Raw genomic sequence first — 47,258 nt, 5'->3', positions numbered from 1 at the left:
GAAGCGGGAGAACCGACGGATGCACCTCCGCCTGTAACACCGGTAATTGCAACTGTCAGGGTTTCTGTGCCTTCAAAAATGAGGTCGTCATCGCCTGTGATGGTAACAGGTTTTGAAGTTTCACCTGCAGCAAAGGAAACCTGGGTATCCGGAAAAAGATAATCATCTGTTGAGGCCGTACCGCCAGTGACGCCCAAATCAACGGTTACCGGCTGCGAAGATGCCGGGCTGAGCGAAACTGTGATGACAGATGCTCCTGCCGCTTCACTGAAAGAAGCAGCGGATGCAGAAATGGAAGCAGCAGGGGTTCCGTCGTTGTCGGTTATCTCCAGGTTTTGAGTGTCCTGTGTTCCCATGGTCGCACTTCCTCCGGTGACATTGGTGATTCCAATGGAAAAAGTTTCCGTTCCTTCCGAAATGCCATCTTCATTGCCGGAAATGACAAATTGTTGCTGAGTTTCCCCGGCTTCAAACTGTACCTGTGTATCGGAGAAATTGTAATCGCCTTCGGTTGTGGTTCCATCGGTCACCGCCAAATTAACGGTTACCGTTTCTGTGGTTGCCGGGGTCATGGAAAGCGTGATGGTGGTGCTGCTGTTCTCAGCGAAAGAAGTCGGGCTGGCTGAAATAGAAACTTCGGGCGCTGTTTCGTTGTCCGTGATTTGCAGATCCAGGGAAGCGGGAGAACCGACGGATGCTGTGCCTCCTGATACAGAGGTGATTTCTACAGTTATGGTTTCAGTACCCTCAAATATTTCGTCGGAGATACCGGTGAGTGTTGCAGTTCCGTATTCAATTCCGGCGGGAATGAGGATGCTGGTTTGGCTTGCAGAATAATCTGTGGCAAGTGTGGCACTGCCCGAAAAACCCAGATTTACAGTGATGTTATTTACCGGGTCAATCAGGTCTGTCCGTACTGTGATGGTAGCTACGCCTCCTTCTTCCGGGAAAGAGGCTCCAGGTTGATCAATGGAAATATCTTGTGCAGAAGTTAAGGTTCCGAACACAAGAAAAAAACCAGATATATAAGTAGTCAAGACAGAATTCTTCAGGCCCATGATAATTCCGATTATTGTTTACTTCAATCTTTCAATGGTGAAACATTGAAGTAAAATTACGGTAAAAGCATATCAATGGAAACCCCTAATTTAAAGATGGAAGACTTCTTTATGATAAGAAAGGGGTGCGGTTGGATGAATCCTGTCTTTTTGAGGATTAAGGCCTCCTGAATAGAGAAGTGAATCTGGTGAAATGGGTTTTTAGGGTTGGATTATAAAGTTAATACTATGTAATCCCAAAGCCTGGGGATTACAAATGCCTGTTAATTTGTTACTTGCAAATTAAGGCATTTTAATTTTTACTCTCTTGTAATAAAATCTTTACGTCATTGCGTCTCAGCGTTTAGGCTTTTTTAAAAACACTAATGTTAAGTAACATAGACACTATTTGTTGATTCCCAGCCCCATTTTCCTCATCAGAAATGAAGCATTAAGTTTCTGACTGACGCCAGGCTTTAGTTTGTAATCGAAAGCCAGATGGTCGCCTTCCAGTTCTACTTCGAAGCAGTAGTTGTGGGCGATCCCGGGATATTGTTTTTCCAGTTCTCCGATACCCAAATCATGCGTGGCAATGACCACAATGGCGTTTAGGGCGATGAGTTTTTCCAGCAGACCGTAAGAACCATTGTGTTTGTCGAGGCTGTTGGTGCCCCGCAAAATTTCGTCCAATACCACGAAGGTGTTGGGTTGTTCTTTCACCTGCTGAACAATCCCCTGGAGTCGTTGTAATTCGGCATAGAAGTACGACTCGTGACGAGCCAGCGAGTCGCGGATATTGATGCTTGAGCGGATATCGCAAGGCGAAAAACGCATTTCGCGGGCACAAACCGGAGCTCCGCTCATTCCTAGAATAAGGTTGACGGTGAGGGTACGTAAAAAAGTACTTTTGCCGGCCATGTTTGCTCCTGTAATAATCAGAATTTTTGGTTGTCCTGAAAAGGAGATGTCATTCCCTACGCATTCACTGTCGGGCAATAGCGGGTGTTTCAGTTCCTTGGCTTCATAGGTAAAAGGCGCCTCAAGGACTTCCGGGAACACTGCCATCCCCTGGTGGTTAAATGTAAATACGGCAAAAGAAGTCTTAGCATCCAACCGGGCAATAGTATCAAACCATTTGGGGACAGCATTCTTATGTGAAGTCTTCCACTGTTCCAGCACTGTCAGCATGTGAAAATCGAATAGAAAAAAAAGATTGAACAGCGAACCTGCAATGAGGTTGAGTCGGTAGTCGAATAATTCAAGTAATCGAAACAGTTTTTTTAGCACCCGGCTTGCGGCTCGTTTTTCACCGATCAGCTGTTGTTGAAGCGATAGGAGTAATTTAGAAGAAAATTGATGGTTTTCAACCAAGCTGATTAAGGCAGCGTATTTTTTCAGCGTTTTGGCACTTCTTCCCAAAAGGTCGTGCGATTTTTGTGTGGTTTTATTTTTCCAGGCTACCAAAAGAAAAGCCCCTATGATTGGAATAAAAATTAGATTCGGGTTGATGAAGCCCAATGAAGTGGTTACAATCCAGGCAGTCATCAGAAAAGGCCAGACTGTTCCTGCCCATTTAAGGAAAGAGGTGTTGAGGGCAGGACTGTCCAACCACTCTTTCAGCTTCTTTATTTCGTTGGTTTCCATATTGGCTTGCAACCCCAGGGCGCGAAAAGCTTCAATGAATTCCGGATTTTCAGACAATTCTTTGATGCTTTCCTGGTTTTTTCTAATCTCTTGCGGAGCTCTCTTTCCCTTTGACAGATCATTTCCCAATAATGCACGTCCCGGGCCGGTAACGCAGCGATTCAGGTACTGAAAAAGAGAACCGGCCCCAAACAGGTCGAAATCACCGGATAGTTCCGGGGCGGTTTTCGCCAGGTCGCTGCCATTATCGAATTCACTGTATTGATGCTGAAGGTATTTTAATTCGTCCTCGTTAACCTTCAGACGGGCTTTAAGTGTCCGTTGCTTGCGTACAAGTCGTAAATCCCAGATGACGGCAAGTACAAACAAAACAAGAAACCCCAGTGAAAACCAAAAAAATGTTTCATCAAATCTTGACTTTATATACCACAATGCTGAGATGATCAATCCGGCAAAAGTCAACAGGCGGGCCGGGGCGGTAAAGCGGAAATACCGGGTAAGCTTTTTTAGTTGGGCATTGTAAGTTGTTATCCTGGCAGAGTAATATTTTATAGGGCTGTTGTTGGCTGTGCTCATCATGCTTATTTTATTTGGGGTGCAATTTATGAAATTAACTGTGAATATGGTTTGGATCCTGCCCCTTGATCGGAATGGAGGTACAAGTTCCTTGTTCGGATTTTTTCGTTTGTTGCCAGAGGAAATGAAAAGCCATCCACAATAAAAAAGCTTCCTTTTACCTTCTGCGGTAAGTGGCTTAACGATAAAAAGATAGGTGTTTGACAAATAATATTCAACCCTTAACAAATAATTAAAAATTATCTGGGAATAAATGATACTTTTGATTAAACCTGATAAATATATTGAGTGTAACAGGAAGTTATGTCAATGGCAATTAAGTTATTATGGTTTTATCGGATGCGTTGGCAAACATGATTTTCATATAATGTGTTCTTAGATATTTAACCTTTAATTCAAAAAGATGAATAAACGTTTACTTACCTTAGTTGTATTTGCGTTATTCGCAGGTACCAGTTTGTTTTCTCAAACAACCCTAACAGCAGGAGATATTGCATTTGTTGGTATAAACGCCGATGGCAGTGATGATTTTTCATTTCTTTTGCTAAAAGATATTGAGGTCAATACAGTACTTAAAATTACCGATCAGGGTTGGAGCAATACTTCCAACAGTTTTTATGTTACAAGTGGAGACGAAACGCTTATTTGGACTGCAACAAGTAATATGGCTTCGGGCAGTATTATTCATATTACAACAGCTGCTAACGATGGTACTACATTAGACCCTGACGTTGCGTCTGTTGGATCTCTTACAGGAAATACAACAATTGGATCTTTTGGAGATCAGGTATTTATTTATCAAGGCACATCAACTTCGCCAACGTTTATTACAGGCATTCATTTTAATGTTGAACCCTCAAGCAATACAAGCGATTGGGATGGAATGGCTAACTCAACTGGAACAACTCAACTTCCGCCTCAGCTTACGAATGGAGTTAATGCAATTTGGGTTCACAATTCAGGTGTGGAAAATGATAATTTTATTTACAATGGCGCTATCACTTTCGGTAATGCAGCAACACTCAATGCAGCAATAAATGATGTTAGTAACTGGAGTTTTGATAATACAATTGCTTTTTCTCAAACCCCCTTTCCGGTAACATTTACTGTACTACCGCCTTGTATAGAACCGGATGTGCCAACTGTGACCACATCTCCAAACCCAATCTGTTCGGGAAGTTATGCGAGCCTTAATATTTCCGGTAACCTAAATGATGCTACCAGTTGGTATGTTTATACAGGTTCATGTGGAGGCACCTTAATTGGAACTACTGCGACAAGTAGCTTTGATGTTGCTCCAACAACGCCGACAACATACTATGTCAGAGGGGAAGGTGGTTGTATAACTCCCGGGAGCTGTGGAACAGCATCCATCTCATTTTTAAATCCAACTACAATTACAACTCAGCCAATTCCGTTGTTGTCGTCTTGCGAAGGAGGTCCGGAGATCTCAATTTCGGTATCTGCTTCTGGTTCCGGGATTCTCAGCTACCAATGGTACAACACAAATGGTGCTATAAGTGGCGCTAATGCATCATCCCTGGCAATTTCAACGAGTCCATCAAATTCAGGCGTCTACTATTGTGTTGTGACGGGGGATTGTGGATCTGCAACAAGTGGTGACTCAAATGTTACAATCTCGCCAACATATAACTTAACCGAGAATGATTTTGTATGTTTCGGTGATAGTTATACTTTCCCCGACGGGACTACTCAGAATAATATTGTTTCCCAGGTTATTTATACCAGCAATTTACTTACAGAGACGTCATCCTGTGACAGTGTTATTGTAACCACTGTAGATGTTACCAGCGTAGATGCCTCAGTCACACAATCCGGGGCAACCTTAACAGCAAATGTCAATGGGGCGGAGTATCAATGGTTAGATTGCAATAATTCTTATGCAATTATCCCAGCGGAAACAAATCAAACCTTTACTCCTGCTGTTAGTGGTAGTTATGCTGTTGAGGTTGTTGATAATGGATGTGTTGGTACTTCTGATTGTATCTCTGTTGTTCCAACAGCAATTCATGAAAATACATCTGATTATGGAATATCAATATCTCCAAACCCAACAAATGGAATTTTTGAGATTGATTTAGGAAGGGAGCATTCAGATATTACGCTTACAGTTAGAAATATAATAGGAAAAGTAATAGTAGAAAAAAATTATGTAAAGGCTACTAAAATAAGTTTCGATTTAGAGAAGGAGCTTGATGGGCTTTATATTCTTGAAGTTTCAACAAAATTAAATAAAAATGTTTTTAAAATAATGAAGAGGTAATTTTTCTCAATTCTTTCAGTTGTTTCGGCACGAGGGGCTTTAAACCTCTCGTGTCTACAGTTTTGTCGTGAGAAACGACGGGCAGGAGGTAAAATTTTTTATTTTTTTGTATTTTGCGTTCGATATTTTAAAAGGGATATGTTAGCGATCCCTGATAGATTATTACCCAAAACCCCAATTGAATGAGTTTTACCAAACAACTAACCCGTCTTCAGCAGCTGGATCGACTTATCCGGATGCGCTGTACCGGTAATGCCGGAGAATTAGCTGAAAAGCTTCAGATTTCACAAAGTTCCCTTTTCTTATTACTTCAGACCGCCAAAGAGCTTGGTGCAGAGATTCATTTCAACCATTACGGTTGTACCTATGAGTATGAGGAACCCATGCATTTTGTGTGTGGTTTTGAAGTGATTGACCGGGAAAAGCTCCATCAGGCCCGGGGAGGTATTTCATGTGGCGAATTTCGTCATCCTCCGGAAAAGAAAAAACATTCCTTTTTATTTAGAATTTCTAAAAATTACACCACTCCAAAAATTTAGGAGTGGACAGCCATATTTTTACCCTGCATTTAAGTTATCCCGGCCGGAAAGTGAATGCCCCGGATGCCGAAAAGGGGAAGAGTAGGCGGAAATTTTAAATCACAGAAAAATGAATAGAATTAGTGTTTTAAATGAGTCTAAGTTTGAAAGAATGACTCCTCAACAACTTCAAGTTATCCAAGGTGGGATGACTGGAAAAGGAATTTGTCTTTCTTGCAAAAAAAGAGCTAGAAAAATCAGAATTGCAGTGGGGACAGAACCATCAGGGGAAACTATTTCTGGTTAAATACTTGAAGGGGAGAGTTTACTTTTTTGCTCTCCCTTTACCTTAATAATACGATATATGAAGACTTTTCTTTTTGAAGTTGTTTTTTGTTTTCTTTTTCTGAGCTGTAGTCCAAATTTGTTTGTGCGAGAACAGTATATTTCCTATGTGGAGAAACAAGATACGGTGTTAACGAGGGAAAGGATTGAACTGTTCATAAACCGAATTCAAAAATATCACCCCTATTCTTTTGATAGCTTAGGAAACAGAGAGATTGATGAACTAATTGAAACAATAGGAGAATCTATTCCCTCGCATAAATTGAACGATGCTGAAATAGTTTTTCAGGCGCGCAAATTGATGGATTTTATTAATAATGAAGATCCTCATTTTAGAATTATTCCTGTTTTTAGAAAATTTCCTGAACTTAAATATAAAACAGCCTCAATTATGGTGCCTCCATTTCGGGGACTTTGTATCAACGACTCCTTATTGGTTAATTCTTTTTATGATGAGGGATTGAAAAGAGGTGACTTGATAAAATCTATTAATGATATCCCGGTAAAAGAATACCTGCGCTATTATTACCGTGACCGGTATGTGGATGTAGGCAACTTAGTTTGGTATATGAATTACCAGATATATCCGGAATACAAAATTGATTTTATTCGAAATAATGAAGAAAAGTCTGTGACAATCAATGGAATGCGTTATCCAAATTATTTAGTTAAAGAAGGTCGCTTTTGCGAAGGGAAGATAATGCCGGATTATTCTTTAGGTTATTTTAAAATCCGTGAATTTGAAAATAACGGATACATTTTAAAGAAATTCAGAAAACTCACCGAAGAAATGAGTCAATCTGGTTATTCTGATTTAATTATCGATTTAAGAGAGAATCCTGGAGGTTCGGGGAATGATTTAAATTTGTTTTTCTCTTTTTTCTCGGATAAGGACAGCCTTCACTATTTGGAAGATGCCAAAGCGAGGGTGTCAAAAATTACGAAGGATTATGGATTTGATGAATCACAGTATGGACAAGTGTTGAGTTTACCTTCCGAAAATGTTTTTCACTCATTTGCACTTGATTCATCCTTGTTCGTTCCCAATCTCAAGGTATATGTTTTGATTAGTCGCAGCACTGGATCTATTGCTGCCAGTTTTGCTAATATTTGCCAATATAATGAAATAGCCACTTTAGTGGGAGAACCATTGGCCTTTAATGCATTGAAATATGGAGAGGTTGCGTCAGGAGAATTTCTTGATAATCCGTTTGCTTTTTCTACTATCCAATACGATGAATATACCAAAGCTAAAGACGGCATTGTCCGGCCGGACATCCCAATCCCTTATATTGCCAGGGAATATATGAAAGGAGGAGATCCGGTTTTGGAGAAGCTACTGGAGTATTTAAAAAATAAAAACACTGAAGTTCTTACGTCAAATGAGTAAATATAAATGGTCAAGGTTTAACTTTTTGGTGGATTCAGCCAAGCAGGGAAAATTATTATACAATTCGTATACCAATGGGTTGTTAAAGTTGGATGAAACACTTTTTGCCCAACTTCAAGAAGTTGAAAAGAGTGGACTTATTGAAGATAGTTTTTTTACTGAGGAAGAGGTTCGATTTTTTGAAAAGAATTATGTTTTTGTTTTTGATGATGATTTACTCGTGGAGCAACTTCGTCATCAGAGTCTAAGCCGAATTTTTGATAAAAAACACATGGTTTTAACCATCGCTCCTACTCACAATTGTAATTTTAATTGTGGCTATTGCTATGAGAAGTGGCGAAACCCGGGAAGAATGAGTGATGAAACAGAAGATGCTATCGTTCAGTTTCTGAAAAAAAGAATGGAGCAAGACGCGATGGATACGCTCAATTTAACCTGGTATGGAGGAGAACCCTTATTGGAGACTAAGAGATTGCTTTCTTTAGGATTGAAGATAAAAGGGTTAGGATTAAATGTTCTCGAAAATGAGATTGTAACCAATGGTTATTTGTTGGATTCAAAACGAATAGAAGTTTTGTCAGAGATTGGAGTTGATACGATTCAGGTCACTTTAGATGGTTTAAGAGTCGATCATGACAAACGACGTCCATTGCTTAATGGGAATGGGACTTTTGATAAAATCGTTGAGAACCTTGACGGTTTATTTTCTGGAAAGTTTTGTGACTCTTTCTTTGTGGCTGTTCGGGTAAATATTGATAAATCTAATCAGGTGAAATTCTGGGAAGTTTTTGAATGGTTAAATGAGCGGTATCCATCAAAAAACTTGGTTGTCTATCCTGGATGGATTCATCTTGAGGATTCAAACCCTTCAAAATGTAATTGTTTTGGCCGAAATGAATCTACTGATTTCTGTATTTCTGCATTAAAAGAGAGAAATGTGTGTCTTGAGAAGATCTATCCTGATGATATTAATGTTGAATGTTTGGTTCGAAATCCTAATAACATGATCATTGGTTGGAGAGGGGAAATTTACAAGTGCTTTGAAGACTTAGGCGAAACGTCATTAGTTGTTGGTAATATTCATGATGACCCTGTTTTTTCAAATCATGAGCTGCAGGCAAAGTATTCTGTCGGAATTGATCATTATCAGGAAGAGGAGTGCCAATCCTGTTCGTATTTGCCCATTTGCCATGGTGGTTGTCCCAAACGAAGAATGGAAAATAAATATGAAGGCAAGAACAACGATTGTTGTACACCTTTTAAGGGAAGGATAGAGGATTATCTGGAATTGTTGTAATAGTCTTAAGAAAGTTAATGATTGATTCTTTTCCATTTTATAATCAACCGGACATAATGGATTGCGGTCCGGTGTGCCTGCAAATGATTTCAAAATTTCATGGCCGGTTTTATTCTATAGAGAGATTAAGAAATCGAAGCTTTCTTACCCGCGAAGGAGTCTCTCTTCTTGGGATCAGTGAAGCAGCTGAAAGCATTGGTTTTCGATCAATGGGGGTGAAGATTAGCTTTGCGCAACTTGAAAAAGAGTCCCCGGTTCCATTTATTGCCCACTGGAATCAGGAGCATTTTGTTGTTGTTTACAAAATTGAGAAGAACAAGGTTTGGGTGGCGGATCCTGCTCATGGCAAGGTCACTTATACCCGGGACGAATTTCTTAAAAGCTGGGCTTCCACCGTGAAAAATGGAGAATCTGTTGGAATTTGTCTTTTGTTAGAGCCTACTCCTGAGTTTTACAATATGGAAGAAGAACCACCCGATAAATCCGGGTTTTCCTTCCTTTTTAAATATTTGCGTCCCCATAAGAAGTTTATCGTTCAGTTGGCTTTGGGTCTCTTGGTGGGGAGTTTACTTCAATTGGTATTTCCCTTTCTTACCCAGGCGGTTGTTGATATTGGCGTTAATACCCGGAATCTCAATTTTATTCACTTGGTGTTGATCGCCCAATTGGTGTTGTTTGTTAGTAGGATGAGTGTGGAGTTTATACGTTCCTGGATTTTGCTACATGTGAGTGCCAGGATTAATATTTCTCTGATAAGTGATTTTCTTTCCAAGCTGATGACGCTGCCCGTCCGTTTTTTTGATACCAAGATGACAGGCGACATCATCCAGCGAATTGAAGATCACTCGCGAATTGAAGATTTTTTGACCGGACAGACTTTAAATGTACTTTTCTCAATGATCAATCTGGTTTTGTTTGGAGCAGTTCTGGCCTGGTATAGCATGAAGATATTTGTGGTCTTTTTGATTGGGAGCCTTCTTTATTTTATGTGGGTGTGGTTGTTTATGAAAAAAAGGCGGGACATTGATTATAAACGATTTGCTCAAATGTCTTCTGAACAGAGCAACCTCATTCAGATGATTTCAGGCATGCAGGAGATTAAGCTCAATAATTGTGAGAAAAAAAAACGATGGGAATGGGAGCGCATTCAGGCAAAATTGTTCAGGGTGAGTGTTCAAAGTCTTTCGTTAAGCCAGTACCAACAATTAGGGGGACTGTTTTTTAATGAAACGAAAAATATCATCATTACGATACTTGCAGCGACTGCAGTAGTTAAGGGGAATATGACTCTTGGGATGTTGGTGGCTGTCCAGTACATCATTGGGCAGCTCAATAGCCCCATAGATCAAATGATCAATTTTGTCCACCTGGCTCAGGATGCTAAGATTAGTCTGGAACGGTTGAACGAAATACACTCTAAGCCTAATGAGGAGGAAGCAAGAGATAACCGGTTGACTGAGATAGCCGGGCGGCTTGATCTCCATCTGCAAAATGTGACTTTCCAATATGAGGGACCGCACTCTCCAAAAGTGCTTAATAAGGTGAATTTACATATTCCGGAAAAGAAGATAACCGCCATTGTAGGAACCAGCGGAAGCGGTAAAACAACACTCATAAAATTGTTATTGGGTTTCTATAACCCTGTGGATGGAGAAATAAAGATAGGTGAAAGCAATCTTGGGAACTTTCATCAGGGATGGTGGAGAAGCAAGTGCGGGGTCGTGATGCAGGATGGCTTTATTTTCTCGGATACCATTGCCCGGAATATAGCTGTAGGGGATGATGATATAGACAAGAAGAGGTTGCTTTATGCTGTTAGAATTGCCAATATTCAGGATTTTATAGTAGGTCTTCCTTTGGGGTACAACACCAGGATCGGGCAGGAAGGTGTTGGGTTGAGCCAGGGACAACGACAAAGAATCCTGATTGCCCGTGCCGTTTACAAAGATCCGGAGTATATTTTTCTGGATGAGGCGACTAATTCCCTGGATGCCAACAATGAGCGAGTGATAATGGAAAACCTTGATCTTTTCTTTAAAGGTCGCACCGTTGTGGTGGTGGCTCATCGTCTTAGCACAGTGAAAAATGCAGATAGTATTATTGTGATGGAAAACGGGTGTATTATTGAAACCGGGACTCACAAAGATTTAGTTGGAGCTTCCGGTGCATATTTTGACCTGGTGAAGAATCAGCTTGAATTGGGGAATTGACCAGATTTAGAATAGTTTATATTCTTTTAGGCAATTTTATGACCAGAAAATTTAATTAATCTTTAAATGAGCCCGAACAGCTATAAAAATATTACTGAATATAAAACAGAGCATATTGATCTGAAGAGCGATGAAGTGAGAGAAATAATGGGGCAAATACCCAATCGTTTAATTCGGTACGGAATTGTAATAATTGCAGTTATTATTTCCGCTCTTGTTGTTTTTTCTTTTGTTTTCAGATACCCAGAAGTTATCAACGGAAGCTTTTATCTGCAAACCTCCAATCCACCTGCCTTTCTTTTGTCCAAGAGTTCAGGGAAAATGCAAAATCTGTTCGTTGCAGATGGCGATTCTGTTAAATCGGGTGAATTGTTGGCTATTGTTGAGAGTCCTGTGAGTAGCGAGGGATATAAACTTTTAAGAGGTTTCATTAGTCTGGGGGTGGATTCTATTCTTGAAAAAGAACAGGAGCAAAAATGGGAGATTATATCGAAAGAATCTCAGCTTGGTGAACTTCAATCGCCTTTTTCGGAGGTGGTGAAGTATGTTTCAGAATATCAGACATTAAAGAGAATTGACTATTTTCAGGAGAAAAGAAAGGCTGTGAAGGAGCGGATGCGTCGATTAAGGAGAAGAAGGAGTCTTCTTATTCAACAGATCAATTCCGCCCAAAAAGCATTTGAAATTGACCGTAAAGTCTTGACCAGAGACTCCCTGCTTTTTGCATCAAATGTGATTGCTGAAGCGGATTATGAAAACGCTAGGAAAGGTTTTATTTCTCAGGAGAGAGAGTTGATAGATACACGTTTGAATTTGTCTTCAGTAGAGTTGAATCTTTCTGAATTGGATCAGGAATTACTGGATATTAATCTTTCAGAACAACAAAGCATTGATGAGCACCTGTCCGCAATAAAAATTGCTTTTAACCATCTAAAGGCATCACTTTCTGAATGGGAAAACCGGTTCTGCTTGGTTTCTCCTATCAATGGGGTTGTTGCTTTGTCTGGTGTCTGGGAAGAAAACCAAAATGTGGAATCAGGCCAAATGGTGATGGCTGTTTTACCTCAAAAAGCTACCAAACTAATAGGCAAATTAAGTATTCCTGTTCGCAGTGCCGGAAAAGTTCATCAGGGTCAGGAGGTAAACCTGAAGTTTGTTGATTTTCCTTCCCATGAATTTGGGTTGGTGGTAACGAATTTGGAAGGCTTATCGGAAGTCCCAGATTCTGCTTATGTCGGGACTGTCTTGTTACCTGATACATTAGTGACTAATTATGGTAAGCAGCTGCCATTTAAGCAGAATATGCAGGGAGTTGCAGAAATAATTACTGAGGATATAAGTTTGGCGGAAAGACTGGTTTATCCGTTGAAAGCTATTTTAAAAGAGAATATGGAATGATTTTATAGTTTAATTGTTAGGATAAGATTGTTTTGTTTATTCCTGCCTGTATCCGTTTTTTTTGAAAGTATTGCAGGTCAATGTTTCTCTCTGTTTTACTGAATGAAGAAAAAACTTAAGTCTTTTTCTGAGGATCGATAGAGGTAGGTGGTTTTCGATCAATTTAAGAATTAATTGGATCACCCGTTATTGTTAAGTTTTGGGTTCATACCGAATTAGAGACTTGACTGAAAATGAGCGTTTACAATTAGGTAGAGGGGGGATGAGAGCGTTAAGAAAAGGTTAAAGGAGGATATTATAAAAATCAAAAGACTATAAAAATGAATTTTATTGATAACAAAGAAACGCATGAAGGACTTGCTCCGTTAATATGACTTAAAGGAACAGGAAGTTCTGACGAATTTGCTATGGTTTTAATTCTTCCAAGAGGAAGTTTTGTAGAGTAATTCAAAAGAAGCAGGTGCCAGATCAAAAACGGTAATTTCTGTTGATGATGGAAACGGAAATTGCGTCACTTTTAAAGTAATTGACGACAGACATGGCCATATAAAGCGAATTGTGATGAAAGAATTTAAATAATGGATATGTATTATCTTAAACACTTAAAAGTGATAGGAATTCTATTCCTGTCACTTATTTTAATTTCTAACAAATTAATCTGTCAAAATGATTTTTCTGATCAACAAATTAAATCTACTTACCATGAATGTTTTACTAAAGCGAAGGAAATATATTTTACTTCACCTGATAGTATATTTATTATTGATTCATTAATTCAAGTGGCATTGGCTGAAAGTGTCACCCCCCTCTCAACGGATTTGTATTTTCTTTTAAAAGTGTTTGCTTATAGATGTGATGAAAAAAACTTTTGTAATGTAGCAAGCCAGCTAATTAATAATGGGGTGTCGAGGGTTGATATTATCAAAATCAGACCTTCGTGTATAAGTAAAAGAAAAATTAAAACATTTCTTAAGCAAAAGATAAATACCAATAATAATCAAAATGTGGTTTTAAAAGAAACTTTGGACCAGATACAAAGGGATGATAAATATTCACAGTTCTTTTTGGTGAGCAACAAAAAGCGGGAACAAATAAACAATAATAACTTCGAGAAAATAAGGATTATCGTAAAGCAACTTAATAAATGGCCTGGTATTTCAGTTACAGGACGTGATCAAAACATTAACCATAGAGATATATCAGATGGTTTTGTACACTCTTTACTTCATTTCACCACTGACCAAATTGAATTTCTACTTCCTTTTTTGGAGGATGCACTAAAAAACAATGACATTAGTCCATATCATTATGCCAGGATATTCGATTATTACTACATAAAAAAAACGACAATTGCTACAATGGGAAGAAAACCAGAACAGTATTATGGTATATATAGAAGCAGAAACGGTAAAAGTGTTTTTCCGGTTAACATGGATAGAGTTAAGAAGAGAAGGGTAGCTATTTGTTTAAGTGCTGATTTTATAAATTTTGACTAGAAGAGTATTTGTCTCAAAAATAATAATAATTGATGGTATTAGTTTTTAATCCAGAAGAGAATCAAGCTACTGGTAAGCTTTATTGTAGACTTACCAACATTAGAAACAAAGGGTCTTTTCATTAGTCATTAAATATTCATGGTCCTAAAGGCATCAAAAAATCCCAACAATTAGGGATTTTAGGAATCCAACCTTCATTGTAGTTTTGCATCATTATTTTAAATGAGTTTAATTAAACGAAACTGATAATGATGAAAGGGGTTCTATTTTCAATGGTGTTGATGATGACTGTTTCAGCTTATGCACAAACAGGCGAAAAAAAACCAATGTGTACACCAATGCAGCAGATAATATGCTGTCAAGCAACAATAAACTGATGGTTGGAGGATATGGTGAAGTGCATTACAACCAACCATTAGATGCAGATGTGAAGAACATCGGGAAAATGGATGTTCACAGAGTGGTTATGCTTTTGGGGTACAATTTCAGTGATAAAACTCAATTTATAACCGAGCTTGAATTTGAGCATGTTAAGGAGGTTTATGTGGAGCAGGCCTTTTTGCAGCACCAATTAAGTCGAAGTGTTAGTTTAAGGGGCGGGCTGATGCTTGTACCCATGGGGGTTATTAATGAATATCATGAGCCCACTACATTTAATGGTGTGGAGCGACCCTTGATTGACAAATACATTGCACCCACAACCTGGCGTGAAATTGGTTTCGGAGTAACGGGGAATTTTATTCCGGCATCCCTTAAATATCAGGTATATATCATGAATGGGTTTAATGGTTACGACGGGGCAGCAAACCTGGGAGGCAAAAACGGATTGCGTAAAGGTCGCCAGAAGGGGGCTGAATCTTTCATCAGTTCACCCAATTTCACCGGTAAAGTTGAATATTATGGTATCAGGGGACTGAACGTTGGTTTGTCGGGGTATTTTGGAAAAACTCAAAGTACTTTATATGACGGAACCGATAAAAGCGATGATACAGGGTTGGCTCTGGCCGATTCGTCGGTGGTTGGGGTGTCCATGGTTGGATTGGATGCACGTTACACATGGCAAGGATTTCAGTTGCGGGGACAGTTCTATTATTCAGGGTTGTCTAATACTGAGCAGTATAATGAATTTACGGCATCCGAAGACGGGGTGTTGAATGATTTGGGCAGCGCCATGACCGGGTATTATGTTGAAGCTGCTTACGACGTGTTAAGATCATCGAATACCGGGAAGCAATTGATGCCTTTTGTGCGCTATTCATTTCTTAATACTCACTCCGATGTTGAGGATAATATTAGTAAAAACCCTACCTATGAAAAGAATATCATAACCACCGGTCTTTCTTTGAAGTTGGCTCCCGGTGCTGTGGTGAAAGCCGATATGCAGTTTGTTAAATCAGGAAATGAAGATAAATTCAACAAAACTTTCAATGCGGGAATCGGAGTAATGTTTTAATAATTCAAAACCGGGATGCGATGATGAAAGGGATTGTTTTTTTAGCGGTTAGTTTTTTTACTGTTCTTGTTTGGGGTCAGGGAGAAATAGAATACCAAAACAGGACATTAGAAAAGGCCCTGTCAAAAGAAGGAGTTTCTGATTTTTCTCAGATATCAGAATTGAAGGTTGCTGATTCGCTCCTGCAAAAGCACCGAACTCTGGGAAAATTCTTTGAGGTTACTGCGAATGCAGGGAAGTACAAATATATTTATACCGGAAGGGTGAACAGTTGTCGCGCTGGTGGCTGCTCAATCTCGGGTGAAAAATCAGACCCCGGTAACGGAGAATACTTTGACTATTTTATTCTTTTTGATGAGGGTAAAACAGTTCAGGTCGTTAAAGTTTTTAATTATCAGGCTACTCATGGTTATGAAATAACAGCAAGAGGCTGGTTAAAGCAGTTTTCCGGTCACGATGGTTCGGAGCCTTTGCAGGTGAACAAAAATATTGATGCCATTTCTGGAGCAACCATCTCCGTTCAGGCAATTACTGATGATGTGGAGTTGAAGACAAATCTTCTGCATAAATTGAAGATGTAGCAGATGAGGGCTTCTTTTCTCCCCTTTGTTTTCAAATATCTCTCCCCACGTTTCCGCACGAGGGGGGGAACTCTCGTTTCCTCAGGATTTCTTAGTCATTAATCACATAACTATGAATAAATATTCCTATTTAATCCTGATTGTTTTCTACTTCTCGGAATGAACTTCGATCATTGTGCTTATGTCTCTCTATCATTGGTCATGAATAAATAAACCTTTGTGGCTTTCAGTACTTTTGTTCAGCCCCTTTTTGGCCTCTCCTCTTCGACAAGGTCGAGAATAGTAATCCGTTCAATAAAAGCAGAGTTTCCATGACGCAAAGGTTTTATTGTAAAAGGTTTGTATTTATCAATTCTCGTTTTCAGGTTTCTTGTTATTAGTGTCTTACTCTTAATATTCGTTTTTTGCAAAATATTTCATCGTTCCTCCTGAAGGCTTTTCATATTGGGCGTTCCATAGTTTGGATGGCTCTGTGATAATTGAGTTACCGTTCTTTCATCGCTCTGCGGCTTTAGGTTTTGTTAACAACATACTTAGGAATTAATAGCCGCGGAGCGGCGGCAGAACGGTAGAAATAATGTGATAAAAAAAGAAAAAAGCTGGGGAACTGCGACAGATTCTCTATAGATTTATTTGGTTCTGGCTCGTTTAGGTTCGGGGATTATAAGACATTAATGGAGTATTGCCAAATGGGACTACTTATATTTTAGTTTTTTCTGCATTGTCGTCTGAGACGAGAGTTTTAAGTGCTGGATTGGAATTAAGGGGTAAGGAGATTTTTTCAATAAAAAAACAAAGGATAAATAGGTCTTTTTATACAGAATACTTATATTTGCATCATCAATCATTAAAACTAAATGTTATGCAAATAGATGCGAATACCATTGTAGGCGAAATTGTAAAAGAAAGTTACAAGGCCGCGCCGGTGTTGGAGAAACACAAAATTGATTTTTGCTGCGGAGGCAATATTTCCTTGGATGAAGCCTGTGCGAACGCATCGGTTGATGTGGCAGAACTTATTCCCCGCCTGGAGGAAGTGATGCAGGAGGAGGATTTTGATGCCCGGTTTATTCAGAGTCTGGAGTTAGACCAACTGGCAGATTATATCGTGAAGAGGCATCATTCTTATGTGAAGGAAAAGATTCCTTTTTTGAAAGCCAAGCTGGAGAAATTGAGTAATGCTCATGGACAAAATCATCCGGAACTTTTTGATGTGGCCCGAATGTTTGAGGAGAGCGCCGGAAATCTGAGCGCACACTTGATGAAGGAAGAGTTGGTGCTGTTTCCGCAAGTTCGGAAACTCGTTAAAGCAAAAAAAGGAGAAAAGGTAGATCTGAGTCAATTGGGAGGAGTAGATTCTCCTATTCAGGTAATGCTTGCTGAACATGATGCCGAGGGCGAACGTTTCAATACGATTTCTGAAATCACTAATGGTTATCAAACTCCCGATGACGGCTGTAATACTTACGAAGTAACCATGCGAACTCTCCAGGAATTTGAGGAGGATCTGCATCGTCATATTCATCTGGAAAATAACATTCTGTTCCCGGGAGCCATTAAGTTGGAAGAAGAGCTGGGAGTTTAGAGAAAAGAGCATTGTGCATGGAACAGAGAGCATGGAGTAAAAGCAAGTAAGGTGCTACGAAGATATTTCAGCAACTTAGCTAAATGAATTACTTGAATATTCTTTTAATTTCCCGTTATATGGCCCATGCTCTGTGCCCCTTGCTACAAGCTCTCTGCCAAATTTTCATATCTTTGCATTACTTCAAACCCAAAGATTCAGATAAATGTTATCAAAAAGTTCGGAATATGGTATAAGAGCCATGGTGTCGGTTCAACTGCAGAACTGGGAGCAAAAGCGACCCGGTGTGGCTGATGTGGCCAATCATATTGAGGCTCCTGTGGCTTTTACCGCTAAAATTCTTCAGGCCCTTACAAAAAACAGGTTGTTGCATTCGGCCAAAGGCCGGGGGGGCGGTTTCTTTTTTTCCGATGATGACATTGATGTAACGCTTTTTCAGATTGTGAAAGTAATTGAAGGCGAGGGGATTTTTCATCGATGTGGGTTCGGAATGAAAAATTGCAGCGACGGGAATCCTTGTCCGTTGCATCACCAGTACAAGGTAGTGCGTAACGGCTTCGAAGAGATTGTGAAGAATGAGACCGTTAGATCCCTGGCTGCTAAAATCCGTGATGGAGAGGCCGTGCTGAATAGTGAACTGGAATTACAATAGCGTGCTGGTCTCCCTTTCTTCTTGCACCAGAGGGGCTGTTACTTCTTGTGTCTTACGGGTTTATTTGTCGTCAGAGACGACCGGAAAATGTCCCTCCATCCGAAGCGAGGGGCAGAGGAGGGTGGAACTCTGTGTTTCCTTGTGCACCTCTGTGTAATTAATTTATTTATGGCAAAAGGAAAAATTTTTAAAAAGCTCCACCGCTGGCCGGGGCTTATTCTTTCGTTTGTACTTCTTTATTACGGCTTGACCGGTATTTTCCTGAATCACCGGGAGTTTTTTTCTTCCCAGGATTTGTCCAGAACAACCCTGCCTGATGTATATTCTTATCAGCAATGGGGCAACAGTTCTCTGAAAGGAAATCTGATTATATCTCCGGATAGCATTCTGATATTTGGAAACATCGGTGTTTGGGCAACCGATTCTGCTTTTTCGCAGTATCGGTCAATTAATGCCGGATTTCCCATTGGTGCCGATAATCGAAAAGTTTTTGACCTGCATCGTGATAATGTCGGGAATCTTTATGCCGCCACCCAATTTGGATTATTTGGTTATGAGGACTCTGTTAAGGAGTGGAGAAAGTTTCCACTGGATGTCCGGATTAAACGGTTCGTGGCAATTGAAACGGTGGGTGATTCCCTTTATGTGCTCAACAGGTCTTATTTGTTTAAAGGTCGGGCTCAGGGCCTAAATACCTCTTTTCAGAAGGTGGAACTGGCCCAGCCCGAAAATTTCAGAAATGAAGTAACTTTGCTGGAAACTGTCTGGCAGCTGCATTCCGGAGAGGTTTTTGGTTTGCCTGGGCAATTCTTTGTTGATTTTCTGGGACTGATTACGATTTTTTTATCGGTGACCGGGATTCTTTATTTCTTTTTTCCTGATTGGATAAAAAAACGGAAACGGAAAAGAAAATCTATAGAGAAATTGGTGAATTCCAGTCGCTGGTCGTTAAAATGGCATAATAAAACAGGGGCCTGGTTCTGGTTGTCTCTGGCTTTTCTCTTTTTTACCGGAATATTTTTGCGCCCTCCCTTCTTGATTCTGATTGGTTATTCCAAAGTTTCGCCCATCAAATATTCTCATCTCGACCAGCCCAATCCCTGGTACGATAAGTTGCGCGATATTCGCTACGACCATGAAAGGGAGCTGTTTTTTCTCTCAACCTCGGATGGAATGTTTACTCTGAATAAGGGAAGCCTGGAGCCTCAGAAATGTGAAATTCAGCCGCCGGTCAGTGTGATGGGTATTACAGTGTTTGAACGCTATGGCGAAGGTGCGTGGCTGATTGGCTCTTTCAGCGGATTATTTCTTTGGCATCCGGCTAGTCCTCAAATTATTGATTTTCCAAAGGGAGAGATTTACCGGGGAGCTCCTTCCGGCCGACCTGTGGGTATGTTTAAAGTAACCGGAATGATAAATGACCCCTCCGGCCACCGTTATATGGTGGATTACGACCAGGGTGTGCTGCCCTTGTATCATAACAAATCATTTCCTGATGCTCCGGAAAGTGTGGTGAAACAAACCCGCATGTCACTTTGGAACCTCTCGCTGGAAATACATACAGGTCGGTTTTTTCAGACTTTACTGGGCGATTTTTATATTCTCATTGTGCCTTTGGTGGGACTTACCGGAGTTATGGTTGTCATCAGTGGGTATTTGCTATATCGTAAGCGGTACAGAAGACGAAAAAGAAGGAGAATAAATGGATTAAATATTCTCCGGGATTGAGGAGCCTCTTGTTTCCGCACAAGGGTTTTTTTCTACTCTTCTCCGACCAGATACTCAATGAGCTTTTAAAGTCCCAAAACAGTTGATTTTTCGAATGTTTTTGTCTGATGGACACAGACTACAGGGGTTATTTCCCCTCTTTTGGAGAACAACGCCCCGTTAAACCTTTGCAAATATCTGATAAGGAGTTATTTATTTATTATTGTGCATTGCGTGCAAATGTTTAATAAAAAAGATTTTGTCCCTTTTTGAATCCGTAGTTCCAGCATAGGAGCTTATTGCGTCTCTGCGTTTAGGTTTTTTTTAACGACCGATTGGGAGATAGTACTGAAATCTAAAGAAAGTTAATTTAGCTACTTGTTTAGAATTGCTTTAAATAAACTTTTAAAAAAGATATTTGCATCCTTTTATACTAAATAGTTTTTAAGTTTGTAATTAGATTGATTGAGTTAGTGAGTTCTTGAGGAGGTAAATATTCTTGATAGAAGGTTGACGTTCCAAGGCAGGGGGGAGAGTTGGCCAATTTTTGGTTTTTGAAAGCAATACTCTGTTAGGCTTTTGCAATTGCTCGATAATAAATAGTATGACAAAGGTTGTTTATGCAGGTTTATGAGAATAAAAACTTTGTGCCTTTGCGCGTCTGAGCGTTTAATCTTTTTCTAATGCATACTTAAAGTAAGTAGTCGGTTTTTTGACGGTTAGTAAACACGATAATTAATCATTCTTAAATATCTAAAGCTATGACAACAAGAAAACTATGGATTGGTTTTATTCTGGTAATGGTCATCTCATTTGGGATTTTAGGCTATTACGGGTGGGAGATTTACAGGGAAGCGCCACCTATTCCCGAGAAAGTGGTCACAACTGACGGAGAAGTAATAATGACTGCTTCAGATATCAAAGATGGTCAGAATGTATGGCAATCTGTTGGTGGTCAGGAGGTCGGTACTATTTGGGGACATGGAGCTTATCAGGCGCCTGATTGGAATGCAGACTGGTTGCATCGGGAGGCACTTTTCATTCTTGATGAATATGCCAAAGCTGATTTTGGGAAAGTGTATGAAAATCTGGATGATGAGCAAAAGGCTATGCTTCAGGCACGGCTAAAAAATGAACTTCGCACCAATACGCATAATTTTGATAATGGAGTTTTGACCATTTCTCCGGTCAGAGCAAAAGCGTTCAAAGAATTGAGCCGTCACTATGGAGGTTTGTTTATGGATGACCCGGCCAAAGCTGATTTGCGGGACGCATACAGCATCCCGGCCAACAGCATCAAGACAGAAGATCGCATGTTTAAGATGAATGCTTTCTTTTTCTGGACTACATGGTCAACCATAACACAGCGGCCGGGTTCTGATATTACTTATACCAACAACTGGCCACCCGATGAATTGGTGGGCAATAAACCAACCAGTTCCCTGATTCTTTGGACCGGTTTTAGTGTGATTATTTTGTTGGCAGGGATTGGGCTGATGATTTGGTTCTATGCATCGCGCAAAGAGGATAAAGGAGAAGAAATTCCGGAAACGAATCCACAAATGGAAGTGCGTCAAACCCCTTCGATGAAAGCAACGCTCAAATATTTCTGGGTGGTAACAGCCCTTATTCTTGTACAGATTCTGATGGGGGTAATAACTGCCCACTACGGGGTCGAAGGTCAGGCCTTTTACGGTATTCCCCTGGCTGATTTTTTACCTTATTCGGTAACGCGAACATGGCATATTCAGTTGGCCATCTTTTGGATTGCGACTTCATGGCTTGCTACAGGTCTTTATCTTGTTCCTGCCATTTTAGGTAAAGAGCCAAAACACCAAAAGCTGGGTGTAGATATTTTATTCTTTGCATTGCTTGTAATTGTTGTAGGCTCCTTGTTGGGCCAATGGCTGGGAGTGATGCAGAAACTGAATCTGGTCGAGAATTTCTGGTTTGGACATCAGGGATATGAATATGTGGATTTGGGGCGTTTCTGGCAAATATTTCTGTTTGCAGGACTTTTTATCTGGTTGTTCCTGATGGCACGTGGGTTATTGCCTGCTTTGAAAAATCAAAAAGAAAATCGTCACTTGCTGATAATGTTCCTGATATCATCCATAGCCATTGCTTCCTTTTATGGTGCAGGTCTGATGTGGGGCCGTCAAACGCATCTGTCACTTGCCGAATACTGGCGCTGGTGGGTTGTTCACCTTTGGGTAGAAGGATTTTTTGAAGTGTTTGCTACCGTGGCCATTGCATTTTTGTTTGTGCGGATGAGACTGATTCAGGCATCACTGGCCACTATTACCGTGTTGCTTTCAACTGTTATTTTCCTTTCAGGGGGAATCCTTGGAACCTTCCACCACCTCTATTTTGCCGGGACGCCCACCGCTGTAATGGCCATAGGTGCCAGTTTTAGTGCTCTGGAGGTGGTTCCGCTTGTCCTTATGGGGTATGAAGCCTATCACAATCTTGGATTAAGTAAGGCCAAAGAATGGGTGCGGGTTTACCGTTGGCCTATCTATTTCTTTGTGGCAGTGGCGTTTTGGAACTTTCTCGGAGCCGGTATTTTTGGATTTCTCATTAATCCGCCCATTGCATTGTACTATATGCAGGGTTTGAATACAACTCCGGTACACGCACATACTGCTCTCTTCGGAGTTTATGGGATGCTGGGAATGGGACTCATGCTCTTTGTGCTTCGCGAAATGGATTTAAAAGTAAAGTGGAAGGAGAGGCCCATAAAGATTGCTTTTTGGGCTATAAATATTGGCTTACTCCTGATGGTACTTATCAGTGTATTGCCGGTAGGTCTGGCTCAGACATGGGCAAGTGTAAAGACTGGTTTGTGGTATGCACGCTCAGCAGAATTTCTGCAAACACCGGCCATGGAAACTTTGCGCTGGTTACGTGCCATTGGCGATTCCATCTTCGCCATCGGTGTGTTATTCCTGGCCTGGTTTGTTTTTGGACTCAAAGGTGGATGGTCTGTTAAAAAAGATAAATGATTCAGTAACAATAGTGTGTTAAAAAAACATAAATACAGAGACGCTATGACGCAAAGTTTATAATGTAAGTGAGTTGTGCTCTGTCTGCTTGCAATCGTAACAAGCCAGCTATCAGTTACTTGCAAGAGACTTGCGAAGCATTGACACTAATAAATGAATTAAAAAAGGCACCTGAGCAGGTGCCTTTTTAATTCTATCGCGGGATTACAGTATGGATAAAACTTTGTCGCAATGAATTCAAGCTCCAAATGAAGGACAGGCGACTTTATCAGTCATCTCCTCGTTTGGAAACCAGGGGGAAGAAAATACCCTATTGAGGGGCATTGTCATAAACCGTATTCAATGTGTAGGATGCATCATCATTGGTAATTGCTTTTACCATTACGTCAACTATCTCTTTTCCGTTGTTGATATAGTCTCCTGTGCTGTGGTTGATGATTCCTGAGCACTCTTTCCCGGCACCTGTAGCTCCATTGTCCCAGAAAAAGGGTGCCATACCATATACTTTGGCAGCTTTACAGAGGTATTCCAGATAATATTTGCGGAATTCCTCGGCTCGGTCTGTGCCGCGGTGTACATTGCCCACCTCACCCAGATAGACAGGAATTCCGTTGTCGGTAAATTTAGTTTTTAACTGCCTAAATACTTTTCGAAGGTCTGCTTCATCGCCGTAACTTTCTTTCTTTGTAGGATCCGCAGTGTGACCCCATTCCGAAAATTTGTCAGTGAGGGTGTATTCATAAGGATCGTAATAGTGAACGGCGACCAACAATCGGTCTTCCACCACATCCGTGGGCAGCACAAAGTGGTTGATGGTCAAATTGGGATTGGTACAGTAACCGGGAACCCCCAGGTAGCGGTTGCTGTTGTTGCCTCCTGTGGAGCGTACAGCATCTACAAAAACCTGATTCCATTCGTTCAGGGTGGCATACTGTTTTCCTCCGTCAGTGCGGTTGGTTCCCCAGCCCCAGTCACCATCGTGAATTTCGTTCATAGATTCAAAAATAAGGAAATCACCTTTGTCTTTGAATTTCACGGCTATTTGTGTCCACATAGCCTTGAGTTGTGCTTTTACTTTATCGTTCACATCTTCATCTACAGCAGCATCTTTTATGTTGAGCCAGTAATGACTATCTCCTCCGTCGTGATGAATATTGATGATGGCAATAAGTCCCGCATTTTCTGCATAGCTCACTACCTCGGCAACGCGGTTGAGCCAGGCTTCTTCGATAATGTAATCGGGCGCCTCGCCAATGTGCCCCAGCCAGGTGACGGGGATGCGCACGGATTGTATTCCTGTAGCTGCAACTTTGTTGAACGCTTCCTGCGTGGTTTTTTCGTTACCCCAGATGGTTTCATTGGATAGGCCGTTGCTGTGGGCATCCAGTTGATTGCCTATATTCCAGCCTAAACCCAGCGTTTTGATGATGGGCATCACATCTGCATCCTCGGTGGGAGTTTCTTCTTCTTCGGAAGATTCCTCCGCACCGTCCTGGCTGATTTTGAGGTCTCTGACATAATCCGTGCCGCTAATGGTGATGTTTGTCCACCGACTTTCCGGAAAGCTGTTTGGGCTGGCGGAGATGGTGTAGCTGAGCAGGTCGTTGCTTTCTGAAATTTCTTTAGAAACAGTGCACCACGCCATCTCTGAACCCTTCATCTTCAGTGATATGTTGGCTTCAATGGTCAGCGTTTCTGTGCCGCCACCCGAGGGAAAGTTGAACTCGGTTTGGGAGAGCTTAACATCGGGACTGATGGGCTCCGTTTGTTCATCAGAACAGGCAGTAGTGGTCACTCCTGTAACTATTATGATTATTAATGCAATTTTCTTAAGTATCATGTTTCTGACTTAATTTTTTGTTACGGTTGTTTCAAAAGTATAAAATTCAGGCTTATTCCAATGATTAGTGTAAATAAAGTTCTAGGCGAACGGTTTTTATATTGGTCGTGAGTAGGAATGCAGCATACCAACTTCTTGGTGAGTTCGTTACGCACCCGACCTGGATTGTCCCCTTCGTGCAGTTTCAGAATCAGCTTCTTAAGCTTCTATTTTCTGTAAAATGAGTTGTTTAGAAATTCGCTCATGGTGGTTAATTTTATATTTTGTTTTTTGCTCTTTAATTGTTGGTTTCATCTAAGTTTTGAACTGAAAGTGAGTATGCCATGGTTCGTGGTTTTTTTGCTACTAAAGGATAGAAAAATCCTTTTATGTGAATTTAGAATATTTAATTATTCTGAGGAAAAGCATTGAATTAAAAATACGGAAAAAGGATGAAAAATGGTAGTTTTGAAAATGCTGAAAGCGTAACGTGAAACAAAGGAAAACAATTTTCTTGTGAAGAATTCTACCGAATTAATTAATGCAACCATTGACTTTGTAAAAACAGAGCTTGCCGGAGCCGAAGGTGGTCACGACTGGTTTCATACTTATCGTGTGTGGAGGATGGCCAGTCATATTGCGGAGAAGGAGTCCTGCGACCCTTTGGTCGTGGAGCTTTCTGCCCTGCTTCACGATATTGCCGATTCCAAGTTCAATGACGGAGACGAGGAAGCCTCGCCACGAAAGGCCGTTGAGTTTTTAGGAGAGTTGGATGTAGCTGATGAAGTGATTGAAAATGTGGAAAACATCATTCGGTATATCTCCTTCAAAGGAGGAAATCATCAGCAAAAGTTCCGCTCCCCGGAACTGGACATTGTTCAGGATGCCGACCGGCTGGATGCCCTTGGAGCTATTGGCATCGCCCGGACATTTAATTATGGGGGCTATAAGAACCGGGAATTGTACAATCCGGATATAAAACCAAACCTGAACATGACCAAAGAAGAGTATAAGAATAGTACGGGCCCCACCATCAACCATTTTTACGAAAAACTATTGTTACTGAAAGACCGGATGAATACCAAAACCGGAAAGGCAATTGCAGAACAGCGGCACCGGGTTATGGAGCAGTTTCTTGATGAGTTTTATGGGGAGTGGGAGGGACGTTTGTAGTTTCTTTCGGTTCAAAGAACCTCTGCGTTAAAACTTTAAAAATTATCAACATGCCAAAACTTAAAAAACAAGGTCTCAAAATTCTTAAAATGGTTCATCTTTTCTTAGTGGTGATGTGGATTGGAGGTGCCACATCCCTCCTGTTGGTTCTCTTTTTTGTTTATCCCGAAACGGGAGATGAGCTGTTTATGAAGTCCCGCATTATTCAGGTAATTGACGATTTTATTATTATTCCCGGTGCTATGGGGAATCTACTGATAGGCATTGTCTATGGTGTGTGGTCAGGCTTTGGATTTTTCAAACATTACTGGATTACAGTGAAGTGGGTGCTAACAGTTGCCCAAATACTCTTCGGTACATTCTTTCTGGGTCCCTGGGTCAATGGAAACGTTAAACTGGCCAACACCTTGCGGGAGCAAGCTTTTGCCAATGAGGTTTTTCAGTACAACTTTCAGCAGAGCGCTTTTGGGGGAACAGTACAATTGTTTCTCTTATTGGTGATGCTGGTCATTTCAGTTCAGAAACCATGGGGCCGAGAAGTAAGAGGAAAATGAATTCAGGAACTATATTTTCTTGATTATGAAACCGATAATAGATCATCTGCAGATTACCGTAAAAGATTTGGAAGTTGCCGAAAAATTCTACGATAGATTTCTCCCTGTTATTGGGTTTGATATCAACCGAAAAGTGAAGGCTTCCATCAAGGAGCATGACTTTGATGTCATTGAATATACGCATGACTTGCTGGCTTTTGCGATTACATCTCCCAGGGAAGCTTTCAGGAATGATTCAATTAACCGCCGAAAACCCGGTGCTTTACACCATTTGGCTTTTAAAGCCAATACGCGCAAAGAGGTTGATGAAGCATATATAAAGCTTGTAGAAATAGGAGCCAATATTGTGGCTGCTCCTCAAATATATCAGGAGTATAGCCCAGACTATTATGCAGTATATTTTAAAGATCCGGAGAATATTAAATATGAAATTGTTTGTACTGTAGAATTGTAGTAGAATTGTCTGTGAAGGTTGCTTCCGAAAACCTTTGCGGAAACGTCACTCTAATTATTTTTCACTTTCTTTTATTGTGAATACGAATTAACTTCTGGTCTCTTTCGCTTGATGTTCAGTTGTTTCTGGTGTGGGGGCTAATGCTTTGTCAAGGTGCTTGTTCGTTTCACTTTCCTGATATACTGTCCTTTTCGGTATCTTTGAATAAAATCTGAAATTAGTTTTATGCAACATCCCAAACATTTTGCGTTATGAAAAAATTATTTGTTTTTATGGCAATATCCTTTATGGCCGTATGGGGACAGGCAGCCGAGCTGAAGTCGCCAAATGGCAGTTTTCATCTCAATTTTGAGGTGAAAGGCGGGGTACCTGTATACAGTCTTGAACTGGATGGGCAACCTGTGATTCTTGAAAGTAGTCTTGGCCTTGAATTGAAAGCATTAGAGCCACTTACCAACGGATTTAAACTTGCAAAGGTGGACGAGAGTTCATTCGATGAAACCTGGGAGCCTGTGTGGGGAGAGACCAAAGAAATTCGTAACCACTATAATGAACTGGCAGTAACTCTGGAACAGGAAGAGACCGACCGAACAATGGTTATTCGTTTCAGGTTGTTTAACGACGGACTTGGCTTTCGTTACGAATTTCCGGAGCAGGATAATCTGACCTACTTTGTGGTGACTGATGAGAAAACCCAGTTTGCCATGGCCAATGACCATACGGCTTTCTGGATTCCCGGAGATTACGACACGCAGGAGTACGATTATACCACCTCCAGATTATCAGAAATTCGTGGTCTCATGAAGCAAGCCATCACTCCCAACGCATCTCAGACTCCCTTTTCAGATACAGGTGTTCAAACTGCATTGATGATGAAAACTGACAACGGTCTTTATATCAACCTGCACGAGGCCGCTTTGGTAGAGTATTCTTGTATGCATTTGGAGTTGGATGATGAAAACCTGGTTTTTGAATCGCACCTTACTCCTGATGCAGTTGGTAATATGGCTTATATGCAAGCTCCGACTCAAACACCCTGGCGCACGGTTATTGCCAGCAAAAATGCCGGAGATATTCTCCTTTCCAATATCACACTCAATCTCAATGAACCTTGCGCTTATGAGGATGTTTCGTGGATTCAGCCTATAAAATACATCGGGGTTTGGTGGGAAATGATAACCGGTAAAAGCTCGTGGGCTTATGCCGATTTACCTTCTGTAAAGCTTGGCGAAACTGACTTTGTCAATGCACAACCCACTGGCAAGCATGCAGCCAATACCGAACATGTAAAGATGCATATCGATTTTGCTGCTGAACATGGCTTTGATCAGGTGCTGGTTGAAGGTTGGAATGTTGGCTGGGAAGATTGGTTCGGAAAATCCAAAGATTATGTTTTTGATTTTGTGACGCCTTATCCCGATTTTGATGTGGATGAACTGCGTGAGTATGCCAAAAGCAAAGGTGTAAGACTGATGATGCACCACGAAACATCCAGTTCTGTGCGCAACTATGAGCGGCACATGGATGAGGCTTACCAGTTTATGGAAGACAATAACTACAATTCCGTGAAAAGTGGATATGTTGGTGATATCATTCCCCGGGGCGAACATCACTACGGACAATGGATGGTGAATCACTATATCTATGCTGTGAAAGAGGCTGCTAAACATAAAGTGATGGTTAATGCTCATGAGGCTGTCCGTCCAACAGGATTGAGACGAACTTTCCCCAACCTGCTTGCCAATGAGTCGGCCCGCGGAACAGAATATGAGGCTTTTGGCGGAAACAATCCAGACCATACCACTATCTTGCCGTTTACCCGCTTGATTGGTGGTCCCATGGACTATACTCCGGGTATTTTTGAGCAGGATGTGAGAAAATACAATCCCGATAACGGTTCGTGGGTAAATACTACCATTGCCCGTCAGCTGGCATTGTATGTTACCATGTACAGTCCGCTTCAGATGGCGGCTGATCTGCCCGAAACATACAATAAGTATCTGGATGCGTTGCAATTTATCAAGGATGTTCCTGTAGATTGGGACGATACGAAAGTACTGGAAGCTGAGCCCGGAAATTACATTACCTACGCCCGTAAGGAAAAAGATGCCGGCAACTGGTTTGTAGGGCGTACAAACGACGAGGAGCCCCGTTTATCTGAAATAAAATTTGATTTTCTGGAACCCGGCAAAAAGTATGTGGCCACCATCTACAGTGATAAAAAGGATGCCCACTACAAAAAAAATCCCAAGGCTTACGAAATTAGGGAATATGTTGTTACCAGCAAATCTAAACTGTCTCAAAAATGTGCTCCAGGCGGTGGTTATGCCATCAGTTTGATTGAAGTGCAGGACAAAAGTGAAACCAAAGGATTGAAGAAGTTGTAGTTTTCAGATGCGATTTGAAGCCGTAGGTTAATTGAGAAGGCTGTCAGTTTTGGCAGCCTTTTCATTTTTCAGCCGGAAAATTCCAACCGATGATGCTATTGGTTTGTGGGCATTGAAGTGGGCATTGAAGTGGAAATTGTTTCCTAAAAGTGTTATGCTTTCATTGATTATGCCTTTCAATTGCAACTTTTTATGATTAGAACCGGGGCGGATATGTTTTACAATCCGCTGTGCCGCCGGGTTCTTTTTTGCCTTCCTGAAAGAACCTTAAAGAGTGCCCAGGTGCCCGAGGCTTTTACAAGCAATTCGGAGATGTTGCCATTGTCTGGAACGGAAATTCTCTTGAGTTTGAAGGGGTCATTATTTTGGGCATTGAATCCCGCATCAAGGGTCACTGCAGCTTCATAACCGGCTTTTTTGCAGATTCTGATATCCCGTTCGCTGTATTCTCCGTTGGGGAAAGAAAAAATTGTGCAGGGTTTTCCGGTCAGAGCTTCTGTCTTTTCTTTAGATAACTGGATTTCTTTTGCTGCTTTGGAATCTGAGCATCCGGGAAGGATGGGATGTGTGAGAGTGTGCGAACCAAATTCTACCAGTCCGCTGTTCTGCATGGCAGTTATCTCCTCCCGGTTGAGGAGGATTCTTTCTTCAAAATTTTGGTTTTCTTCAAATCCAATTCGTTTGAGCGCTGCCATACGAACCGGGTCAGACATCTTTTTCAGAGATTCTTTGAACGCGCGCTCTTTGACAACATAAAACCAGGGGTGATGGCTGGTGTCAGCAATGCCGGCTATTAGAAATATGGTTGCCGGAGCCTGATGCTTTTCCAGTAAAGGGAGCAGATCATAATTGTTTGCCCAGCCATCGTCGAAGGTAATGACTAAGGGGCGTTTAGGCAGTACTGTGGTCTTGTCATTCTGGGAACGAAGAAACTGAGAAAAAGGGATGATGTTGTACCGTTTTTTCAGTGCCGTTAATGCTCTATCGAGAAATGCCGTCTGTGGTTGATGAAAAATCAAAATGGTGGTTTTCTTTTTCTGAAGAGTATGACGAAGGAGCCATGGAAATCCCGAAAGCCGAAACTCCAGACTAAGTAGATTGCTAAAAAATGGCATAAATGCGACTGTTATTTTATGGGATAAAGATACTTCTTTTTTGCTTGTCAGGAAGGGAAGATTACTTCTTTAGCGGAAAAGAAACGGTAACTGATGTTCCCTCTCCACGGGTGGATGAGAGTTCGATGGTTCCCTTAAGTAATAGTACAAGCCCGCGGGCGTTTGTAAGTCCTATGCCTGCACCGTCATAAACCCTGGTGTTGGATTCTATTACTTTACAAAACTTCCTGAATACCAGGTCGGTTTTGTCATCGGAGATGCCGATTCCGCTATCGGAAACAATGATTTCGAAATGATGGTCAGTGGAACGACAAAGCAGTGTGACACCCCCCTTGTCGGTGAATTTAAAGGCATTGTCCAGAAGGTATCTCACCAATCGTTTTAATAGGACGGGATCGCTGTGAAGCGTAAGGTTGCAATTATCCGACAAGGTTCTGAAGTAGAGATGTGGCTTCTGTTTTGTTCTGTAAGTTTCAAACTCCTGTGCCAAATCCAATAGCGCTTCCTGAACCTTAAAATAACTCTTTTTTAAAGGGGTTTGACCTTTCTCAAGTTGTGCAAATAGTAGCGTATCTTCAATAAAACGCACCAGTTGGTTACTGTTTTGAGCGATGTGCCTGAAAAAATCCTCCCGCTCTTTCACCGTGGACTCAGGATCTGTCATCAGTTCCGAGAATCCAACGATGGCCATTAATGGGGTTCGAACTTCATGACTAAGGTTTTCAAGAAATGAGGACTTTAAACTGTCTGATTCCATAGCCCTCTCTTTCTCTTTGGTTAATCTTCTACGGGCGATATCAAGTTCATTAAATGTTTTTTGAAGCTCTTCCATCATTTTGTTGAAATGTTCCCCCAGTTCCTGCATCTCATCATTGGTTCGAATGTCGGCTCTGGTACTTAATTTTCCTTCTGTTGCAGTTCTGAATTTTCCCAGAAGATACTTTACCGGAGAGGTGATGAATTTGCTGAAATACAAGGCAATTACAACGGTGATGATAAATCCGAATGCTAAGATGAATCCCAGATAGAGAATTAATTTGTTTGCATCGGCAAAGATTTCTTTTCTGGACACCGATAAAACAAAAGACCAGTTGTTGGAGAGTTTTCCGACAGAATGGATATATTTATTGCTGTGATTCTCAGGCAGAAGGCTGGCCTCAGATCTTCTTGGAAGCTCGGAGATGATTTCCAGAGTCTCATTCGGGAGTGGCTGTCCGTGGCTGGAGGAGTAAACCAGTTCATTGTTTTCATCCAATAAAACCAGACAACCAGTTTCAAAAGTGTAAAGATGGTCGAGTTGTTGTTCAAGTTCCGAAAAAAGAAAATCAGATCCCAGACATCCGATGAGGGTTGAGTCTACATAAACTGCACGTGAATAGCTGATTACTTTCATGTCCCAGGCTTGCCAGTAGTAAGGAAGCGTCCAAGTTTCCCTGTTTTTTACCGCTTGTGTCCACCAACTCATCGATGGATGAAATAAGTCTTTTTCCCCTATTCTATATTCTTTTTCCCGGTGATAGATTCCATTTCTTTCCTTGTCAAAAAAACTAATCGTGTGTTTCCCCTTGATATTATCCGTATTAAAAACAATCCACAAACTCATGGGACGCATCAGATGAAGGATTTCTCTTAGTTGCGGTGTAATGCGTTGTTTGTAGGAATTCAGCAATGCATTGTCCGTAAAATCCTCTTTTTTGTTAAATGTGCTTCTGATTACAGCTTCCAATGCCATGGAAACTTCTTTGATGTGTGTAAACTGCTTTTCCATATCCGAAGAAGCCAGCCGGGTGACTTGTTGCATGTGGATAAGCGCATCTTTTTTTGCCTGCTGACGGGCATAATAAACACCTGGCAGTCCGATCAGAAGCATAGCAAAGGCTGCAAGGATGAGCATCAGGATAATTAATTTTTTTCTGAATCCGTACATTGGCAGAATTCGGTTATGTTAGGGTTACGAAACTACAAATTAATAAATATTGTTTAAGATTGCTAATAAAGAAAGTTAATTTTCCTATGGCTGGTGAGTGATGAAAACCAGCATCATTAAAGCATCTTCTTTTCGAAAGTCGGATGGAAGGAAAATTGATAGAAAAAAGGAGGCTGTTTTCGGATACTTCGAATGCAATCGAACAACAGCCTCCTCTTCCTTAATGTAGAAGGAAAATAAACCCCTTGACTCTACCTCGTCCCCGTAGGGGGCTTGAATAACCCGGGGGCAATAACCGGTGGCTAACTTTGATTTTTTGTTGTTAATAATCTGTCCTTGGGAGAGGGAAAGCCTGTCACGGTTTATAAGGAAAGCAATCTAAATTTTTACTGTTCAATTTCTCCGGACAATAGTGTTTTTTATTTTAAAAACTCTTTTCACCCAATTAAAGTGCGGTCTCTGTCAGGCACAATGGTTTTGTTACTCTTTGAAGTGCAGCAACCGACTGATGTATTTGCCAATAATGTCAAATTCCAGATTCACCACATTTCCTTCTTTGATTTGATGAAAATTGGTGAATTCGTAAGTATAGGGAATAATGGCTACAGAAAAGCGGTCGTCGCGGCTGTTTACCACCGTTAGGCTTACCCCGTTAATGGTAACTGAGCCTTTTTCTACAGTCATATAACCTTGTCCGGCCTTTTCTTTGTCCACATCGTATTGAAACGTGAAATACCAGCTGCCGTCGGCTTCTTTTACTTCAATGCATTTGGCCGTCTGATCCACATGTCCCTGCACAATATGGCCGTCCAGGCGCCCGTTCATGGGCATGCTGCGTTCCAGATTCACTTTGTCTCCCGGTTGTAGAAGACCAAGATTTGATTTTTCCAGTGTTTCGCGAATGGCCGTAACTGTGTAAGTGTCGCCCACTTTTTTTACCACTGTAAGGCATACCCCGTTGTGCGAAATGCTTTGGTCAATTTTCAACTCGTTGGTAAACGAGCATTTCAGGGTAAGGTGTACATTTCCTTTCTCTTTTTCAACTCCTGTAACGGTGGCCGCTTCTTCAACTATTCCTGAAAACATAATAATCTTTTTAAATTTATTGAAACAGATAATGTAAAGTGTTGTTTTGGTAATAAATTAGGTGCTAAATTAGAAACAATTTTTTCAGAAGCCCAATCGTTTTAATCAGAAAAAAAAATAATGTAATGGATGTAACAATAAAAAGCCGGTACCTGGGCAATCTAAGGGTCGAAAGCACCCATATGCAGTCGGGAAACAAAATTATTACAGATGCTCCGGTAGATAATCGCGGCAAAGGAGAGGCGTTTTCTCCTACCGACTTGCTGGCAACTTCTCTGGGGAGCTGCATTACAACCATCATGGGCATTACTGCTATGGATAATGGAATTGATATTGAGGGAACTGATGTGGAAGTTACCAAAATTATGGCCAGTGACCCACGCCGTGTCGCCGAGGTGGTGGTGGAGTTCTTTTTTCCTGATAAGGGTTATTCATTGGAGCAGAAGAAGATGATTGAGAACGTGGCTGGTATAAGTCCGGTTCCCTTAAGTCTTTCGGCAGAATTAAAACAGACTATTCGATTTAACTGGTAAAAAACTACCTTTGTAAATATGATACTTTTAACAGGAGCTACAGGACTGGTTGGTTCACACATTTTGTACAGTCTCACATTACAGGGAGAGCGGGTAAAAGCTACCTGCCGAAAACAAAGCACTATTGAAGAGGTTGAAAAGCTTTTCCGCTTTTATTCCGGTGAAAATGCCAACAATCTGTTGAAAAACGTACAGTGGGTGGAAGCCGACCTGACTGATTATTATTCCCTTGAAGATGCTCTGGAGGGGGTTCATTACGTGGTTCATGCAGCTGCAATGGTTTCCTTCAACCCCAATGAAGCACAGCGTATGTTGAGAGTGAATGCTGACGGAACTGCAAATCTGGTTAATGCCTGCATTGAAATGGGAATAAAGAAGTTTTGTTTCGTAAGTTCCATCTCTTCATTGGGCCGTCATCCCGAAGACCTAGAGGTGGACGAGCAGGTGGAATGGCAGCCCGACGATAACCGGTCAGCTTATTCACACAGTAAATTTCGGGCTGAAATGGAAGTATGGAGAGCCTCCAAAGAGGGATTACCTGTAATTATTGTGAATCCATCGGTGATTATTGGGCCTGTGGATTGGGTGCGAAGCAGCGGGCGTCTTTTTTATTCTGTACGGAAAGGAATGCCTTTTTATACAACAGGAATTACCGGCTTTGTTGATGTTCGGGATGTTGCAGAAGCTGTGGTCTTGTTGATTAAAAGCGATGTGGTAAATGAGCGATTTATTCTCAATGGTGAGAATTTGAGCTTTAAAGTTTTTTTCTCAATGGTGGCGGCTGCTTTGAATAAACGGGCTCCTTTTCTGAAAGCTGGAAATTTTTTAACAGAAATTGGCTGGCGACTCAATCATACCCTTTGCGCAATTTTTGGCAAAGCTCCTGCCATCACCAAAGATACAGCCCGTGCGGCTCACAATAAAGCTTATTACTCCAATCGGAAATTTTCCGAGAAATTTAATTACGCATTTCGAACTGTTGACGATGCTGTAAAAAATACTGCCAGATGGTATCTGGGAAATTCATAAATTAATGAAGAACAAAAAGAAAGTTACCGATAAATCTGCCAAATCTTCGGGAGTCGTCCGATTCAGAAATTGGGCCTTGAAATTTATCTTGAAGCTGATGGTTGCTGGCATCGCCTTTCTGGCGGTTTTCCTTTCATTGGTTTATATTGGCTTGTTTGGGCCCATTCCCGGAGATGAAGAATTAAGTAATATTCGCAATTTCAATGCTTCTGAGGTCTATTCTGCCGATGGAGTGATGATAGGGAAATACTATATTGAAAACCGCAGGAACATAGAGAATAGTGATATCTCCGAATTTGTAATTAATGCTTTGGTGGCCACTGAGGACAGTCGGTTTTTTGAACACAAAGGCCTTGATTACATCAGTATGGGAAGGGTGTTGGTACACTCAATTCTTTTAGGTGAAAAGGCTCAGGGGGGAGGGAGCACTATTAGTCAGCAACTTGCCAAGAACCTTTATCCGCGTAGAGATTATAAATTTTTGTCCCTTCCGGTAAACAAAGCTCGTGAGATGTTTACAGCCGCCCGTCTGGAAGGAGTGTATACCAAAGCGGAAATTTTAAATCTTTATCTCAACACGGTTCCTTTTGGAGAAAATATTTATGGCATTGAAGTGGCTTCCAACCGCTTTTTCAATAAATCGTCCTCCCGGTTGGAGCCTCACGAAGCTGCCACTATTATTGGTATGCTGGCTGCCAATACCTACTATAATCCCCGTCTTCATCCCGACCACAGTTTGGAGCGACGTAATATTGTTCTGAACCGGATGGTTGACCAAGGGGTTCTGACCACGGAGCAAGGTGAGAAATACAAAGATCTTCCACTGAATCTTAACTACCGAATTCTGGATCGAAACAACGGGCCTGCTCCCTATTTTATGGATTTGGTGCGTCGCAATGCTGAAAAAGCGCTTGAAGAAATTTATGGTGACTCCATCAACTTGTATCGCGACGGGTTACGGATTTACACTACCCTGAATGCACAATTACAGGAATATGCCAATGAGGCTGTTCACAACCAAATGGTGCGCTTGCAAAATGAATTTGATCAGCACTGGAAAAATAGAAGTCCCTGGGAGGGGCATCCGGAAATTTATGTGTCTGCATTAAAGGAATCACCGCGTTATGAGGCCTTGCTTAAAAAAGGTAAAAGTGAGAATGAGATAATGAAAGTCATGGAAACTCCCGTTAGTATGGTTGTGCTGGAAAACGGAGAGGAGAAGAAAGTGGATATGTCACCCGCCGATTCTGTTGCCTGGGCCATCAGTCAGCTTCATGCAGGTTTTTTGGCTGTCAATCCGTCCGACGGGGCTGTGTTGGCATGGGTTGGGGGGACCAATTTTAAGTTTTTTCCTTACGATCATGTTTTGTCAAAACGTCAGGTGGGTAGTACTTTCAAACCTTTTGTGTATGCTACCGCTCTTGAAGAGGGATTTAATCCATGCGATTACATCAGTAATGAAAGGCGCGTTTATCGTCAGTACGACGATTGGTCTCCAACAAACAGCGAAGGAGAGCATGAAGGTTATTATTCTTTACAGGGGGGGCTGATTCATTCAATTAACACGGTGGCTGCTGAACTGGCAGTTGAAACAGGGCCGCATGATGTCATTGAACTTGCCCAGGACGCAGGAATTGAGAGTGATATGCCAAATGTTCCGTCCATAGCACTTGGAACGGCCAATTTGTCTCTTTTAGAGATGATACGAGCCTATACTGCTTTTGCCAACTATGGCAATGGTGTTGAGTTACAAAGTTTACTGCGCATTGAGGATGCCAATGGACGTATTCTTTATGAGGCCAAACCGGCAGAGTTGCGTGCTGCAGCTTTTGAGGAACGAACAGCACGCTTTATGGTTCACATGCTCCAAGGCGTTGTAGAACGCGGAACTGCCCGGTCGTTGAGGAATGTTTATGGTTTACAGACCGATCTTGCCGGAAAAACAGGAACCACACAGGACAATGCCGATGGTTGGTTTATTGGTTTTTCTCCCGGGCTGGTTGCCGGCGCTTGGGTCGGGGCCGAAAGCCCCGGAATTCGTTTTCGTACCACTACTCTGGGACAAGGGGCGTATACCGCTCTTCCGGTGTTTGGCAGATTTATGCAAAAGGTGGAAAATTCATCTCTTTCGGCAGGGCTGGGGCGTCGAAACTTTTATCCGCTGCCCGAAAATTTGCTCCCAGAGGTAGATTGTCCTGACTTTTCGGAAGAAGATCCCGATATGAACTTTTTTGAACGTCTCTTTGGTGGCAAAAAAGACAAAAATACCAAAGATAAAGAGGAAGAACAGTCTGAAGAGACTGAAGAACAAGAGAAGAAGGAGAAAGAAGACAAGGGTAAAACATTGCTTGATCGAATGAAGGATATCTTCCGGAAGAAGAAATAAGGTGGTTTATTGTTCCACCTCAAGCTGGGCCCTTTCTTTCCTGGTCATTCCCTTTATCACCAGTTCATACGATTCTTTGGTCCATTGACGAAGCAGGCTATCGGGAACCGATCCGTCAACTTCAATTGTGTTCCAGTGTTTTTTATTCATGTGGAATCCGGGCCTTACCGATGGGAATCGCTCTCTTAATTCGATGGCTTTTTCGGGGTCGCATTTTAGGTTGATCCAAAAAGGTTCCTCCAGATCGGTAAGTGCAAACATTTTGTTGCCCACTTTAAATACCAGAGAAGTCTCATCAAAAGGGAACGATTCTGATGTGAATGGTAGTGAAAGGCAGTAATCACGGAATTCTTCGATGTTCATAATTTTCTTAGTTTTTTAGGGCAATGGATGAAATGCATCCTCAATGTGTTCTATTTCCCAGCGGTTATCATCTTTGTGGGGGATCCAGCAAACCAGGTCGAAACGGGTGTTGCAATCCAATTCATTTTGCAGGATGTAAGCTTCGGCAGCATAAGCGATTGCTTTTATTTTAGCTGGTGTCAGACTGTTGCGTGGATGTTCGTGGTATGCTGAGTCTCTGGTGCGGACTTCCACAACTACCAGCTCTTCCTTATCCCAGGCGATAATATCAACTTCCTTATGGTCGTATCGGAAATTCCTGGCTGCAAGGCGGTATCCTTTGTCCAGAAGGTAGGATGCGGCTTTGTCTTCACCTTTTTGTCCTAATTTGTTGTGTTGGGCCATGGCAATAGGTAGGGTTTTATATTGTTTGTGATGACCGGACTAGCATTCCACCTTCCTCATTAACCTGAATGTGTGTTTGGGCACCCATCAGCAACGGTTCATTGGGCGAGGTGTGTCCGGAAGGAAAATCAAATATTACGGGATAATTGTAGTGTTGCACCGCTTCCAGAATAATTTCGTTGGCCGATGATCCGTATGGGGTTGGTTTGTCATTCATTTCTGTTAGTTGCCCCACAACCAGTCCGGCCAATCCTTCCAGCTTTCCCGAGAGTTTGAGGTTGTGCATCATTCGGTCGAGATGATAAAGCTGTTCTCCAACTTCTTCGAGAAACAGGATTTTTCCGCGGCTTTCAAAATCATATTTGGTACCACTTAATGTGCAAAGAAGCGAAAGGTTTCCACCAATTAGCTTGCCTCCTGCTGTGCCAGCACGATTTAGGTGGCAGGGGGTGGTGTGGTAGGTGATATCATGTCCCTGAAGCAACTCCAGAAGGTGCCTGAACTCTTGTTGTTTTGAACCATCAGCTTTCAGGTTGATTGGCATGGGGCCGTGAATGGAAGCTACGTTGTAGATATTCTGAAGAGTAGCATGAAAAACAGTGATGTCACTAAATCCAACCACCCACTTGGGCGCTTTTGGCATTGCTGAGAAATCGAGGTTTTCGATAATTCTGGAGGTGCCATATCCGCCTCTGCAACACCATATTACCTGGATGTCGGGGTGGTCGATAAAAGCTTGCATGTCTTCGATTCGTTGTTCGTCGGTTCCTGCAAACTGGTGGTATTGCGAGGTGGCATGTTTCCCCCGCATACTCCCGAATCCATTGTTTTTGAGGAATTTTTCGGCATTTTCCACAACCTGGGAATCAATTTTCCCTGCCGGGGAGACCAGTCCGAAAAGAGCTCCTTTTTTTATGAATGGTGGGATGGCTGTTGACATATCTTACTGCTTTGTGTACAAGATTTTAACATCTTTGGTTATCTTTGTGAAGATAAATAAAACCCTTCAAAAGAGCGTGCTCTTGCCCTGATTTTGGAGAAAGTTACGATTTAAAATATTTGTTTTCAAGAAAATACATATACCAGAGATTGGAGAAATTATGAGTAATTTTAAACGAACACTTGTTACCACTGCCCTGCCTTATGCCAACGGACCTGTTCATGTTGGCCATTTGGCCGGTGTTTATGTGCCCGCCGATATTTATGTGAGATACCTGAGGATGAAAGGGGAGGATGTTCTGCACATCGGAGGTTCGGATGAACACGGAGTGCCTATTACGCTCAAAGCCCGTAAAGAAGGGGTGACTCCGCAGGATATTGTGGACAAGTACCATAATCTGATAAAAGATTCTTTTGAGAAATTCGGTATCACTTTTGATATCTATTCCCGCACTACCAGTGAGATGCATCATAAAACAGCTTCTGAGTTCTTTAAGAAGCTTTACGATAACGGTGCTTTTATAGAAAAGGAGAGCGACCAGTATTATGATGAGGAAGCCAAACAATTTCTGGCCGACCGTTACATTACGGGAACATGTCCGCAATGTAACAGTACCGGCGCTTATGGCGACCAGTGCGAGAGTTGTGGAACTTCCCTTAATGCAACTGACCTGGTTGACCCCAGGTCTATGATTTCCGGAAGTACCCCGGTGATGCGAAAAACCAAACACTGGTATCTTCCTCTCGATCAGCATCAGAAATTTCTGGAACAGTGGATTCTGAAAGAGCATAAGGAATGGAAACCCAATGTTTATGGTCAGTGTAAATCCTGGCTCGATCTTGGTTTGCAGCCACGTGCCGTTAGTCGTGACCTGGACTGGGGCGTTCCTGTACCAGTGAAAGGTGGGGAGGGCAAAGTACTCTACGTGTGGTTTGATGCGCCCATTGGTTACATCTCTGCAACACGTGAACTTACGCCCGACTGGGAAAAATACTGGAAAGATCCCGAGACCCGCCTGATTCACTTTATAGGGAAAGACAATATTGTATTTCACTGTATTGTTTTCCCGTCAATGCTAAAGGCAGAGGGAACCTTTAATTTGCCCGACAATGTTCCTGCCAATGAGTTTCTGAATTTGGAAGGCGATAAGATTTCTACTTCCAGGAATTGGGCTGTGTGGTTGCATGAGTATCTGGTCGATTTTAAAGATAAGCAGGACGTGTTGCGCTATGTGTTGACTGCCAATGCTCCGGAAACAAAGGATAATGACTTTACCTGGCGCGATTTTCAGGCCCGCAATAATAATGAGTTGGTGGCTATTCTCGGAAACTTTGTGAACCGGGCTGTGGTGCTCACACAGAAGTATTATGACGGGGCAGTACCCTTGATGGGCGTCACAGAGCCTTTCGATGTGCAAACCCTGGAAGAAATTCCTGCATTGGTTACCCGGATCGAGAAGAGTCTTGATAATTTTAAGTTCCGGGAAGCAGTTCGTGAAGCAATGAATCTGGCTCGTCTGGGGAATAAATATCTGGCTGATACAGAACCCTGGAAATTATACAAGACCAATCCGGAGCGTGTCAAAACCATTATGAATATCGCTCTGCAAATTACAGCGAATCTGGCATTGGTGATGGAGCCATTCCTGCCTTTTACGGCTCGTAAGATGCGCGATATGCTGGCAATGGATGATTTTTCATGGGAACATTGTGGCAAAACTGAATTGTTGAAGCCTGCTCATAAAATCAATGAAGCAAAATTGCTGTTTGAGAAGATTGAGGATTCTCAAATACAGGAACAACTCGATCGCCTTGCTAAAACAAAGACCAGCAACGAGGCCGAGAATAAGGAGTCCACACCTGCAAAGGCCGATATTACTTTCGATGATTTCATGAAAATGGATATGCGTGTGGGGACTATTCTTGAGGCAGAGAAAGTTGCCAAAACAAAGAAGCTGTTAAAGATTAAAGTTGATACCGGGATTGACAAACGAATTGTTGTCTCGGGTATTGCTGAGTTCTTTGAGCCTGATGAAATTGTCGGACGTCAGGTTTGTATTTTGGTTAATCTTGCCGCCCGAAAAATTAAAGGAATTGAATCCCAGGGAATGATTTTGATGGCTGAAGATGCTGACGGAAGACTCGATTTTGTTGCGCCTGGCTCTAAAATAAAACCCGGTTCGGAAATTAGATAAAAGAATAATTTTAATCACATAAGATAATAAGGAGGGATTGTATTAAAATGAGTCTTTTTTTCAGTTTTGCGGGTTAGCTAAAATGCTAAAGATTCTCGGACACTAGTAATTATTAAGAAATATTTTCATAAAAAAAAGCCGCTTTTTGAGCGGCTTTTTTTTATGAAAATATTTTTACTGGGTTAATAGCCAGACATTTTTATAGGCTTCATCTTTGCGCAAGGCAAATAGTTTCTGGGTTGCATCCGCTCTGTTGGTAAAAGAAAAAAGTGCTATCCGAAAACGGCCGTTATCAGAATGCAAAACTTTTGCTTCGGCGAAACCATTCGTTCTGAACGCTTCCAGGGTCTGGTTGGCCGGTGCTTCATATTTAAAACTTCCTGCAATCAGATGAAAAGGTTTGGAAATGTTTTGTGGAGTTATGTCCTGTGTTGCAACTCCCTGATAAAGAAGAAGTTCTTTTGCCGAAATTACTTTTTGCGTTGTCTCTGGAATTACAGCGTTTTCAGTATTTGCAGGGGCCTCTTCTGTAAGAGCCGATAACATACTTGATGTGTCCATCTGTCTGTGTTCGGGCATGTCCAGTTTTGGAGAAAAAAGCAATAGTCCGGCAATCATGGCAGCCACTGAAGTCCAGTAGCGGGGTGACCGACTTTGCAGCAAACGGCGAACTGGTTCTTCCTGTTTATGCGAAACTGAAGTGTTTCTGAGCAATGGCTCAAAATGAAAATCCTCCAGCCCAAATGCCCCGGGAAGAAGACTATTGCGCTCTGTGGGATTAAATTGCAAGTTGCCTAACGCATCTTTCCGGAAGGAACCAATGCCATTGAATTCAATTGTTTCTCCCTGATTAATGCGATTTTGTAATCCTTTTACAAACTCGTTGATGAGTTCGGTGCTTTCAGTCCATGACTTCTGCTCACGTTTGATGATGTGATTGGTAAGCAGCCCGTCGTTGTGGGCAAGACTGCGGTTAAAACCAATTTCCTTTAACGGTGGACGGAAGAGGTTGCGTTCGTCCACTATTGTTGCGGATTTGTAATTGGCAACAAAACCACCCAGCCCGGGCACGATGACGCAGTCGTGCAGACATAATAAATCCGATATGTGTTTTTCTATGCTTGCCATATTGCAAATTTAATCAATTTATACGCTAACTGCATACTTTTGTTTTAAACAGTTGTTGATAATGTGTTGAAAACTTTACTCGGCCACATCATATTCGTCGGATTTGGTTCTCCATTTGAATTGCTTTTGTTAATTTTACCTGCTTAACAGAACCAACAATTAGAAATAGAATCTTATGAGCAAACAGATTTTGGTAACCGGGGGAACCGGTTATATTGGCTCACACACCGTTGTAGAGCTTCAGAATGAGGGTTTTGATGTGGTGATTGTGGATGATTTGTCCAATTCAAACATTGACGTGCTTGATGCAATAGAGAAGATTACCGGAAAACGCCCGGCCTTTGAAAAATTCAATCTGGCGGACAGAGAAAAGACAAATGTTTTTTTTGAGCAATATAAGAATATAGATGCGGTTATTCATTTTGCGGCCTACAAGGCCGTGGGAGAGTCGGTTCAGAAACCTCTTGAGTATTACCGCAACAATCTGGTCTCGCTGATGAATTTGTTGGAGAATATGAAAAAACATAGGGTATCTAATTTGGTTTTCAGTTCCAGTTGTACCGTTTACGGACAGCCCGACCAATTGCCGGTAACCGAATCTACTCCGCGCAAACCGGCAGAGTCTCCTTACGGGAATACTAAAGCTGTTTCAGAAGATATTATGCGCGATTTTAGTCATGCCAATGAGGGTATCAATTGTATTGCCCTTCGCTATTTTAATCCCATTGGAGCTCATCCATCCGCACTGATTGGCGAATTTCCCGTTGGGGTCCCCAATAATCTGGTACCTTTTATTACACAAACGGCCGCCGGATTGAGAGATGAATTGAAAATTTTTGGTGCCGATTACGACACTCCTGACGGAACTGCTATTCGCGATTACATTAATGTTGTGGATTTGGCCAAAGCGCATGTGGTTTCCATTAATCGGTTACTGGAAAACAAGCAACAATCCTCTTATGAATTCTTTAATGTGGGAACGGGTAATGGTTACTCGGTAATGCAACTGGTAAAGACTTTTATTAAGGTTAACGGTGTGGACGTGAAATATCAAATTACTGACCGCCGGGCCGGGGATATTGAAAAAATATGGGCTGATACGACACTGGCCAATGAAGAGTTGGGCTGGGAAGCAGAAAAAACGCTTGAAGAAACCCTGGAGAGTGCCTGGGCCTGGGAAAAGAAAGTCAGAAATATCAAATAGCAATGAAAAAAACAATTTTAATTACCGGAGGAGCCGGATTTATTGGGTCTCATGTTGTGCGACTCATGGTGAACAAATATCCAGGCTACAGGATTCTGAATCTGGATGCACTGACCTATGCAGGCAATTTGGAGAATCTGAAAGATTTAGAGGAAAAGCCGAATTATGCTTTTGTCAAGGCGGATATTACCGATGAAAAAGCCATCAGAGAAGTATTTGAGAAACACAAACCGGACGGGGTTATTCATCTGGCCGCAGAGTCGCATGTAGACAGATCCATCAGCGATCCGTTGGCGTTTATTCGCTCCAATGTGGTGGGAACAGTCAATTTGCTCAATGCAGCCAGGAATTTGTGGGAAAACGACAAAGAGGGTAAATGTTTTTATCATATCTCCACCGATGAGGTTTATGGTTCATTGGGGGCAACCGGGCTTTTCACTGAAGAAACTGCCTACGATCCGCGCAGCCCTTATTCGGCATCCAAGGCCAGCAGTGACCACATGGTTCGCGCCTGGCATCATACTTACAATTTACCGGTGGTTATTTCCAATTGTTCAAATAACTACGGCCCCAACCAGTTTCCTGAAAAATTGATTCCACTGGCCATCAATAACATTAAACATAAAAAGGATATTCCCATTTACGGGAAAGGGGAAAATGTCCGTGATTGGCTTTTTGTGGAAGACCATGCCGCGGCCATTGACTTGATTTTTCATAAGGGAAGAAACGGAGAGACTTACAATATCGGCGGTAACAACGAGTGGACCAATATTGACCTTATCCGAAAACTCTGCGAAGTGATGGATAAAGCTCTGGGACGCGAGCCCGGAGAATCTGTCAAGCTGATTACCTTTGTGAAAGACCGCGCAGGCCATGATAAACGCTACGCCATCGACTCCGGAAAGTTGATGACTGAGTTGGACTGGAAACCTTCTTTGCAGTTTGAAGAGGGTATTGAAAAGACTGTTGATTGGTATTTGAAGAATGAAGGTTGGCTGGAAAATGTCCTTTCGGGCGATTATGCCAATTATTACTCACAACAATACGACAATCGCTAAACTTATATTGCTGCCAATATAAAAGAGACGGCCTGTATAGAGACCGTCTCTTTTTTGTGGTTTTATTTCTTACTCTACGGTAACCGACTTGGCCAGATTTCGTGGCTGGTCCACATTGCATCCTCGCATAACTGCAATCTGATACGATATGATCTGCAAGGGAACTACCGCTAACAGTGGAGATAATGCCCTGTGACATTTGGGGATTTCAATTACATCATCGGCTATCTTCCGAATTGTTTTTTCACCCTCCGTAACGATGGCTATTACTTTTCCGTTCCGGGCTTTAACCTCCTGTATGTTACTGATGATTTTTTCGTAAGAGTCGTCTTTGATGGCCAACACAAAAACGGGCATGTTTTCGTCAATCAACGCAATAGGACCGTGCTTCATCTCTGCAGCAGGGTAACCTTCAGCGTGAATGTAAGAAATCTCTTTTAGTTTCAATGCCCCCTCAAGTGCCACGGGATATAAAAGGCCCCGTCCCAGATAAAGGGCATTGGTTACATTGGTGTATTTATTCGCCAGATCTTTAATGAACCCTTCGTGCTTCAGAATCTGCCGCATCTTTTCGGGTATCTCAGTCAGAGCTCTTACCATCTTCAAATAGTCGGAGTCTGCAATAAGTTTTTTACGATGTCCAAGCAAAAAGGCCATCATGGTCAGCACCGTAATCTGGGCTGTGAAAGCTTTGGTGGAGGCAACTCCGATCTCGATTCCGGCATGGGTATAAACACCTGCATCTGTCTCCCTGGAAATCGACGATCCAGCCACGTTGCAAATGCCCAGAATGGTGGCTTCAGACTGCTCGCGAACCATGCGAATCGCTGCAAGAGTGTCTGCTGTCTCCCCACTTTGCGATATGGCAATCACAACGTCGTCGTCATAGATCAATGGTTTTCGGTACCTGAATTCTGAAGCATATTCGACTTCCACCGGGACGCGTGCATATTCTTCGAACAAATATTCACTGACCAGGCCTGCATGCCAAGATGTTCCACAGGCAAGGACGATGATTCGGCGGGCCTCGATTAGTTTTGGTAAAACATCAAAAATGCCCCCCAGGAATATTTTACTGTGATCAATGGATATCCTTCCTCTGAATGTATCTTCGATGGAGTTTGGTTGGTCATGGATTTCCTTGAGCATAAAGTGTTCATAATCACCTTTGTCAATCTGCTCAATGTTTAGCTCAATTTTTTGAACCTGTGGAGTTTTAATATCATTTTTAAGGTTTTTCAGGTCAAAATGGTCATGATCAATAACGGCCACTTCTTCGTCATTCAAAAATACAACCTGGTCGGTGTATTCAATGATGGGGGTAGCGTCGGAAGCCATGAAATATTCGTTTTCTCCAATTCCGATTACAAGCGGGCTCCCTTTACGTGCTGCAATGAGCCGTCCGGGTTCGTCCGCACAATAAATGACCAGCCCGTAAGCACCCACCACTTTTGTAAGAGCAAGTCGTACGGCAAGTTCTGCTGAGACTTTCTGCTCCAGGTAGATGTTTTCAATAAGGTTGGCTAGAACTTCGGTGTCTGTGTCGCTAATAAAGCTGCATCCACGGTTAGTCAGTTCTTTCTTAAGGTGGCTGTAATTCTCAATTATGCCATTGTGAACAAGAATAAATTTTCCGTTTTCCGACTGATGCGGATGAGCATTGACATCATTGGGTTCTCCGTGAGTGGCCCACCTGGTATGCCCTATCCCTATGGAACCTGATATTTCCTTTCCCTTAACTATATTCTCCAAATCTTTGACTTTTCCTTTGCACTTATACAAGTGGGTTTCCTCATTCATAAGTGCAATCCCGGCAGAGTCATACCCTCTGTACTCCAGTCTCTTCAGACCTTTGATTAATATTGGATAGGCAGTTCTCTCTCCTACATAAGCTACGATTCCACACATACTTTACTAATTCATGGTTATTTATTTCTGTTTTCAGGAAAATGTCCTGTAAAATCAGATGAAATTTATTTTCTCTCTTATTCTGGTTGCAAGTTGCTGTTTTTTTTCAATATGGTCAAATATGTCCCGTACTGCTGGGTGTTTCTCAAAAGCACCTCTTACCTGTTCAAAATCGGTATGCCGGGCATCATCTTCTCCATCCATACCAAAGCCTGTCTGAGCTTTCAGCGTGAATTCCTTTTGGGCATCAGTCAGCATCATTTTGTCCAGTGAGACAACGGACTCCTCCCATTTATTGATAAATTCCAAAAGGTCTTCCTTGGTGATGGTTTTTAGATCGAGGGACAGTTCTTCTTTAAAAATTTTGATGCTCCAGTTCCATACCCGCTTGTAATAATTATTGTGCCATTTTTCATAAATGGATTGTAATTCATCGAA

35 protein-coding genes and 1 pseudogene are annotated in these 47,258 nt (G+C 41.8%); 24 read left to right on the top strand and 12 right to left on the bottom strand.

The genetic code is table 11. The annotated features are described in order from the left end of the window. A partial coding sequence (locus QZZ43_RS13750; protein ID WP_291860469.1) for a Calx-beta domain-containing protein occupies nt 1–1,058 on the bottom strand: 1,058 nt, incomplete at its 3' end. 384 nt (nt 1,059–1,442) lie between these two features. Then, nucleotides 1,443–3,260, bottom strand: a complete 1,818-nt coding sequence (locus tag QZZ43_RS13745) for a hypothetical protein (RefSeq protein WP_291860466.1) — start codon at nt 3,258–3,260, stop codon at nt 1,443–1,445. A gap of 400 nt (nt 3,261–3,660) precedes the next feature. On the opposite strand from QZZ43_RS13745, the gene QZZ43_RS13740 reads away from it, so the two are divergent. The 14 genes from QZZ43_RS13740 (at nt 3,661) to QZZ43_RS13675 (ending at nt 23,178) form a co-directional block, all read left to right on the top strand. Continuing rightward, nucleotides 3,661–5,541, top strand: a complete 1,881-nt coding sequence (locus QZZ43_RS13740) for a T9SS type A sorting domain-containing protein (RefSeq protein WP_291860463.1) — start codon at nt 3,661–3,663, stop codon at nt 5,539–5,541. A gap of 182 nt (nt 5,542–5,723) precedes the next feature. Then, nucleotides 5,724–6,080, top strand: coding sequence for a hypothetical protein (locus QZZ43_RS13735; protein WP_291860460.1), 357 nt, complete (start codon nt 5,724–5,726; stop codon nt 6,078–6,080). 109 nt (nt 6,081–6,189) lie between these two features. Then, entirely contained in the window at nt 6,190–6,366 is a 177-nt protein-coding gene (locus QZZ43_RS13730) for a hypothetical protein (protein WP_291860457.1), read from the top strand. 57 nt (nt 6,367–6,423) lie between these two features. Then, complete coding sequence (locus QZZ43_RS13725) at nt 6,424–7,794, top strand: S41 family peptidase (protein WP_291860454.1); 1,371 nt, start codon at nt 6,424–6,426, stop codon at nt 7,792–7,794. An 88-nt stretch (nt 7,795–7,882) separates the two neighbouring features. Then, the gene (locus QZZ43_RS13720; protein WP_291860451.1) at nt 7,883–9,091 is read left to right on the top strand and encodes a radical SAM protein; all 1,209 of its coding nucleotides are present in this window, start codon (nt 7,883–7,885) and stop codon (nt 9,089–9,091) included. Between the two features lie 17 nt (nt 9,092–9,108). Further along, the gene (locus QZZ43_RS13715) at nt 9,109–11,301 is read left to right on the top strand and encodes a peptidase domain-containing ABC transporter (RefSeq protein WP_291860448.1); all 2,193 of its coding nucleotides are present in this window, start codon (nt 9,109–9,111) and stop codon (nt 11,299–11,301) included. 66 nt (nt 11,302–11,367) lie between these two features. Then, the gene (locus tag QZZ43_RS13710) at nt 11,368–12,699 is read left to right on the top strand and encodes an HlyD family efflux transporter periplasmic adaptor subunit (protein ID WP_291860444.1); all 1,332 of its coding nucleotides are present in this window, start codon (nt 11,368–11,370) and stop codon (nt 12,697–12,699) included. A 608-nt stretch (nt 12,700–13,307) separates the two neighbouring features. Continuing rightward, nucleotides 13,308–14,195 carry a hypothetical protein gene (locus QZZ43_RS13705; protein WP_291860442.1) on the top strand — a complete coding sequence of 296 codons (888 nt, stop codon included), beginning with the start codon at nt 13,308–13,310 and terminating at the stop codon, nt 14,193–14,195. Between the two features lie 328 nt (nt 14,196–14,523). Continuing rightward, entirely contained in the window at nt 14,524–15,648 is a 1,125-nt protein-coding gene (locus tag QZZ43_RS13700; protein WP_291860440.1) for a hypothetical protein, read from the top strand. A gap of 20 nt (nt 15,649–15,668) precedes the next feature. Beyond that, the gene (locus QZZ43_RS13695; RefSeq protein WP_291860438.1) at nt 15,669–16,229 is read left to right on the top strand and encodes an FMN-binding protein; all 561 of its coding nucleotides are present in this window, start codon (nt 15,669–15,671) and stop codon (nt 16,227–16,229) included. Between the two features lie 862 nt (nt 16,230–17,091). Then, the gene (gene ric, locus QZZ43_RS13690) at nt 17,092–17,814 is read left to right on the top strand and encodes an iron-sulfur cluster repair di-iron protein (protein WP_291860436.1); all 723 of its coding nucleotides are present in this window, start codon (nt 17,092–17,094) and stop codon (nt 17,812–17,814) included. Nucleotides 17,815–18,019: 205 nt separating this feature from the next. Beyond that, nucleotides 18,020–18,466, top strand: coding sequence for an Rrf2 family transcriptional regulator (locus QZZ43_RS13685; RefSeq protein ID WP_291860433.1), 447 nt, complete (start codon nt 18,020–18,022; stop codon nt 18,464–18,466). Nucleotides 18,467–18,487: 21 nt separating this feature from the next. Beyond that, the gene (locus QZZ43_RS13680; protein ID WP_367221585.1) at nt 18,488–20,194 is read left to right on the top strand and encodes a PepSY domain-containing protein; all 1,707 of its coding nucleotides are present in this window, start codon (nt 18,488–18,490) and stop codon (nt 20,192–20,194) included. A 740-nt stretch (nt 20,195–20,934) separates the two neighbouring features. Beyond that, nucleotides 20,935–23,178 carry a nitric-oxide reductase large subunit gene (locus tag QZZ43_RS13675; RefSeq protein ID WP_291860430.1) on the top strand — a complete coding sequence of 748 codons (2,244 nt, stop codon included), beginning with the start codon at nt 20,935–20,937 and terminating at the stop codon, nt 23,176–23,178. 310 nt (nt 23,179–23,488) lie between these two features. Here the strand turns inward: QZZ43_RS13675 and QZZ43_RS13670 are convergent, their stop codons facing one another. Further along, nucleotides 23,489–25,018, bottom strand: a complete 1,530-nt coding sequence (locus QZZ43_RS13670; RefSeq protein ID WP_291860428.1) for a cellulase family glycosylhydrolase — start codon at nt 25,016–25,018, stop codon at nt 23,489–23,491. 495 nt (nt 25,019–25,513) lie between these two features. Here QZZ43_RS13670 and QZZ43_RS13665 point away from each other — a divergent pair, with 495 nt between their 5' ends. The 4 genes from QZZ43_RS13665 (at nt 25,514) to QZZ43_RS13650 (ending at nt 29,565) form a co-directional block, all read left to right on the top strand. After that, nucleotides 25,514–26,170, top strand: coding sequence for an HD domain-containing protein (locus QZZ43_RS13665; protein ID WP_291860425.1), 657 nt, complete (start codon nt 25,514–25,516; stop codon nt 26,168–26,170). Nucleotides 26,171–26,220: 50 nt separating this feature from the next. Then, the gene (locus QZZ43_RS13660; protein ID WP_291860421.1) at nt 26,221–26,724 is read left to right on the top strand and encodes a hypothetical protein; all 504 of its coding nucleotides are present in this window, start codon (nt 26,221–26,223) and stop codon (nt 26,722–26,724) included. A gap of 25 nt (nt 26,725–26,749) precedes the next feature. Next, complete coding sequence (locus tag QZZ43_RS13655; protein ID WP_291860417.1) at nt 26,750–27,178, top strand: VOC family protein; 429 nt, start codon at nt 26,750–26,752, stop codon at nt 27,176–27,178. Nucleotides 27,179–27,429: 251 nt separating this feature from the next. Then, a complete protein-coding gene (locus QZZ43_RS13650; RefSeq protein WP_291860414.1) occupies nt 27,430–29,565 on the top strand; it encodes a glycoside hydrolase family 97 protein in 2,136 nt (711 codons plus the stop codon). Nucleotides 29,566–29,783: 218 nt separating this feature from the next. Here QZZ43_RS13650 and QZZ43_RS13645 read toward each other — a convergent pair whose 3' ends face one another. From QZZ43_RS13645 to QZZ43_RS13635, 3 genes are all read right to left on the bottom strand, one after another. Beyond that, complete coding sequence (locus QZZ43_RS13645; protein WP_291860411.1) at nt 29,784–30,680, bottom strand: polysaccharide deacetylase family protein; 897 nt, start codon at nt 30,678–30,680, stop codon at nt 29,784–29,786. A 61-nt stretch (nt 30,681–30,741) separates the two neighbouring features. Further along, entirely contained in the window at nt 30,742–32,607 is a 1,866-nt protein-coding gene (locus QZZ43_RS13640; protein ID WP_291860409.1) for an ATP-binding protein, read from the bottom strand. 480 nt (nt 32,608–33,087) lie between these two features. Then, entirely contained in the window at nt 33,088–33,693 is a 606-nt protein-coding gene (locus tag QZZ43_RS13635; protein WP_291860407.1) for a riboflavin synthase, read from the bottom strand. 125 nt (nt 33,694–33,818) lie between these two features. Between QZZ43_RS13635 and QZZ43_RS13630 the strand changes: the two genes are divergently transcribed. From QZZ43_RS13630 to QZZ43_RS13620, 3 genes are read left to right on the top strand one after another with little or no spacing between them, the layout of a single operon-like run. Continuing rightward, nucleotides 33,819–34,226 carry an OsmC family protein gene (locus QZZ43_RS13630; protein WP_291860405.1) on the top strand — a complete coding sequence of 136 codons (408 nt, stop codon included), beginning with the start codon at nt 33,819–33,821 and terminating at the stop codon, nt 34,224–34,226. Nucleotides 34,227–34,244: 18 nt separating this feature from the next. Next, nucleotides 34,245–35,255, top strand: a complete 1,011-nt coding sequence (locus QZZ43_RS13625; protein WP_291860402.1) for an NAD-dependent epimerase/dehydratase family protein — start codon at nt 34,245–34,247, stop codon at nt 35,253–35,255. A gap of 4 nt (nt 35,256–35,259) precedes the next feature. Continuing rightward, nucleotides 35,260–37,641 (top strand): transglycosylase domain-containing protein, encoded by a 2,382-nt coding sequence (locus QZZ43_RS13620; RefSeq protein ID WP_291860399.1) that lies wholly within the window; start codon nt 35,260–35,262, stop codon nt 37,639–37,641. 6 nt (nt 37,642–37,647) lie between these two features. Here the strand turns inward: QZZ43_RS13620 and QZZ43_RS13615 are convergent, their stop codons facing one another. Genes QZZ43_RS13615 through QZZ43_RS13605 form a run of 3 tightly spaced genes read right to left on the bottom strand, consistent with a single transcriptional unit; the run spans nt 37,648 to nt 39,328 of the window. Then, the gene (locus QZZ43_RS13615; RefSeq protein WP_291860396.1) at nt 37,648–38,004 is read right to left on the bottom strand and encodes an MmcQ/YjbR family DNA-binding protein; all 357 of its coding nucleotides are present in this window, start codon (nt 38,002–38,004) and stop codon (nt 37,648–37,650) included. Nucleotides 38,005–38,019: 15 nt separating this feature from the next. Next, nucleotides 38,020–38,388: a YraN family protein gene (locus QZZ43_RS13610; protein ID WP_291860392.1), complete on the bottom strand. Its 369-nt coding sequence runs from the start codon at nt 38,386–38,388 to the stop codon at nt 38,020–38,022. A gap of 16 nt (nt 38,389–38,404) precedes the next feature. Continuing rightward, nucleotides 38,405–39,328: an LD-carboxypeptidase gene (locus QZZ43_RS13605; protein ID WP_291860389.1), complete on the bottom strand. Its 924-nt coding sequence runs from the start codon at nt 39,326–39,328 to the stop codon at nt 38,405–38,407. 160 nt (nt 39,329–39,488) lie between these two features. Here QZZ43_RS13605 and metG point away from each other — a divergent pair, with 160 nt between their 5' ends. Then, nucleotides 39,489–41,522, top strand: coding sequence for a methionine--tRNA ligase (gene metG / locus QZZ43_RS13600; RefSeq protein WP_291860387.1), 2,034 nt, complete (start codon nt 39,489–39,491; stop codon nt 41,520–41,522). 174 nt (nt 41,523–41,696) lie between these two features. Here the strand turns inward: metG and QZZ43_RS13595 are convergent, their stop codons facing one another. Then, nucleotides 41,697–42,650 carry an SPOR domain-containing protein gene (locus QZZ43_RS13595; protein WP_291860384.1) on the bottom strand — a complete coding sequence of 318 codons (954 nt, stop codon included), beginning with the start codon at nt 42,648–42,650 and terminating at the stop codon, nt 41,697–41,699. A 175-nt stretch (nt 42,651–42,825) separates the two neighbouring features. Here QZZ43_RS13595 and galE point away from each other — a divergent pair, with 175 nt between their 5' ends. Continuing rightward, nucleotides 42,826–43,854, top strand: coding sequence for a UDP-glucose 4-epimerase GalE (gene galE, locus QZZ43_RS13590; protein ID WP_291860381.1), 1,029 nt, complete (start codon nt 42,826–42,828; stop codon nt 43,852–43,854). Nucleotides 43,855–43,856: 2 nt separating this feature from the next. Continuing rightward, nucleotides 43,857–44,912 (top strand): dTDP-glucose 4,6-dehydratase, encoded by a 1,056-nt coding sequence (gene rfbB / locus QZZ43_RS13585; protein WP_291860378.1) that lies wholly within the window; start codon nt 43,857–43,859, stop codon nt 44,910–44,912. Between the two features lie 69 nt (nt 44,913–44,981). On the opposite strand, the gene glmS is transcribed toward rfbB, so the two are convergent. After that, nucleotides 44,982–46,820: a glutamine--fructose-6-phosphate transaminase (isomerizing) gene (gene glmS / locus QZZ43_RS13580; RefSeq protein ID WP_291860375.1), complete on the bottom strand. Its 1,839-nt coding sequence runs from the start codon at nt 46,818–46,820 to the stop codon at nt 44,982–44,984. 54 nt (nt 46,821–46,874) lie between these two features. Continuing rightward, nucleotides 46,875–47,258: pseudogene (locus QZZ43_RS13575) on the bottom strand (DUF4954 family protein); the annotation flags it as partial.

The sequence above is a fragment of the Marinilabilia sp. genome, assembly GCF_016278715.1.
In the GTDB taxonomy this organism is placed as follows: Bacteria; Bacteroidota; Bacteroidia; order Bacteroidales; family Marinilabiliaceae; genus Marinilabilia.
Note: the sequence above shows the minus strand (reverse complement) of the source record. Positions and strands in the feature narration are given on the sequence as shown.

What these genes read in the sequence shown, in the direction of transcription:
- QZZ43_RS13745 (WP_291860466.1), bottom strand. Translation starts at nt 3,260, where the DNA reads ATGATGAGCACAGCCAACAACAGCCCTATAAAATATTACTCTGCCAGG.
- QZZ43_RS13740 (WP_291860463.1), top strand. Translation starts at nt 3,661, where the DNA reads ATGAATAAACGTTTACTTACCTTAGTTGTATTTGCGTTATTCGCAGGT.
- QZZ43_RS13735 (WP_291860460.1), top strand. Translation starts at nt 5,724, where the DNA reads ATGAGTTTTACCAAACAACTAACCCGTCTTCAGCAGCTGGATCGACTT.
- QZZ43_RS13730 (WP_291860457.1), top strand. Translation starts at nt 6,190, where the DNA reads ATGAATAGAATTAGTGTTTTAAATGAGTCTAAGTTTGAAAGAATGACT.
- QZZ43_RS13725 (WP_291860454.1), top strand. Translation starts at nt 6,424, where the DNA reads ATGAAGACTTTTCTTTTTGAAGTTGTTTTTTGTTTTCTTTTTCTGAGC.
- QZZ43_RS13715 (WP_291860448.1), top strand. Translation starts at nt 9,109, where the DNA reads ATGATTGATTCTTTTCCATTTTATAATCAACCGGACATAATGGATTGC.
- QZZ43_RS13710 (WP_291860444.1), top strand. Translation starts at nt 11,368, where the DNA reads ATGAGCCCGAACAGCTATAAAAATATTACTGAATATAAAACAGAGCAT.
- QZZ43_RS13695 (WP_291860438.1), top strand. Translation starts at nt 15,669, where the DNA reads ATGATGAAAGGGATTGTTTTTTTAGCGGTTAGTTTTTTTACTGTTCTT.
- ric (WP_291860436.1), top strand. Translation starts at nt 17,092, where the DNA reads ATGCAAATAGATGCGAATACCATTGTAGGCGAAATTGTAAAAGAAAGT.
- QZZ43_RS13685 (WP_291860433.1), top strand. Translation starts at nt 18,020, where the DNA reads ATGTTATCAAAAAGTTCGGAATATGGTATAAGAGCCATGGTGTCGGTT.
- QZZ43_RS13675 (WP_291860430.1), top strand. Translation starts at nt 20,935, where the DNA reads ATGACAACAAGAAAACTATGGATTGGTTTTATTCTGGTAATGGTCATC.
- QZZ43_RS13670 (WP_291860428.1), bottom strand. Translation starts at nt 25,018, where the DNA reads ATGATACTTAAGAAAATTGCATTAATAATCATAATAGTTACAGGAGTG.
- QZZ43_RS13660 (WP_291860421.1), top strand. Translation starts at nt 26,221, where the DNA reads ATGCCAAAACTTAAAAAACAAGGTCTCAAAATTCTTAAAATGGTTCAT.
- QZZ43_RS13655 (WP_291860417.1), top strand. Translation starts at nt 26,750, where the DNA reads ATGAAACCGATAATAGATCATCTGCAGATTACCGTAAAAGATTTGGAA.
- QZZ43_RS13650 (WP_291860414.1), top strand. Translation starts at nt 27,430, where the DNA reads ATGAAAAAATTATTTGTTTTTATGGCAATATCCTTTATGGCCGTATGG.
- QZZ43_RS13645 (WP_291860411.1), bottom strand. Translation starts at nt 30,680, where the DNA reads ATGCCATTTTTTAGCAATCTACTTAGTCTGGAGTTTCGGCTTTCGGGA.
- QZZ43_RS13640 (WP_291860409.1), bottom strand. Translation starts at nt 32,607, where the DNA reads ATGTACGGATTCAGAAAAAAATTAATTATCCTGATGCTCATCCTTGCA.
- QZZ43_RS13635 (WP_291860407.1), bottom strand. Translation starts at nt 33,693, where the DNA reads ATGTTTTCAGGAATAGTTGAAGAAGCGGCCACCGTTACAGGAGTTGAA.
- QZZ43_RS13630 (WP_291860405.1), top strand. Translation starts at nt 33,819, where the DNA reads ATGGATGTAACAATAAAAAGCCGGTACCTGGGCAATCTAAGGGTCGAA.
- QZZ43_RS13625 (WP_291860402.1), top strand. Translation starts at nt 34,245, where the DNA reads ATGATACTTTTAACAGGAGCTACAGGACTGGTTGGTTCACACATTTTG.
- QZZ43_RS13620 (WP_291860399.1), top strand. Translation starts at nt 35,260, where the DNA reads ATGAAGAACAAAAAGAAAGTTACCGATAAATCTGCCAAATCTTCGGGA.
- QZZ43_RS13615 (WP_291860396.1), bottom strand. Translation starts at nt 38,004, where the DNA reads ATGAACATCGAAGAATTCCGTGATTACTGCCTTTCACTACCATTCACA.
- QZZ43_RS13610 (WP_291860392.1), bottom strand. Translation starts at nt 38,388, where the DNA reads ATGGCCCAACACAACAAATTAGGACAAAAAGGTGAAGACAAAGCCGCA.
- QZZ43_RS13605 (WP_291860389.1), bottom strand. Translation starts at nt 39,328, where the DNA reads ATGTCAACAGCCATCCCACCATTCATAAAAAAAGGAGCTCTTTTCGGA.
- metG (WP_291860387.1), top strand. Translation starts at nt 39,489, where the DNA reads ATGAGTAATTTTAAACGAACACTTGTTACCACTGCCCTGCCTTATGCC.
- QZZ43_RS13595 (WP_291860384.1), bottom strand. Translation starts at nt 42,650, where the DNA reads ATGGCAAGCATAGAAAAACACATATCGGATTTATTATGTCTGCACGAC.
- galE (WP_291860381.1), top strand. Translation starts at nt 42,826, where the DNA reads ATGAGCAAACAGATTTTGGTAACCGGGGGAACCGGTTATATTGGCTCA.
- rfbB (WP_291860378.1), top strand. Translation starts at nt 43,857, where the DNA reads ATGAAAAAAACAATTTTAATTACCGGAGGAGCCGGATTTATTGGGTCT.
- glmS (WP_291860375.1), bottom strand. Translation starts at nt 46,820, where the DNA reads ATGTGTGGAATCGTAGCTTATGTAGGAGAGAGAACTGCCTATCCAATA.